Origin of the sequence: Methylobacterium organophilum, assembly GCF_022533465.1 — a bacterium.
Lineage (GTDB): Bacteria > Pseudomonadota > Alphaproteobacteria > Rhizobiales > Beijerinckiaceae > Methylobacterium > Methylobacterium organophilum.
This window is the reverse complement of the sequence record NZ_CP092848.1, coordinates 4,432,877-4,489,837: the sequence shown is the minus strand read 5'-3', so window position 1 is coordinate 4,489,837 and position 56,961 is coordinate 4,432,877. Positions and strand designations below refer to the sequence as shown.

The 56,961-nt window shown below is 67.8% G+C and carries 49 protein-coding genes and 2 pseudogenes (2 of these 51 only partly in view); 19 read left to right on the top strand and 32 right to left on the bottom strand.

The window, feature by feature from the left end:
* Window positions 1–276, top strand: partial view of a malonate transporter subunit MadM gene (gene madM, locus MMB17_RS21225; RefSeq protein WP_238310915.1) — the 3' portion only. It extends 492 nt beyond the left edge of the window; 276 of the gene's 768 nt are visible here — the last part of the coding sequence; the start codon falls outside the window, past its left edge; it ends in the stop codon at window positions 274–276.
* An 83-nt stretch (window positions 277–359) separates the two neighbouring features.
* Here madM and MMB17_RS21220 read toward each other — a convergent pair whose 3' ends face one another.
* From MMB17_RS21220 to dctP, 3 genes are read right to left on the bottom strand one after another with little or no spacing between them, the layout of a single operon-like run.
* Window positions 360–1,712 carry a TRAP transporter large permease gene (locus tag MMB17_RS21220; protein WP_241100187.1) on the bottom strand — a complete coding sequence of 451 codons (1,353 nt, stop codon included), beginning with the start codon at window positions 1,710–1,712 and terminating at the stop codon, window positions 360–362.
* On the bottom strand, window positions 1,709–2,392 hold the full coding sequence (locus MMB17_RS21215; RefSeq protein WP_238310708.1) for a TRAP transporter small permease: 684 nt from the start codon (window positions 2,390–2,392) through the stop codon (window positions 1,709–1,711). The genes MMB17_RS21220 and MMB17_RS21215 overlap by 4 nt, the downstream gene beginning before the upstream one ends.
* Window positions 2,389–3,411, bottom strand: a complete 1,023-nt coding sequence (gene dctP, locus MMB17_RS21210) for a TRAP transporter substrate-binding protein DctP (RefSeq protein WP_238310709.1) — start codon at window positions 3,409–3,411, stop codon at window positions 2,389–2,391. Before dctP ends, MMB17_RS21215 begins: the two co-directional genes overlap by 4 nt.
* 257 nt (window positions 3,412–3,668) lie before the next feature.
* Here dctP and MMB17_RS21205 point away from each other — a divergent pair, with 257 nt between their 5' ends.
* Complete coding sequence (locus MMB17_RS21205; protein ID WP_241100186.1) at window positions 3,669–4,352, top strand: GntR family transcriptional regulator; 684 nt, start codon at window positions 3,669–3,671, stop codon at window positions 4,350–4,352.
* 15 nt (window positions 4,353–4,367) lie between these two features.
* Here MMB17_RS21205 and MMB17_RS21200 read toward each other — a convergent pair whose 3' ends face one another.
* Complete coding sequence (locus MMB17_RS21200; RefSeq protein ID WP_241100185.1) at window positions 4,368–5,762, bottom strand: FAD/NAD(P)-binding protein; 1,395 nt, start codon at window positions 5,760–5,762, stop codon at window positions 4,368–4,370.
* A 302-nt stretch (window positions 5,763–6,064) separates the two neighbouring features.
* On the opposite strand from MMB17_RS21200, the gene MMB17_RS21195 reads away from it, so the two are divergent.
* The 4 genes from MMB17_RS21195 (at window position 6,065) to MMB17_RS21180 (ending at window position 9,928) form a co-directional block, all read left to right on the top strand.
* Complete coding sequence (locus MMB17_RS21195) at window positions 6,065–7,216, top strand: acyl-CoA dehydrogenase family protein (protein ID WP_238310712.1); 1,152 nt, start codon at window positions 6,065–6,067, stop codon at window positions 7,214–7,216.
* 9 nt (window positions 7,217–7,225) lie between these two features.
* A complete protein-coding gene (locus tag MMB17_RS21190) occupies window positions 7,226–8,329 on the top strand; it encodes an LLM class flavin-dependent oxidoreductase (protein ID WP_238310713.1) in 1,104 nt (367 codons plus the stop codon).
* Window positions 8,329–9,285, top strand: coding sequence for an ABC transporter substrate-binding protein (locus tag MMB17_RS21185; RefSeq protein ID WP_238310714.1), 957 nt, complete (start codon window positions 8,329–8,331; stop codon window positions 9,283–9,285). Before MMB17_RS21190 ends, MMB17_RS21185 begins: the two co-directional genes overlap by 1 nt.
* A gap of 88 nt (window positions 9,286–9,373) precedes the next feature.
* Complete coding sequence (locus tag MMB17_RS21180) at window positions 9,374–9,928, top strand: cupin domain-containing protein (protein ID WP_241100184.1); 555 nt, start codon at window positions 9,374–9,376, stop codon at window positions 9,926–9,928.
* Between the two features lie 25 nt (window positions 9,929–9,953).
* On the opposite strand, the gene MMB17_RS21175 is transcribed toward MMB17_RS21180, so the two are convergent.
* Window positions 9,954–10,877 carry a UDP-3-O-acyl-N-acetylglucosamine deacetylase gene (locus MMB17_RS21175; protein ID WP_241100183.1) on the bottom strand — a complete coding sequence of 308 codons (924 nt, stop codon included), beginning with the start codon at window positions 10,875–10,877 and terminating at the stop codon, window positions 9,954–9,956.
* A gap of 296 nt (window positions 10,878–11,173) precedes the next feature.
* On the opposite strand from MMB17_RS21175, the gene rpsA reads away from it, so the two are divergent.
* Window positions 11,174–12,889 carry a 30S ribosomal protein S1 gene (rpsA, locus tag MMB17_RS21170; RefSeq protein ID WP_238310717.1) on the top strand — a complete coding sequence of 572 codons (1,716 nt, stop codon included), beginning with the start codon at window positions 11,174–11,176 and terminating at the stop codon, window positions 12,887–12,889.
* An 890-nt stretch (window positions 12,890–13,779) separates the two neighbouring features.
* Here rpsA and bioB read toward each other — a convergent pair.
* A complete protein-coding gene (gene bioB, locus MMB17_RS21165; protein WP_238310720.1) occupies window positions 13,780–14,781 on the bottom strand; it encodes a biotin synthase BioB in 1,002 nt (333 codons plus the stop codon).
* A gap of 233 nt (window positions 14,782–15,014) precedes the next feature.
* Here bioB and MMB17_RS21160 point away from each other — a divergent pair, with 233 nt between their 5' ends.
* On the top strand, window positions 15,015–16,646 hold the full coding sequence (locus MMB17_RS21160; protein WP_241100182.1) for a GMC family oxidoreductase: 1,632 nt from the start codon (window positions 15,015–15,017) through the stop codon (window positions 16,644–16,646).
* Window positions 16,643–17,587, top strand: a pseudogene (locus MMB17_RS21155) (aldehyde dehydrogenase family protein); the annotation flags it as partial. The gene MMB17_RS21160 and the pseudogene MMB17_RS21155, both read left to right, overlap by 4 nt.
* A gap of 57 nt (window positions 17,588–17,644) precedes the next feature.
* Here the strand turns inward: MMB17_RS21155 and MMB17_RS21150 are convergent.
* The 3 genes and pseudogenes from MMB17_RS21150 to MMB17_RS21140 form a co-directional block, all read right to left on the bottom strand.
* Window positions 17,645–18,427, bottom strand: a pseudogene (locus tag MMB17_RS21150) (ABC transporter substrate-binding protein); the annotation flags it as partial.
* 51 nt (window positions 18,428–18,478) lie between these two features.
* Window positions 18,479–19,345, bottom strand: a complete 867-nt coding sequence (locus MMB17_RS21145; RefSeq protein WP_241100181.1) for an alpha/beta hydrolase — start codon at window positions 19,343–19,345, stop codon at window positions 18,479–18,481.
* Window positions 19,342–20,628 carry an amidohydrolase/deacetylase family metallohydrolase gene (locus tag MMB17_RS21140; RefSeq protein WP_238310729.1) on the bottom strand — a complete coding sequence of 429 codons (1,287 nt, stop codon included), beginning with the start codon at window positions 20,626–20,628 and terminating at the stop codon, window positions 19,342–19,344. The genes MMB17_RS21145 and MMB17_RS21140 overlap by 4 nt, the downstream gene beginning before the upstream one ends.
* A 241-nt stretch (window positions 20,629–20,869) precedes the next feature.
* Here MMB17_RS21140 and MMB17_RS21135 point away from each other — a divergent pair, with 241 nt between their 5' ends.
* A complete protein-coding gene (locus tag MMB17_RS21135; RefSeq protein ID WP_338041750.1) occupies window positions 20,870–21,265 on the top strand; it encodes a MarR family winged helix-turn-helix transcriptional regulator in 396 nt (131 codons plus the stop codon).
* Here the strand turns inward: MMB17_RS21135 and MMB17_RS21130 are convergent.
* From MMB17_RS21130 to MMB17_RS21090, 9 genes are all read right to left on the bottom strand, one after another.
* The gene (locus MMB17_RS21130) at window positions 21,262–21,792 is read right to left on the bottom strand and encodes a flavin reductase family protein (protein ID WP_241100179.1); all 531 of its coding nucleotides are present in this window, start codon (window positions 21,790–21,792) and stop codon (window positions 21,262–21,264) included. The genes MMB17_RS21135 and MMB17_RS21130 overlap by 4 nt on opposite strands.
* A gap of 11 nt (window positions 21,793–21,803) precedes the next feature.
* Window positions 21,804–22,508 carry a GntR family transcriptional regulator gene (locus MMB17_RS21125; RefSeq protein WP_238310732.1) on the bottom strand — a complete coding sequence of 235 codons (705 nt, stop codon included), beginning with the start codon at window positions 22,506–22,508 and terminating at the stop codon, window positions 21,804–21,806.
* A 32-nt stretch (window positions 22,509–22,540) separates the two neighbouring features.
* Window positions 22,541–23,863, bottom strand: a complete 1,323-nt coding sequence (locus tag MMB17_RS21120; RefSeq protein ID WP_241100178.1) for an LLM class flavin-dependent oxidoreductase — start codon at window positions 23,861–23,863, stop codon at window positions 22,541–22,543.
* Between the two features lie 476 nt (window positions 23,864–24,339).
* Window positions 24,340–26,181, bottom strand: a complete 1,842-nt coding sequence (locus MMB17_RS21115) for a TniQ family protein (protein WP_241100177.1) — start codon at window positions 26,179–26,181, stop codon at window positions 24,340–24,342.
* Entirely contained in the window at window positions 26,178–27,269 is a 1,092-nt protein-coding gene (locus MMB17_RS21110) for an ATP-binding protein (protein WP_241100176.1), read from the bottom strand. Before MMB17_RS21110 ends, MMB17_RS21115 begins: the two co-directional genes overlap by 4 nt.
* Before the next feature lie 2 nt (window positions 27,270–27,271).
* The gene (locus MMB17_RS21105) at window positions 27,272–29,404 is read right to left on the bottom strand and encodes a Mu transposase C-terminal domain-containing protein (protein ID WP_241100175.1); all 2,133 of its coding nucleotides are present in this window, start codon (window positions 29,402–29,404) and stop codon (window positions 27,272–27,274) included.
* Window positions 29,401–30,123: a Tn7 transposase TnsA N-terminal domain-containing protein gene (locus tag MMB17_RS21100; RefSeq protein WP_241100174.1), complete on the bottom strand. Its 723-nt coding sequence runs from the start codon at window positions 30,121–30,123 to the stop codon at window positions 29,401–29,403. The genes MMB17_RS21105 and MMB17_RS21100 overlap by 4 nt, the downstream gene beginning before the upstream one ends.
* A 1,105-nt stretch (window positions 30,124–31,228) precedes the next feature.
* On the bottom strand, window positions 31,229–31,471 hold the full coding sequence (locus MMB17_RS21095; protein ID WP_241100173.1) for a hypothetical protein: 243 nt from the start codon (window positions 31,469–31,471) through the stop codon (window positions 31,229–31,231).
* Entirely contained in the window at window positions 31,464–33,410 is a 1,947-nt protein-coding gene (locus tag MMB17_RS21090; protein WP_241100172.1) for an AAA family ATPase, read from the bottom strand. The genes MMB17_RS21095 and MMB17_RS21090 overlap by 8 nt, the downstream gene beginning before the upstream one ends.
* A 184-nt stretch (window positions 33,411–33,594) precedes the next feature.
* Here MMB17_RS21090 and MMB17_RS21085 point away from each other — a divergent pair, with 184 nt between their 5' ends.
* Window positions 33,595–33,840 carry a hypothetical protein gene (locus MMB17_RS21085; RefSeq protein ID WP_241100171.1) on the top strand — a complete coding sequence of 82 codons (246 nt, stop codon included), beginning with the start codon at window positions 33,595–33,597 and terminating at the stop codon, window positions 33,838–33,840.
* 50 nt (window positions 33,841–33,890) lie between these two features.
* On the opposite strand, the gene qatD is transcribed toward MMB17_RS21085, so the two are convergent.
* From qatD to MMB17_RS21055, 6 genes are all read right to left on the bottom strand, one after another.
* Entirely contained in the window at window positions 33,891–34,616 is a 726-nt protein-coding gene (gene qatD / locus MMB17_RS21080) for a Qat anti-phage system TatD family nuclease QatD (RefSeq protein WP_241100170.1), read from the bottom strand.
* Window positions 34,613–35,917, bottom strand: coding sequence for a Qat anti-phage system QueC-like protein QatC (gene qatC / locus MMB17_RS21075; RefSeq protein ID WP_241100169.1), 1,305 nt, complete (start codon window positions 35,915–35,917; stop codon window positions 34,613–34,615). Before qatC ends, qatD begins: the two co-directional genes overlap by 4 nt.
* Complete coding sequence (locus MMB17_RS21070) at window positions 35,914–36,615, bottom strand: hypothetical protein (RefSeq protein WP_241100168.1); 702 nt, start codon at window positions 36,613–36,615, stop codon at window positions 35,914–35,916. The genes qatC and MMB17_RS21070 overlap by 4 nt, the downstream gene beginning before the upstream one ends.
* Window positions 36,616–36,803: 188 nt before the next feature.
* Window positions 36,804–38,759: a KAP family NTPase gene (locus MMB17_RS21065; protein WP_241100167.1), complete on the bottom strand. Its 1,956-nt coding sequence runs from the start codon at window positions 38,757–38,759 to the stop codon at window positions 36,804–36,806.
* A gap of 7 nt (window positions 38,760–38,766) precedes the next feature.
* Entirely contained in the window at window positions 38,767–39,627 is an 861-nt protein-coding gene (locus MMB17_RS21060) for a metallophosphoesterase (RefSeq protein WP_241100166.1), read from the bottom strand.
* A complete protein-coding gene (locus MMB17_RS21055; RefSeq protein ID WP_241100165.1) occupies window positions 39,624–40,175 on the bottom strand; it encodes a metallophosphoesterase family protein in 552 nt (183 codons plus the stop codon). The genes MMB17_RS21060 and MMB17_RS21055 overlap by 4 nt, the downstream gene beginning before the upstream one ends.
* 539 nt (window positions 40,176–40,714) lie before the next feature.
* On the opposite strand from MMB17_RS21055, the gene MMB17_RS21050 reads away from it, so the two are divergent.
* Window positions 40,715–42,424, top strand: coding sequence for an AAA family ATPase (locus MMB17_RS21050; protein WP_241100164.1), 1,710 nt, complete (start codon window positions 40,715–40,717; stop codon window positions 42,422–42,424).
* Window positions 42,424–43,257, top strand: coding sequence for a hypothetical protein (locus MMB17_RS21045; protein WP_241100163.1), 834 nt, complete (start codon window positions 42,424–42,426; stop codon window positions 43,255–43,257). The genes MMB17_RS21050 and MMB17_RS21045 overlap by 1 nt, the downstream gene beginning before the upstream one ends.
* Window positions 43,258–43,370: 113 nt before the next feature.
* On the opposite strand, the gene MMB17_RS21040 is transcribed toward MMB17_RS21045, so the two are convergent.
* From MMB17_RS21040 to MMB17_RS21030, 3 genes are all read right to left on the bottom strand, one after another.
* A complete protein-coding gene (locus MMB17_RS21040; RefSeq protein WP_241100162.1) occupies window positions 43,371–44,429 on the bottom strand; it encodes a serine/threonine-protein kinase in 1,059 nt (352 codons plus the stop codon).
* Between the two features lie 31 nt (window positions 44,430–44,460).
* A complete protein-coding gene (locus MMB17_RS21035) occupies window positions 44,461–44,913 on the bottom strand; it encodes a hypothetical protein (protein WP_241100161.1) in 453 nt (150 codons plus the stop codon).
* Between the two features lie 271 nt (window positions 44,914–45,184).
* Complete coding sequence (locus MMB17_RS21030) at window positions 45,185–48,916, bottom strand: vitamin B12-dependent ribonucleotide reductase (RefSeq protein WP_241100160.1); 3,732 nt, start codon at window positions 48,914–48,916, stop codon at window positions 45,185–45,187.
* A 663-nt stretch (window positions 48,917–49,579) separates the two neighbouring features.
* Here MMB17_RS21030 and MMB17_RS21025 point away from each other — a divergent pair.
* The 3 genes from MMB17_RS21025 to MMB17_RS21015 all read left to right on the top strand — a co-directional run bounded on the left by MMB17_RS21025 (window position 49,580) and on the right by MMB17_RS21015 (window position 51,991).
* On the top strand, window positions 49,580–49,996 hold the full coding sequence (locus MMB17_RS21025) for an NADH:ubiquinone oxidoreductase subunit NDUFA12 (RefSeq protein WP_238310917.1): 417 nt from the start codon (window positions 49,580–49,582) through the stop codon (window positions 49,994–49,996).
* 82 nt (window positions 49,997–50,078) lie between these two features.
* Window positions 50,079–51,188 (top strand): major royal jelly family protein, encoded by a 1,110-nt coding sequence (locus MMB17_RS21020; RefSeq protein ID WP_241100159.1) that lies wholly within the window; start codon window positions 50,079–50,081, stop codon window positions 51,186–51,188.
* A 182-nt stretch (window positions 51,189–51,370) separates the two neighbouring features.
* The gene (locus MMB17_RS21015) at window positions 51,371–51,991 is read left to right on the top strand and encodes a DUF2155 domain-containing protein (RefSeq protein ID WP_241102256.1); all 621 of its coding nucleotides are present in this window, start codon (window positions 51,371–51,373) and stop codon (window positions 51,989–51,991) included.
* Window positions 51,992–52,023: 32 nt separating this feature from the next.
* On the opposite strand, the gene MMB17_RS21010 is transcribed toward MMB17_RS21015, so the two are convergent.
* Window positions 52,024–52,518, bottom strand: a complete 495-nt coding sequence (locus tag MMB17_RS21010) for a monooxygenase family protein (protein ID WP_241100158.1) — start codon at window positions 52,516–52,518, stop codon at window positions 52,024–52,026.
* A gap of 47 nt (window positions 52,519–52,565) precedes the next feature.
* Between MMB17_RS21010 and MMB17_RS21005 the strand changes: the two genes are divergently transcribed.
* Window positions 52,566–53,171, top strand: a complete 606-nt coding sequence (locus MMB17_RS21005) for a TetR/AcrR family transcriptional regulator (RefSeq protein WP_373324968.1) — start codon at window positions 52,566–52,568, stop codon at window positions 53,169–53,171.
* Window positions 53,172–53,179: 8 nt separating this feature from the next.
* On the opposite strand, the gene aat is transcribed toward MMB17_RS21005, so the two are convergent.
* Entirely contained in the window at window positions 53,180–53,791 is a 612-nt protein-coding gene (gene aat / locus MMB17_RS21000; RefSeq protein WP_238310919.1) for a leucyl/phenylalanyl-tRNA--protein transferase, read from the bottom strand.
* A gap of 301 nt (window positions 53,792–54,092) precedes the next feature.
* Window positions 54,093–54,665, bottom strand: a complete 573-nt coding sequence (locus MMB17_RS20995; RefSeq protein WP_238310738.1) for a DUF2147 domain-containing protein — start codon at window positions 54,663–54,665, stop codon at window positions 54,093–54,095.
* Between the two features lie 238 nt (window positions 54,666–54,903).
* Between MMB17_RS20995 and ndk the strand changes: the two genes are divergently transcribed.
* Window positions 54,904–55,326, top strand: coding sequence for a nucleoside-diphosphate kinase (gene ndk, locus MMB17_RS20990; protein WP_238310739.1), 423 nt, complete (start codon window positions 54,904–54,906; stop codon window positions 55,324–55,326).
* 136 nt (window positions 55,327–55,462) lie between these two features.
* Window positions 55,463–55,846 (top strand): hypothetical protein, encoded by a 384-nt coding sequence (locus MMB17_RS20985; RefSeq protein ID WP_238310740.1) that lies wholly within the window; start codon window positions 55,463–55,465, stop codon window positions 55,844–55,846.
* 49 nt (window positions 55,847–55,895) lie between these two features.
* Here MMB17_RS20985 and purN read toward each other — a convergent pair whose 3' ends face one another.
* Both purN and purM read right to left on the bottom strand, forming a co-directional pair.
* Window positions 55,896–56,495 carry a phosphoribosylglycinamide formyltransferase gene (purN, locus tag MMB17_RS20980; RefSeq protein ID WP_238310920.1) on the bottom strand — a complete coding sequence of 200 codons (600 nt, stop codon included), beginning with the start codon at window positions 56,493–56,495 and terminating at the stop codon, window positions 55,896–55,898.
* Between the two features lie 59 nt (window positions 56,496–56,554).
* Window positions 56,555–56,961 carry the 3' portion of a phosphoribosylformylglycinamidine cyclo-ligase gene (gene purM / locus MMB17_RS20975; RefSeq protein ID WP_241100157.1) on the bottom strand. It continues 661 nt past the right edge of the window, so the window shows 407 of its 1,068 coding nt (coding positions 662–1,068); the start codon falls outside the window, past its right edge; the stop codon is at window positions 56,555–56,557.

Genomic DNA, 56,961 nt, shown 5'->3' with positions numbered 1-56,961 from the left:
ATGGCGCTCTCCATCGCCACCGGCGTCACCAAGGCGGTGATGGTGATGGTCGGCACGCCGCTGGTCGCCCGGCTCATCGGCCTCGACAACCCGCGTTCGGCCATGGCCTATGGCGGGCTGATGGGGACGGTGAGCGGGGTGGCCGGCGGGCTCGCGGCCACCGACCCGCGGCTCGTGCCCTACGGGGCGCTCACCGCCACCTTCCACACCGGCATCGGCTGCCTCGTCGGCCCCTCGCTCTTCTTCCTGACGGTGCGCGCCCTGGTCGGGGGCTGAGGGCGCGCCCGGCGGACCCGAAAAAACCCGCCGCGCCTCCGAAGGATTCGGGGCGCGGCGGGGCGTCGTCATCGCGGTCCGGCTCAGCGGGTCGAGGGCAGGAGCTGGTCGGGCAGCCAGAGGGCGATGCCCGGCACCAGGCAGAGCAGCACGATCGCGATCCCCATCAGGATCACGAAGGGCAGGGTGCCCCAGATGATGTCCTTGAGCGGGATGTCCGGGGCGATGTTCTTGATGACGAAGATGTTGAGCCCCACCGGCGGGTGGATCAGGCCCATCTCCATGGTGATCGTCATCACCACGCCGAACCAGACGAGGTCGAACCCGGCGGCCTTGAGCGGCGGCAGGATGATCGGCGCCGTCATCAGGATGATCGAGACCGGCGGCAGGAAGAAGCCCAGGGCGATCACCAGCGCCAGGATGGTGGCGAGGAGCAGCCAGGGCGAGAGCTGCATCGCCACGATGGCCTGGGCCGCCGCCTGGCTGATGTGGAGGTAGCTCATCACGTAGGCGTAGAGGAGCGACATGCCGATGATCAGCATCAGCATGGTCGATTCCCTGAGCGTCGCGGTCAGGATCGGGTCGAGGTCGCGGAAGCGCCAGACGCCGTAGATGACCGCGATGAGCGCCAGGGCGAGGAGGCCGCCGAGGCCCGCCGTCTCGGACGGGGTGGCGTAGCCGCCATAGAGCGCGACCATGACGCCGGTGAGCAGGACCACGAAGGGCAGCACCCGCGGCAGCGTCGAGAAACGCTCCCGCATGCTGTAGGCCTCCTCCTTCAGGATCGGGTGCTGCGTGCCGTCCCGCTCGTAGGCCCGCTTGGCGGCGGCGAATTCCGAGCGGAAGCGGAACACCGACCAGCCGGCGAAGAGCGCCACCAGCAGGAAGCCCGGCCCGATCCCGGCGAGGAACAGGCGCCCCAGCGACTGCTCGGCGGCGACCGCGTAGAGGATCATGGTGATCGAGGGCGGCAGCAGGATGCCCAGCGTCCCGCCCGCCGCGATGATGCCGGCGGCGAAGCCCGGCGAGTAGCCGCGCTTGCGCATCTCCGGGATGCCGGCCGAGCCGATGGCCGAGCAGGTGGCCGGCGAGGAGCCCGCCATGGCCGCGAACAGGGCGCAGGCGAAGACGTTGGCGATGCCGAGGCCCCCCGGGATGCGGTGCATCCAGGCATGCATGGCCGAGTAGAGGTCCTGGCCGGCCCGGCTCCGCCCGATCGCGGCGCCCTTCAGGATGAAGAGCGGGATCGAGAGCAGGGTGATCGAGGCCATTTCCTCGTAGACGTTCTGCGCCACCGTATCGAGGGAGGCGGCGGGCATGAACGCATACATGAAGGCGAGCGCCACGAAGCCGAGCGCAAAGGCGATGGGGATGCCCGACAGCATCGCCGTGAGCGTCGCCCCGGCATAGAGGAAGCCGATCGCGGCGGTGCTCATCGAGGTGCTCCCGGGGTGCGGGCCGAAGGGGGCGCGTGAGGATCGAGGGGGGCGACGTCGTCGCGGTTCGTGTTGAGGTCGGCGCCCATGCCGATCTTCGGCTGCGCCCGGCCGGCGCTGGCCGGCCCGTAGAGCAGGGCCTCGGCGATCTGCAGGACGAATTGCAGGCCGAGCAGGGTCATGCCCGCCGCCATCAGCAGATAGGGAATGAAGAGCGGGGGCCCCCAGGTCGATTGCGAGATCTGGCCGTCGACCCAGGCCTCGTGGAACAGGCTCCAGCTCTTCCAGGCGAAGAAGGCCACGAAGGCGAGGCTGACCAGGTCGACGAGGAGCAGCCGGATCCGGTTGGCGGCGGCCGGCAGCAGCCCGGTCAGCGCCTCGATGGCGACGTGCCCGCGCTTGGCCTGGACGCCGGCCGCCGAGAGGAAGGTCGCGCCCACGATCAGGAACACGGCCGTCTCGTCCTGCCACTCGGTCGGCTCGTGCAGGACGTAGCGGATCAGCACCGAGTAGCTGAGCACGAGGCAGGCCCCGACGAGGGCGAGGCCGCCGCAGACCAGGATGGCGTGGTTGAGCCGGCGGGTGGCCCGGTCGATCACGCCGAGGGGGCCGGGGATCCGCGGCACCTCGGCCGCGGGCCGCTCGGCGGCGGCCGAGGCCGCGTCGAAGGCGTGGCTCACGCGACCTTCTCCGCGAGTTTCAGGAGCTCGGCGCAACTCGCGTTCTTGTTGGCGAAGTCCTTCCAGGCGGTCTCGCGGGCGATGTCGCGCCATTTGCCCAGCGTCGCCTCGTCCATGTGCACGACCTTGGCGCCGGCCTTGGCGAACACCTCCTCGACCTTGCTGTCGTCGGCCTTGGCGCCGTCCTGGCCGAAGGGCTCCAGCTCCGCGCCCACCGCCATGATCAGGTCCTGCTGGTCCTTGGGCAGGCCAGAGAACACGATCTTCGACATCATGATCGGCTCCAGCATGAACCAGTAGGAGCGCTCGCGCCCCGAGGTCAGGGCCTTCGAGATCTCCTCCAGGCGGAACGAGATCAGGCTGGTGGAGGAGGTCAGCACCGCGTCGCAGGCGCCGGTCTGCATGGCGGCGTAGGATTCGTTGGAGGGCAGGGAGAGGGTCGCCGCGCCGGCCTGCTTCATCATCAGGTCCATCTCGCGGGAGCCGCCGCGGACCTTCATGCCCTTGGCGTCGTCGGGGGTGAGCAGCGGGCGCTCGCGGCTCGCCACGCCGCCGGCCTGCCAGACCCAGGAGACCAGGATGACGCCCTTGGCGTCGAGGATCTCGACGAGCTTGCGGCCCACCGGCGCGTTCTTCCAGGCCACCGCCTGGGCGTAGGAGGGGACGAGGGCCGGCATCAGCCCGATATTCATTTCCGGCACCTCGCCGCCGGCATAGGGCGAGGGATAGAGCGTCATGTCGAGGGCGCCCTTGCGGATGGCGCTGAACTGCGCGTTGGTCTTCATCAGCGAGGAGCCGGGATAGACCTGCAGGTCGAGGGCGCCGCCGGAGCGCTCCTTGAGGGCGGCGGCGAATTTCCGGCACATGCGGTCGCGGAAGTCGCCCTCCTCGGCCGAGCCGCCGGGAAACTGGTGCGAAATCTTCAACGTGGTCGCCGCGCGGGCGGAGCCGAGGCCCAGCTTGAGCAGGGCAGGGGCGGCCAGACCGGCCGCGAGAAGGTGGCGGCGGTGGATCAACATAGCGTCTCCTCCCGAATATCAGCGTCTGCGCGCTGAAAATTGATTCGGTTCTCGCATTTTTTCGCAGTTTCGTATTTTTTCAAGCATCATTTTTCATTATCGTATACGCGAAAACCGATCAGGCGCGATTCCGTATCCGGTCCTCGTCCCCGCCCCGCCCTCCCGCGGGCGCGGGCACGACCGGCGGCCCGCAGCAAGCTTGACGTTGGAGGGCGCCGGCCGCTGATTTCGCGGCGGGACGCCGGGGAGGAGACGCGATGGAGGAGCAGGGGGTCGAGGAGCGCGAGCTCCTCTCGGACCGGATCCGCAACGCGCTGACCGACGCCATCGCCTCGGGCAGCCTCGCCGCCGGCACGGCGCTCGACGAGCAGGAGCTCGGCGACCGCTACGGCGCCTCGCGCACGCCCGTGCGGGAGGCGTTGCGCCAGCTCGCCTATAGCGGGCTGGTGGAGCTGCGCCCGCGCAAGGGCGCCGTCGTCACGCGGATGACGCCGGAGCGCATCGCCGAGATGTTCGAGACCACCGCCGAGATCGAGGCGATGTGCACCCGGCTCGCCACCCACCGCATGACGGTGCTGGAGCGCAGCCGCCTGATCGAATTGCACGAATCCTCGGCCGCCCTGGTCGCGGCGGGCGATTACGACGCCTACGACGCCCTCAACCTCACCTTCCACGCGACGCTCTACAAGGCGACGCATAACGGCTTCCTGGCGGAGCAGGCGCTGGGCATCCGCTCCCGGCTCTCGGCCTTCCGGCGGACGCAGCTGCGCCAGGACGGCCGCATCCACATCTCGAGGGCCGAGCACGGCGAGATCCTGGCGGCGATGGCGGAGGGCGACGGCGAGCGGGCGGCGCGGCGCATGCGCGCCCACATGCTCAACGCCGCGAGCGCCCTCGGCCGCTACATCGCCGAGCATACCGGCTCGCTGCCGGAGGTCTGACGGGACGGCGCCGGCTCAGGCCGCCCGCACCGGCCGCAACTCGGCGGCGACCAGCCCGGCGAGGTCGGCCGCCTCGTTGCGGATGTCGGGCACGGCGATGCATTCCCACAGCACGCCGCGCAGGAGCGGCCCCAGCGTCCAGAGCCGCCGGGCCGAGCGGGTCCCGAGGGTGGCGAAATCCGGCGAGGCGTCGAGGCCGAGATCGAACGGGCCGGGCCGCACCAGGCCGCGGGCGATGAGGCGGCGCAGCAGCACGTCCTGCGTCTGCCCGATCCGGCCGAAGCCGGTGGCGTCGAGGATGCTCTGGACCGCGAGCTCCTCCGTGCCGGCCCGGCCCCGCGGCTGCAGGGTCACCACGGCCTCGTCCGCCGCGTCGCGGATCGACAGGATCCGGCCCGCCCGCACGCTGAGGCGCCCGGCCGCGACCTCCCGGGCGATCGCCTCCGCCGCGGGCGGGGCGATGCGGTGGCGGTGCACGTCCCAGAAGGGGCGGAGGTGGCGCAGGAAGCGGGCCCGCTCCACCGGGGGCAGGCTGCGCCAGACGAAGTCGGTCACGGGGCGCAGGGAATCGATCACGCCGCGCCAGTCGAGCCCCGCCGCGCGGGCCTGCGCCACCTCGGCCCGGATCCGCCGGGTCAGGCGGGTGAGGGAGGCGAGGTCGCGCGCCCCGAGATTCGGCACCGGCCAGGGGGCGGCGGGGGCGTGGACGTTCGGCAGCAGCCCCCGGCGGGAGAGGGCCACGACCGGGCCGGGAAAGCCGCGCCCGCGCAAGGTCGCCACCGCGTCGACCATGGTCAGGCTGGTGCCGACGATCAGGACCGGGCGCTCGGGATGCAGGCGGCCGAAGCTCTCCGGATCCCAGGGATCGGCCCGATGCCGGCTCTCCGGGCCGCCGGAGCCGGCGAGATTGCCCATGGCGAGCACGGCCCCAGCGACTTTGTGGACCTGGCCGCCCTCGGTGCGCAGATCGTAGCCGTGGGACGCCGGGGCGAGATCGACCACCGCGTCGTTGACGAGATGGAGCCGGGGCGCCCCGTCCTCCGTCACCGCCCGCCGCAGCAGCTCGGTCAGGTAGCGGCCGTAGAGCCCGCGCGGGGCGAAGGTGCCGGCCGGCGTCGCCTGCACGGTCGCGGCGTCCTCCGCGTCCGGCCCCGCGGCCAGCGCCGCCAGCCATTCCTCGAAATGCCGCGGCCGGTCCGGATAGGCGCTCATATTGGCGGCGCGCAGGTTGAGGAGATGGGCCGGGGCCTGCGTGCCGTAGGCGAGGCCGCGGCCGAAGGTGCCCGCGCGCTCGCAGAGCAGCACCGGGCGGTCCCGGGGCAGGGCCTCGAGCAGGTGGATCGCGGCCATGGTGCCACTGAACCCCGCCCCGATCACGGCGATGGGGAGCGCGCGCTCCTTCGCGGTCATCTCGACAACCATCCTCACGTCAGACGAACGGCCGGCGGCGCGACGGCCCCGACCCATCCCTCAACCGTAACGCCGTTCTATAAATCGAACAAGAACCGTCCCGTCGCTTCCGTGCAAACCCTCCAGAAAGACAACCACATCCTGAATAACGAAGGAATTTCTCTGCAAGCGCGGGAGATCGCGGAAAACCTTCTCGGAAATTCGTCCACTAAAAAGAACACTTCTCTTGACCCTGGCCGCCTCTGGCCGGAGCATCTGCGCCGTCCCCGATCCCCTCGCCAGAGGCCGCCTCGTCGCGCCCGATGAACGCCGTCCCGCCCCTCGCCGACCCCGCCGAGACCCTCGCCCGCGCCTTCGCCGCCCGCGCCGGGGAGGCCGACCGTACGGGCCGCTTCTCCCACGAGAACCTGGCCGCCCTGCGCGCGGCCGGGCTCCCGGGGCTCACCGTGCCGCGCCGCCTCGGCGGGGCGGGGGCGGGCCTCGGCGAGGCGGCGCGGGTGGTCGGCACCATCGCCCGGGGCGATCCCTCGACTGGCCTCGTCCTGGCGATGCAGTTCATCCAGCACGGCCTGATCCACGGGGCGGAATCCTGGCCCCGGCCCCTCGCCGACGCCGTGGGCCGCGCCGCGGTGGAGGAGGGGGCGCTGATCAACGCACTCCGGGTCGAGCCGGAGCTCGGCACGCCGGCCCGGGGCGGCCTGCCGGAGACCGTGGCGCGGCGCGTGCCCGGCGGCTGGTCGCTGTCGGGCCGCAAGATCTACTCCACCGGGAGCCCGGGGCTCGCCTACGGCCTCGTCTTCGCCCGCACCGACGAGGCCGAGCCGCGGCTCGGCAACTTCCTGGTGCCGCTCGCCGCGCCGGGCGTGCGGATCGAGGAGACCTGGGACCATCTCGGCCTGCGGGCGAGCGGCAGCCACGACGTGGTGCTGGAGAACGTCGCGCTGCCCGCCGACCATGCCGTCGACCTGCGCGCGCCGGAGGGCTGGCGGGCGCCGGCCGCCGCGCAGCAGGCCTGGAACGCCGCCCTCCTGGCCGCCGTCTATGACGGGGTCGCCCGCGCCGCCCAGGCCTGGTTCCTCGGCTTCCTGCGCGCGCGCGCCCCGGGCAGCCTCGGCGCGCCGCTGGCGAGCCTGCCGCGCTTCCAGGAGGCCGCCGGGGAGAACGAGCGGCTGCTCTTCGTCAATGCGCGCCTCGTCGCCGGCCTCTCCGCCGCGGTCGATGCCGGCACGCCGCCGACGCCCGAGGAATCCGGCTTCGTGAAGGTCACGGCCAGCGAGAACGCCATCGCCGTGGTGCAGCGGGCGGCGGAGTTCGCCGGCAATCCGGGCCTGTCCCGGAAGAACCCCCTCGAACGCCACCTGCGCGACGTGCTCTGCGCCCGCATCCACTGGCCGCAGGGCGATGCCGTCCGCGTCCAGGCCGGGCGCGCCGCCCTCGCTCCCGCCGCACGATAGGAGGCCGCCATGCCCCTGCTCCCGCCCGACGCCATCGAGTTCATCGGCTTCGCCGCCCCGCGCTACGTCTCGGAGACGCATCCGCCGGACGGGCCGGCGATCGACCGCGACTATCTCAGGCTCCTCGCCCAGGCCCATGAATGGGGCGGCTTCGACCGGATCCTCGTCGCCTTCTACGCCGACGCCCCCGACGCCCTGCTGCTCTCCGCGCAGATCGCCGCGGTGACGGAGCGCATCGGCCTGATGATCGCCCACCGCACCGGCTTCACCGCCCCGACCGTCGCGGCGCGCCAGTTCGCGACCCTGGACCAGCTGACCGGCGGGCGCGTCGCCCTCCACGCGATCAGCGGCGGCGACGACCGCGATCTCGCCCGGGACGGCGACCACCTGACCAAGGACGAACGCTACGCCCGCACGGGCGAGTTCCTCGACATCGCCCGCCGGGTCTGGAGCGCGGCCGAGCCCTTCGACTATGCCGGCCGGCACTACCGGATCGCGGGCGGCTTCTCCGAGGTGAAGCCGGTGCATCCCGACGGCATCCCCGTCTATTTCGGCGGCGCCTCGCCGGCGGCCCTGGAGATCGCCGGGCGGCATGCCGACACCTACGCCCTCTGGGGCGAGACCCTGGCGCAGGTCCGCGAACTGATCGCCCGGGTGCGGGCGGCGGCGGCCCCGCACGGGCGCCGGCCCCGCTTCAGCCTCTCGTTCCGGCCGATCCTGGCGGAGACCGAGGCCGCGGCCTGGGCGCGGGCGGAGGCGATCCTGGCGCGCACCCGTGCCCTGCGGGCGGCGCGGGGGCTCGGCCCGGCGGCCCGGCCGGAGAACGAGGGCTCGCGCCGCCTGCTCGAAGCGGCGGCCCAGGGGTCGCGCCTCGACAAGCGCCTCTACACGGCGATCGCCGCCGAGACCGGCGCCTCGGGCAACTCGACGGCGCTGGTCGGCACGCCGGAACAGGTCGCGGAGGCGCTGCTCGACTATCACGACCTCGGGGTGCGCACCTTCCTGATCCGCGGCTTCGACCCGCTGGAGGACGCGCTGGATTACGGCCGCACCCTGATCCCCGCCTTCAAGGCCCTGCTCGCCCGCCGGGGCGCGACCGCGGACGCCGCCTGATGCGCCTCATGTCCCTCCTCGCCCTGGCGCTGCTGCTGGCGGCCGGGCCCGCCCGCGCCGAGGACGTCCTCCGGGTCGGCGACCAGCGGGGCAATGCCCGCGCCCTGATGGAGGCGGCGGGCGTCCTCGACGGCCTGCCCTACCGGCTCGAATGGAGCGAGTTCCCCGCCGCGGCGCCGCTGCTCGAAGCCCTCAATGCGGGGGCGATCGACGCGGGCGGGGTGGGGGACGCGCCCTTCACCTTCGCCGCCGCCGCGGGCGTGCCGCTCAAGGCCTTCGCCGCCTATCGCAACCGGCAGGACGGCCTCGCCATCCTGGTCCCGCCGGATTCGCCGATCCGCGGCGTCGCCGACCTCAAGGGCAAGCGCATTGCCACCAATCGCGGCTCGATCGGCCACCAGATCGTCCTCGCCGCCCTGGAGGAGGCCGGCCTGCCCGCCGACAGCGTGACCCTCTCCTTCCTGCCGCCGGCGGATGCCAAGATCGCCCTCGCCTCGGGCGGGGTCGATGCCTGGGCGACCTGGGAGCCCTACACCTCGACCGCCGAGCTCGCCGGCCTCGCCCGCGTGGTGCGCGACGGCAACGGCATCACCCCCGGCCTCAGCTTCGCCGTGGCCCATGACGGGGCGCTCAAGGCCAAGCGCGCCCTGCTCGCCGATTTCGGGCGCCGCCTCGCCCGGGCCCGGGACTGGGCGCTCGCCGACCCGAAGCCCTATGCCGCGGTCTGGTCGAGGCTGATCGGCCTGCCCGAGGCGGTGCCCCTGCGCTGGTTCGGCCGGGCGCAGTACCGCGCCGTGCCGATCGACGCCGAGGTGATCGCCGACGAGCAGCGCACCATCGACCTCTATGTCCGCAACGGCCTGATTCCGAAGGCGCGGGCGCCCCAGGCGGCGGCGATCTTCGACGCCGCGCTCCTGAGCGCGCAGGACCTGAAGCCCGAGCCGGCCACGCGCTGAGGGCTTGCCTTCACCCCGCATCGACTTTTGCCCGGCGGCGGTGTCCAGTGCCGCCTCGATCGATGCGCCCGCACGAGGATGTTTCGCGATGCACGACGTCGACGGCGATCACGCCCACCCGCACGACCCGGACCACGGGCATGAGCACGGCCATGCGCATGGGCACCACGACCACGGGGCCGAGGCCGGGCGCTGGAAGCATGACGGCGTGCGCGTGATCCCCGGGGACAAGCTCGACCCCAACACCGCCCAGACCCCGGGCATGTACCGGCAGGCGGCGATCAACGCCGCCCGGGTCGGCGCCCAGAAGATCTGGGCCGGCACGGTGGCGATCGAGCCCGACGCCAAGACCGGCGTGCACCATCACGGCGCCCTGGAGAGCGTGATCTACATCGTGTCGGGCAAGGCCCGGATGCGCTGGGGCGACCGCCTCGAATACGTGGCCGAGGCGGGGCCGGGCGACTTCATCTTCGTGCCGCCCTACGTGCCCCACCAGGAGATCAACGCCTCCACCGACGAGCCCCTGCACTGCGTGCTGGTGCGCTCGGACAACGAGGCGGTGGTGGTGAACCTGCCCGATGTCGATCCGGTGGAGCAGCCGGAATCGGTCTACTGGGTCGACCCGATCCACAGGCACCCCTGAGCCGGCAGGCCGGACGGAGCCGCCCTCAGACCAGCTCCCAGGCGCCCTCGTCGGCCATCAGCTTGGCCAGGAGGGCGTGGTTGAGCTCGTGGCCGGTATGGGCGGCCTCGACCCGGCCCTCGATCGGGTGGCCGGCCAGCGCCAGGTCGCCGACCACGTCGAGGAGGCGGTGGCGCACCGGCTCGGCCGGCAGCCGCATCCCGCCGATGACGCGGCCGCGCAGCAGCAGCGCGGCGGAATGCGGGCCGCAGCCCCGCAGGAAGGGTTTTCGCGTCACCGTGCCGTAGGCGCGCCCGGCCATGGCCCGCAGGTAGCGGCCGAAGCTGCGCGAGGGCGCGAGCTCGGCCACGAAACTCTCCGGCGTGACGGGGCCGGCCCAGTCGAGCGGCCCGAAATGGGCGAGGGCGACGTGGCCGCTCACGAACAGGCCCTCGCCGGGGGCGATGCTCAGGCGCCGCCGCCCGTCCGCGACAGCGACGGGGCGCCGCACGCGGATCCGGCGCCGCGGCGCCTCCTGGGCCACCCGGCCAGCCTCCCGGATCGCCGCGCACCAGGGCACGGCGCTGCCGTCGAAGATCGGCAGTTCCTCCGCGTCGATCTCGACGAGGGCGTTGTCGATCCGGAGCGCGCTGAGCGAGGCCATCAGGTGCTCGATGGTGCGCACGAGGACGCCGTCGCGCTGGATCGCGGTGCAGAGCGGCTGCGACACCCGGAAAGGCCACAGGGCCGGCACCTCGGCGCTGCGCCCGCCCTTCAATTGGCGGCGGAACAGGATGCCGTGGCCCGCCGGCGCCGGGGAGACCCGCACCGTGGCGCGGGCGCCGGTATGCAGGCCCCGGCCCGACAGGGCGAAGGGCCGCGCCAGGGTCGCCTGAGAGGTCGACTGAGAGGTCGCCTGGGCGGTCGTCCGGGACGCCGCCGGGGATTCGGAGCCTGAGTCTGGGGTCATGGGCGGTCGCACCGGACGAGGCGATAGCGGAAGACGCAGGCCGAGGCGAGCGCTGCAGCGCAGCGTTGCTTCAATCGGCACAATCGGTTATGGCACGCCCGCTTGTTGCGTCATCCTGCGGGTCGGGCATCCCGGCTGGCGCGAGAAGAGCCCTCGACCATCGTGTCACATGCGTCGGCCCCCCGGATGCGGGGGTGAGCCTGGATGGAGCAGATCCCCCGGGCGGCGGTGGAGAGGGCGGTCCGCAACGCGAACCGCCGGCGCCGGCCTCGAGGAGAGGCCTTTCAGGAGAGAGAATGTCAGCTGGTCTGAACGTGCGCGACGGCGCGCCGAGCCGCGAGGATTTCGCGGCGCTGCTCGAGGAGTCCTTCCTCCAGCACGAGATCACCGAGGGCTCGGTCGTCAAGGGCACCGTCGTCGGGATCGAGAAGGACGTCGCCGTCATCGATATCGGCGCCAAGACGGAGGGCCGCGTCGCCCTCAAGGAATTCACCGGCCCGGGCCGCGAAGGCGAGCTCAAGGTCGGCGATGAGGTCGAGGTCTATGTCGACCGCATCGAGAACGCGCTCGGCGAAGCCGTCATCTCGCGCGACAAGGCCCGCCGCGAGGAGAGCTGGGTGAAGCTCGAGAAGGCCTTCGAGGCCAACGAGCGCGTCACCGGCACGATCTTCAACCAGGTCAAGGGCGGCTACACCGTCGATCTCGACGGCGCCGTGGCGTTCCTGCCGCGCTCCCAGGTGGACATCCGCCCGGTGCGCGACGTGACCCCGCTGCTCGGCACCCCGCAGCCCTTCCAGATCCTCAAGATGGATCGCCGCCGCGGCAACATCGTCGTGTCGCGCCGGACCGTGCTCGAGGAGAGCCGCGCCGAGCAGCGCTCCGAGCTGGTGGCCAACCTCGAAGAGGGCCAGGTCATCGACGGCGTGGTCAAGAACATCACCGAGTACGGTGCGTTCGTGGACCTCGGCGGCATCGACGGCCTGCTGCACGTCACCGACATGGCGTGGCGCCGCGTGAACCATCCGTCCGAGGTCGTGACCATCGGCCAGACGGTCAAGGTCAAGATCATCAAGATCAACCACGAGACCCACCGCATCTCGCTCGGCATCAAGCAGCTGCTGGCCGATCCGTGGGAGGGCATCGCCCAGCGCTACCCCGAGGGCGCCAAGCTCAAGGGCCGCGTGACCAACATCACCGATTACGGCGCCTTCGTGGAGCTGGAGCCGGGGATCGAGGGCCTGATCCACGTCTCCGAGATGAGCTGGACCAAGAAGAACGTCCATCCGGGCAAGATCGTCTCCACCTCCCAGGAGGTCGAGGTGCAGATCCTGGAAGTCGATCCGGTCAAGCGCCGCATCTCGCTCGGCCTCAAGCAGACCCTGCAGAACCCCTGGGATGCCTTCGCCGAGAAGCACCCGGTCGGCTCCGAGGTCGAGGGCGAGGTCAAGAACAAGACCGAGTTCGGCCTGTTCATCGGCCTCGAGGGCGACGTCGACGGCATGGTCCACCTGTCGGATCTCGACTGGAACCGTCCCGGCGAGCAGGTCATCGAGGAGTTCAAGAAGGGCGACATGGTGCGTGCCCAGGTTCTCGACGTCGACGTCGAGAAGGAGCGCATCTCGCTCGGCATCAAGCAGCTCGGCGGCGACCCCTTCGCGGAAGCCGGCGAGATCAAGAAGGGTCAGGTCGTCACCTGCGAGGTGATCGAGGTGAAGGATTCGGGCGTGGAGGCGAAGATCGTCGACACCGACCTGTCGACCTTCATCCGTCGCGCCGAGCTCGCCCGTGACCGCGGCGACCAGCGTCCCGAGCGTTTCGCCGCCGGCGAGAAGTTCGACGCCCGCGTGACGATGTTCGACCGCAAGGCGCGGCGCGTCCAGCTGTCGATCAAGGCGCTCGAGGTGGCCGAGGAGAAGGAGGCGATGGCCCAGTTCGGCTCCGCCGATTCCGGCGCCTCCCTCGGCGACATCCTCGGCGCGGCCATGAAGAAGGCCCGCTCCGACAACGAGTGATCCGGCAGACCCCGGCCTTCGGGCCGGGGCCCAGCCCCGGACGGAACCTCCCGGACCCCGCGGTCCGGGAGGTTTTTTGTTGCGCCGACGCCCCGCAAGGCCGAACCGATCCGGACCGTTTCCGGACGGCGGAAGCGGTCTCCGCGCCTCTCCTCGCCCCCTGGGCGAGGGGGACCGCGCGCAGCGCGGGGGAGTGGGCTTTTTGCCGGGCGCGAGGCCGGCCCTCACGGCGCCCCCTCCCTCCGCTTCGCGGCCACCGCCTCCAGCGTTGGAGAAAAGGTCGATCACTCCCCCTCCGCGTCATAGCGAGCAGGGCTTCATATCCTATAACTTAAGAATAATATCTTGACATTCTGGGTCTGATATCTTAGAGGTCCTCCCGCTCGCCGCCGCGTCGGGGCCTTTGTCGGGGTCCCGGCGACACGGCACAGGGAAGCCTTCCGGAGGATCGGCCGGGGGTGCTTTCGGGGGCGGCGAGGCGGTTCCCGCGTCGTGGGTGGCGATCGACCCACGCCCCGGGCGTCGTGCGCGCTGGAGGCGGCCGGAGCGGCGGGTTCATCCCGCAAGCCGGCTCGAGCCTCACAAGGGACCTGATCTGCCCGCCCCCACTACGAGGGCCGGGTCGCCGCGGCGGTTCCGCGCGCCGAGCCCGGGAGGGCAGGACACCTCCCGTGCCGAGAGACAGGGGCGTGCCAGGGCGAGCAAAAAACCGCGACGCAAAATCGGTTCGAGGCGGCGTCTGCCCCCCGAGCCGCGGGACGCCGGGGAAACCGGATCCACGCGCATGACAGAGTACAAGGGTTTCCGCGGCGTCCCGCGTCCCCTGTCGTCAAGCATGAGCGCCCCGGCGGATCTCCGCGCGGGGCCGGTGGCGCGTGGGCGGGCGCCCCTCACTCCGCCGCGGCGAGGGTGATCTCCGGCACGCGCACGCCGATGTCGCGGAGCAGGGCGGCGTCCTCGTCGGCCTCGTTGTTGGCCGTGGTGAGCAGGCGCTCGCCGTAGAAGATCGAGTTGGCGCCGGCCAGGAAGCAGAGGATCTGCGCCTCGCGGGTCAGGCTCTTGCGGCCGGCGCTGAGGCGCACCCGGGCCTTGGGCATGACGATGCGGGCGGTGGCGCACATGCGCACGAGGTCGAGGGGATCGACCGGCGGCCGGTCCTGCAGGGGCGTGCCGCCCACGGCGACGAGGGCGTTGATCGGCACGCTCTCGGGATGGGGGGCATGGTTGGCGAGCACCATCAGCATCTCGACCCGGTCGCGCACCCGCTCGCCCATGCCGACGATGCCGCCGCAGCAGACGCCGATGCCCGCCTGGCGCACGTTCTCCAGCGTCTTCAGCCGGTCCTCGTAGGTGCGCGTCGAGATGATGTCGCCGTAGAAGTCCGGGCCGGTATCGAGGTTGTGGTTGTAGGAGGTGAGCCCGGCCTCGGCGAGGCGCTCCGCCTGGGAGGCGGTGAGCATGCCCAGGGTGACGCAGGCCTCCATGCCGAGGCCGCGCACGCCGCGCACCATCTCCAGCACCGCGTCGAAATCCGGCCCGTCCTTGGGCTGGCGCCAGGCCGCGCCCATGCAGAAGCGGTGCGCGCCGTTGGCCTTGGCCGCGGCGGCCTCCTGCAGCACCCGCTCCACCGGCATCAGCCGTTCGCGCGGGAGCCCGGCCTCCTTGTGATGGGCCGATTGCGGGCAATAGGCGCAATCCTCGGGGCAGCCGCCGGTCTTGATCGAGAGCAGGGCCGCCCGCTGGATGTCGGCCGGATCGTTGTGGGCGCGGTGCACGCTGCCCGCGCGATGCACGAGATCGAGCAGCGGCATGTCGTGGATCGCCTGGATCTCGGCGAGCGTCCAGTCATGCCGGAGGGCGGAGGGGGGCAGGGAGACCACGGTGTCGCTCATGCCACCTTTGAGGGCAATCGGGCCGGAAAAATCAAGCCTTACCGCCCCGCGACGCCCGGCCGAAGGCGTCCCAGTGGCCGCGCAGGCGGTCCGCCGGCGACTGCGTTCTTTATTCGGAAGACTCGGGCCGGATCCCGTCGCGGCGGGAAGGGCAACGCCGCCGCCCCGGATCCGGTGGCACGAAACCTGCTTTGAAAAATGCGAATTATGCTTCCTATTTTCTTAGGTCGAGCATGGTCGCTGCCCATCGTCTCTCGAAGGACTACGACGTCATCGTCTGCGGCGGTGGCTCGGCGGGATGCGTGGTGGCGAGCCGCCTCGCCGCGGACCCGAATCTGGACGTGCTGCTGATCGAGGCCGGCGGAGCGGACGAGGCGCGGGAGGTCCGCGACCCGACCCTCTGGATGCGGAACATCGGCTCCGAACGCGACTGGGGCTTCTTCTCGGAGCCGTGCCCGGGGCTGAACGGTCGCCGCGCACCGCTGCCGATGGGTCGGGTCCTCGGCGGCGGCTCGAGCGTGAACGGCCTCGTCTGGGCACGGGGGCACAAAGCGGATTTCGATCTCTGGGAGGCCGAAACGGGGGATCCCGGCTGGGGCTACCGCGCCGCCATCGACCTCTACAAGCGGATCGAGGACTGGGACGGCCCGGCCTCGCCGTTGCGCGGCCTCGGCGGGCCGATGCGGATCACGCTTCCGAAGGACCCGGCCCCCGTCGTCGGCGGCCTGCTCGCGGCCACCTCCGCTTTCGGCATTCCGCCCGTCGCGGACCATAACGCCGAGGCCATGGAAGGCGACGGCTGCTGCGCGGTCGCGAACGTCAACGTCGACCGCGACGGCGTCCGCGTTTCGACGGCGTCGGCCTATCTCGCCCCCAGGATCGGTCAGCCGAATCTCACCGTCTTGACCGGCGCCGTCACCCGGCGCGTCGTGATCGAGGACGGGCGCGCCGTGGCGGTCGAGTTCGAACGCGGCGGCGCCGTCCGTCTCGCCCGCGCGCGCCACGAGATCGTGCTGTCGCTCGGGGCGATCAACACGCCGAAGACGCTGATGCTGTCAGGCGTTGGGGACGCCGCCGCGCTGCGCTCGCTCGGGCTGCCGGTCGTTCGGCACCTGCCGGGCGTCGGCCAGAATTTCCAGGATCACATCCTCGTCGCCGGCTGCGTGTTCGAGTATCGCGAGCCCACCGCGCCGCGCAACAACTCGGCCGAGTTCACCTTCTTCTGCAAGTCCGAGGCCGCGCAACCGTCGCCCGATCTCCAGCCGATGCTCGAGGAATGCGCCTTCGGCTCGGAGGTGACGCGCCCGCGATACGGCCTGCCCGCCGACCCCGCGACCTGCTTCACGCTGGCGCCCGGACTGGTCCGCCCGAAGAGCCGCGGCTCTGTCGCGCTCACCGGGGCGCGGCCGGAAGACCCTGTCCGGATCCAGGCGAACTTCCTGAGCGAGGACGCCGACATCCGCGCGCTGCTGCGCTGCGTCGAGATCTGCCGCGAGATCGGCCATTCCGAGGCGCTGAGGCCGTTCGTGAAGCGCGAACTCATGCCGGGGCCGCTTTCGCAGCCGGACATGCGGGCTTTCCTGCGGGATGCGGCGGGCACCTACTTCCACCAGACCTGCACGGCCAAGATGGGCCGGGACGCCCTGTCGGTCGTCGACGGCTCGCTCCGGGTCTACGGCGTCGCGGGGCTTCGCATCGCCGACGGCTCGATCATGCCGGCGGTCACCGGCGGCAACACCATGGCCCCCTGCATCCTGATCGGCGAGCGCGCCGCCGATCTCATCATGCGCGACCTCGCCTCCGCAGCAGACCTCCGACCGATCGATCGATCGCCGCCCCATCGCTTCCAGGAAACCGCCGCATGAACCCCGCCTCGTACGACGCGTCCGATGGTGTCCGCACCTACAAGCTGTTCATCGGCGGCGAATGGCTGCGCTCCTCGCGCAACCTCGTGGCGGACAGCGTGAACCCGGCCGACGGCACGATCTTCGCGCGCACGCAGCAGGCGGGCCGCGACGAGGTCGCGGCCGCGATCGACGCCGCCCACAAGGCCTTCGGAAGCTGGGGCGCCTCGCTCGCGAGCGAACGTGAGAAGATCTTGCTGAAGACAGCGGAGGTCATCGAGCGCCGCACCGACGAAATCCGCGACATGCTGATCGACGAGTGCGGCTCGGTCTTCAACAAGGCGCTCTGGGAGATCGCCTACGTCACCGATTGTCTGGTGAGCGCGGCCGGCGATGTGCGCCACGTCATGGGCGAAACCATGCCCGTGACCCAGCCGGGGCAGATCTCGATGTCGGTGCGACGGCCGCTGGGCGTCGTGGCGGGCATCGCGCCGTTCAATTCGCCGTTCCTGCTGTCGATGAAGAAGATCGCCTTCGCGCTCGCGGCGGGCAACACCTTCGTGCTGAAGCCGTCGGAGGAGACGCCGATCTCCGGGGCGCTGATCGCCGACCTCTTCCAGGAGGCGGGGTTGCCGGCCGGCGTGCTGAACGTCGTGCCCGGCATGCCGGCCGAAGTCGGCGAATGCCTCATGGCCGATCCCCGCGTGAAGCTCGTGACCTTCACGGGCTCGACCAAGACCGGCCGCCTGCTCGCGGTCGAGGCCGCGAAGCATCTCAAGAAGTTCACGCTCGAGATGGGCGGAAAGAGCCCGCTGATCGTGCTGAAGGATGCCGATATCGACTACGCGGTCGACGCGGCCGCCTTCGGGATCTTCCTGCATCAGGGCCAGGTCTGCATGGCCAATTCGAAGATCATGGTCGAGGCGCCGATCTTCGACAACTTCAAGGAGCGCTTCGTCGCCAAGGCGAAGACCGTGCCGGTCGGCCATCCGCGCGAGACGACCAGCGTGATCGGGCCCCTGGGCGATGATCTGATCGGGATTCTGCGAGCCGCCCGTGGTGATGACGCGCTTCTTCACGCCCATCGCAGCCATCTGCTTGAAGACGAGCGTCAGTTGGTCGACGGCCGCGGTGATCATCAGGGTGTCGGCGTCGGTGCCTTTGATCTTGGCGAGCTGCGCGCTCATGTCCTGGGCGCTGGCATCCATCGTCTCCGTCAGGCCGACCTCGATGCCTTTGCCCTTCAGCATCTTGCCGAAGTCGCCGGCGGCGCCGCGGCCCCAGTCGTTGTTGATGACAAGGAAGTCGACCTTCTTGACGCCGAGCTTCTCGACCATCGGGGCGAACATCTCGGCCTCGAGCGCCGACGGCGGCGAGATGCGGAACACGAAGGGATTCCCCGACGTCGTGATCTTGCCCGACGAGGAGGTCTCGACCAGCATCGGGACCTCGTATTCCTCGAGCTTCGGCATGACCGCGAGCGTCAGGCTCGAGCCCCAGGCGCCCATCATGACCGGCGTCTTGTCCGAGTTGATAAGTTTTTCGGCGACCGCGGCAGCCTCGGTCGGGTTCGACTTATTGTCCTCGATCACGAGCTCGATCTTCTTGCCGAGCACGCCCCCGCGATCGTTGATCTCGTCGGCCGCAATCTTCGCGCCGTTGACCACATAGGCGCCAGAGGCGGCGAACGGGCCGGTGAGGGGCTCGTTGACCCCGATCTTGATCGTGTCGGCCGCAAAGGCAGGCACGGTAGCGAGCGTAAGGGCCAGAACGGCGATCGAAGCGATGCGAGACGTCGGCATGGCCGTTTCCTTCACGGGGAGAACAGGAAGCTCATCGGGACACGGACGGACTCATGCCGCGGCCCCGCGCGTGCAGGCTTCGGCGAGGATCGCGAGCGCCGCCTTGACCAGCAGCCCTCCCGCCGACCGGAAGCCGTCGAGGATGGTGAAGTGGTTTGCACCCTCGATCGGGATCAGGGGGCCTGGGGCGCCCGCATCGGCGCGCTTTGCGTGGAGCGCGAGGCTGTCGCGGATGAGCGCCGGGACCTCCGCAGTTCCATAGGCGATCGCCATCGGCTTGTTCACGACCGGCAGCAGAAGCGGCGAGAGGGTCTCGACCTCGCGGTCGGTCAGCGTCAGCGCGCCATTCAGAAACGTGTCGCGAATCGGCGCGAGCGCGTAGACGCCCGACACGGCGAGCCCGGCTCTCACCGAAGAATGGCCGAGCAACATGGCGGTCAGATGCCCGCCGGCCGACCAGCCCGCGAGCACGATCGGGCCGTTCACTCCGTGCTGCCGCCCTTCTCGGGCGAGCCAGTCGAGCGCCTCCCCGAGCTCCGCGACGATCTCCGTGAGGCTCGCCTCGGGCGCGAGCGTGTGGCTCGGCATCGCGACCGACCAGCCGGCAGCGTTCGCGCCTTCGGCGTAATGCGCGAACATCTCGCGCGAGTTCCTCTGCCAGTAGCCGCCATGGACGAACACGAGGCAGGGCGCGTCGCGGTCCCTGGCCGGATAGATGTCGATCCGGTTGCGGGGCTTTCTTCCATAGGCGAGGTCGAGCTTCGCGCCGGGCCGTGCGCGCCATTCGGCTGCGAGCCGGTCGCGCTCGACGATCAGCGCGGCGCTGTTCGCGACTGCCGCGTTGTTGTTGTACGCGGCGTCGCGCTGCTCTTGAGAGAGCGTCTCCCAGATCTCCTGAGGCGCCGGCATCGCGCTCATGCGGCGACCGCCTGCGGCAGAATCGGGCTGTCGGCATCGATGCGCTTGCCGGCGCGCAGGCAGAAGGCCGGCTGCAGCAAGCGCTCGGCGATGACGCGGTAATCCTCGTTGTCGCGCAGGACGAAGCGGCCGCGCAGGTCGTCGAGCACCGAGACATCCGCCGTGCGGCCGACGGCAAGCGAACCCAGCGTGTCCTCCATCTGCAGCATCCGAGCCGGATGGATGGTCACCATCTTGACCACGTATTCGAGGTCGAGCCCGAGCGTCATCATCGAGCTCATGGCCTGGGTCAGGCTGAAGCGGGCCTGGCCCTTGAAGGGGTGGTTCTCGTCGTCCTCGTGCTCTTCCGGGGTACCGGCCGGGATCGGTATCTCGGGCACCTGCGTGTTGTAGCCGTGCATGTCGGCGCCGAGCGTATGGGGGACGACGCCGGCCGCGAGCGCCTGCTTGGCGAGGCGGTAGGAGAAGTGGGACCCATGGCCGACATCGACCTTCAGGCCGCGGTCGATCGCCGCCTGGATGACGTGATGCACTGCGCCCTCGCGGTTCACGAAGCCGCCCGGATGGCGGGTGAACGGATGGGCCAGCACATCGCCTTCCTTCAGCAGCGGGATCACGCGCTCAAGGATGGTGTCGGCGTCCTCGCCGTTGGCGCCGCTCTCCGGCAAGCCCCAGAGCTGGCCGAAATGGACGTAGAGCGGCACTTCCGAGCGCCGCGCGATCTCGGCCGCCATCTCCATGACCTTGATGCCCCAGCGGGCGAAGCCGCCGATCTCGGCGTGCCCCTTGATTCCGCGGACGATGTCGCGGTTGGCCGTCGCCGAACGCACCGTCGCTTCGATGTCGACGCAGTCGGGCTGATAGAGGTTCGGGTAGAAGTGGCCCTCGAGACCACCGACCAGATAGGCCGACAGAAACGCCAGCACGTTGGTCTCGGCCGGCTCGGCGATGAACTTGCGGAAGCCCGGCAGCGTCATGCAGGACGGACCGCCCTGATCGACCACCGTCGTCACCCCGGAGCGCACCCCGACCATGTCGGCCTCGAGGCCGAAGCGGCCGGTGACGTACTGGTAGACGTGGCCGTGAGTGTCGATCAGGCCGGGCAGCACCAGCTTGCCGGCGACGTTGACGACCTCGCGTGCGGTGCTCGGCAGGATCTGCTCCTCCACGGCCGCAATCTTGCCGCCCTTCACCGCGACGTCGCGCACGCCGTCGACGCCCGAAGCCGGACAGATCACCCTGCCGCCCTTGAGCACCAGATCGTAGCCAGTCGCGTCGGCCATGCGGCCCTCCGTATGCAACCCGGCGGGCCTGCGGCACGCCGAAAAGCGAAGTACACTTCGCTTTTCCCAATGCACGCGGCGTGCCAGGAAGCTGGAGCGGTGCAGGCGGCGAAACGAGAAACGGACGAGGAGAGGGAATGGGACAGCGATGAAAGAGCGCGCGCGTTCAAGGTCTTCCAGTGAGAGTTGGCCGCTCTCCCAGCGTCCGGGATTTCTCGTCCGGCGGCTTCATCAGATCCACGTGAGCCTGTTCATGGAGCTCTGCGCCGAGTTTCGCATCACGCCGCTGCAGTACAGCCTTCTTTCGACGCTTTCGGAGCACGGCGCGGCCGACCAGTCGACGCTCGCGCGCGCCGTCGCGCTCGACCGCACCACCACCACCGGTGCCCTGAAACGCTTGGAGAGCCGGGGCCTCATCCAGCGCATTCCGTCGGAGCAGGATCGCCGCGCGCAGGACTGCCGGATGACCCCCGAAGGAACCGCGCTGTTGGCCGCCATGCAGGCCCCCGCGCGCGAGGCCCACGAGGCCACGATCGCCAATCTCGGCGTCGACGACCGCAAAACGCTGATGAAGCTGCTCCAGCGCGTTGTCGCGGCGCATGACGACCGCCGCGCGACCGGCATGCCGCAGGATTAGGTGACCGCCGCGTCTTTGCTCACGGCGGCAGGCGTGAGCGGGGCCATGGCCACGAAACCTCCCTCCATCCAGCCGAGCGGAGCAGCGCCGCCGTCGCGGCCGACCACATCGGTGACCTCGCCGATGAAAAGGCTGTGGGTGCCGAACGGGATCTCCTGACGAACCTCGCAGAAGATCGCCGCGCAAGCGTCGGGCAGGTAGGGCACGCCCTCATACGCCGACCAGTCGCCTTCGGAGAACCGCTCATCACGCCGCGCGCTGTCGGCGAAGGGTCCGACCAGCCTCGCCTGATCGGCTGCCAGCAGGTTGATGCAGAACCGGCCCGCGCGGGAGATCGGCCCATGGGCGCTGGCGTTGCGGTTGATCGAGACCAGCATCGAGGGCGGGTCCATCGAGATCGGGATGACGGCCGAGGCGGCGAGCCCCGCGGGCGCACCGTTGGGGTCGACCGTGGTCACCAGCGAGACCGCCCCCGGCATCCGCCGCATCGCCGCCTTGAGAGACGCCTTATGCTCGCCGTTCCGCATCGCGCCGTTGCCTACCTCTTCATGCTCATATTGTAGACGGTGATCTTTCGGATCTCTTCTCGCGACTTGTCGATGTGCCTCCGAACGAGATCTTCCGCGGCCTCGAAACGCCCCGCGAGGAGCGCACGGATGATCTCGCCGTGTTCGTCGTAAGTCTCTTCGATCCGCCGCTCCGAGACGAAGTCGACGCGCCTGATGATCCGGATCCTGTCGGTGATCTCGGCGAACGTGCGCGCCATCGAGGTGTTGTTCGCGAGACCCACGATCGCGAGGTGGAACGCCTCGTCGCTATCGGCCACGAAATCCGAGTCGAGCCGGCGCTCGGCCTTGTCGGCGCACCATAGCGCCGCGAGAGCATCGAGCCGCGGCGGCGAGCCGGCCTTCGAGGCGAGGCGGATCGCCAGCGCCTCGAGCTCGGACCGGAAGTCGTAGAGATCTTCGTAATAGGACAGGTCGAGGGCGCGCACCTGCCAGCAATTGTGCCCGCCGACGTTCTGCAGGTAGCCTTCATGCTCGAGGATGTGCAGGGCGAGGCGCAACGGCGTCCGCGAGATCGCGAGCATCTCGGCAAGCGCGGCCTCCGAATAGCGTTGCCCGGGCGGCAAGCGGAAGTCGAAGATGCGCTGCTTCAGCTGGGCATAGGCCTCCTCGGAGAGCTTGCCGCGCTTGCCTTCTCCGAGGACATGGATCTCCGCCGTCGGCGTCGCTTTATTCATATCCGGTCTTTCGCACGGGTCTCGCCCCCCGCTCAGGCGTATCGGGTGACGCCGAGATGGTCGCGCAGATGTGGGCCGGAATACTCCTTCCGGAAGATGCCGCGGCGCTGCAGCTCGGGCACCACGAGGCCGGTGAAGTCCTCCACGCCGGTCGGGAAATGGGTCGGTACCGCGAGGAAACCGTCGCAGGCGCCGGCCTCGAGCCATTCCTGCATGATGTCGGCAATGGTGCTCGGCGCGCCGACGAGCTTCATATAGCTGCCCTCGGCGAAGAAGCGCGCGGTCTGGAGGATCGAGAGGTTGCCATTGCGCGCGAGGGCCATGATCGCCTCTCGATGCGACTTGCCCGCGTTGGTCGGCGGTAGCTCGGGCATCGGCCCGTCGAGATCGTAATCGAGGAAGTTCAGGCCGCCTGAATGCGGCGTCAGGTGGCTGATGGCGAGTTCGACGGGGATGAGGTCACGCATCTTCGTGCGGAAGGCATCCGCATCCGCATCGGTGCGGCCGACGATCGGCGTGATGCCGGGGAGCACCTTGATCATGTCGGGATCGCGGCCGAAGCGCTCGGCGCGCTTGCGGATGTCCTCGCGGAAGGCGCGGGCTGCCGTGATGTCGGTCTGCAGCGTGAACACCACGTCGGCGGTGCGCGCCGCAAGCTCGCGACCCGGCTCCGACGAGCCCGCCTGGAAGATGACGGGGCGCACCTGCGGGCTGCGGCCCATCGGCAGGGGACCCCGGACCTTGAAGAAGCGCCCCTCATGCTGGAGGAAATGCATCTTCTCGACATCGAAATAGCGGCCACTGTCTTTATCGCGCGTGACGGCGCCGGGCTCCCAGCAATCCCAGAGTCCCGTCACGACATCGATGAATTCGCTCGCGCGCTCGTAACGAAGGCCGTGCTCGACATGGGCGTCGAGCCCGAAATTCTGCGCCTCGTTCTCGTTGAACGAGGTGACGAGATTCCAGCCGGCCCGCCCGTTGCTGATGAAGTCGATCGAGGAGAAGCGACGGGCGGTGTTGTAAGGCTCATTGTAGGTCGCCGTCGACGTCGCCGCGAGCCCGAGATGCCTCGTCTTCATGGCGAGCGCGGGAAGCAGCATGGTGGGGTCGAAGTGGATCGCGCGAGGATGCGCCGCCCCGTAGGTATCGCCCTTCACAATGTGGTTGCTGCGCGGGACGGCGGCCTGGTCCTCGAAGAAGATTGCGTCGAGCTTTGCCGCCTCGGCGAGCTGGGCCGCCCGCACATAGTGCTCGATGCCCACATCGAGCTCCGGGATCGCCTCGGGCAGGCGCCAAGCGCCCAGATGCTGTCCCGGAAACAGGAACAGGGCCAAGCGCATCATCGTGTCGGTCATGGTCGGCTCTCAGGATCAGGCGAATGCACCCGCGGGCGATCGATACAGGTAAATTCTGTTTGGGATCCCAATTAGGACCGAGATTGCTTATGAGCGGTCCGGCCGCTCGTCAAGCTTGGTTCTGGTGCGGTCCGCGCCGGCCATTGCAGGGCGGCGCTGTCTCGCCTCAAGCCGGGATGTGCTTGATTTGTTCTCGAATGCACGAGGAGGGCGCCGGATCGGCGCCCTCCTCGTCAGTCCCTGGCCCCACGCTCGTCGAAGAGCTGGCCTCCGCTCCGAACGATGCTTGAGGTATGTCCCCTGTGAGGAGCAGCATTGTTGGACCGCATCGTCCCTGGGCGCTTGCGTCCAGGCTTTGCTCGGTAGGCCCGCGAACATCCCCACAGTCGGCCCGCAACTCGCCGCCGGCGAAAGCAGACTGGGCCGGCCGGGCACAAAAAAAGCCCCGCCGAAGCGGGGCTTGAAGAGCGACAGCTTTACCGCGGCAAGGCCGACTTTCGATAGAAGGCGGCACCAAAATCCTCTCGCCTCAACGTCGGTCGGATACCGGCTGCGTCGAGCTCGGCCTTGATCTTCAGGTGATGATCCCCGCGGTCCCGAGCGAGGTCGAAGAGGCTGACGTACTCTGCCTTGAACGCCTCGATGTCACCTCGGTCGATCACGCGGATCGGGGCGCGGGTCTCGGGATGAATCGACATGTGCGTCCTGAGCATGCCGCGCTCGACGAGTGCCTTCACGACCGGGTAGGTCCGGCGCAGCACAAACTGGGCGTCGAGGAACGTGAGACCGGTGAGTTCGCGACCCCGGACATGCTTGCGCACCTCTGTCACGTCGACGAACAGGGCCGAAAGGTCGGTGCCGCCCGCGCGCGTACCTACCCACCCCAGCTTCCTTTCAAGAATCAACGCGACGACCTCGACGAGGGAGCACTGAGCCCGCTTAAAGGCTCGCACGACCGGCTCGATGATGCGTTCCACATTCTCCGCTCCATCCAGTGGGACCGCGTCGGCGAACAGACGCGCCATCAATCTGTCCACGGCCACCATGGAGAACGCCGGCGTCCCTATGCCATCCCCGCTCGGCGTGAACGGGACGATGACGCCGGCGGAAACGAGCGACCTCGCCTGGATGACGGACAAACCGAGCCGTGTGGCCAAGCCGGGCAGCGATAGATGATTGGCTGCCATCTCCATCACTTCACGGGCGGCTTCCGCGTCGAAGAGGACATGGTTGTCGCTCAGGCCTGCATGCGACGGCTGCAACAGCCTTGCCCTGTCGAGCAGCTTCCTCAGGCGCTTCGGATGCGCTCCCGTCTCCTTCGCTGCGGTGTAGATCGAATGCAGGCGCCGCCGCTCGACCGGCACCGACAGGACCTCGTCGCCGGGGCCGACCGGGCATGTCCGAATGACATAGTCGCGTACGAAGTCCGTGACCTGCGTGAAGTCCTCGTTCTTCCCGACAGCGCTCAGCCATGCGCCGATCTTTCCGAAATTGGGCACCCTCGGCGCGCGCCTGCCCTTTGCGTAGCTTTCTTCCCTCGCCGCCGAGAGGTAATCTGCGAAGGCTTCCTCGCCTCCTGAGAGGATGTCGAAGCCGGTGCCCCCGGCGTGGTGCAAGTCCTCGTCACCTACGACCGCGCTACTCCGCTCGATGCCGAAAGCCGCCGCACTGCCCACCACCTCACAAGTCCGTGCCGCGACGTAGAATGGCAGGCCATCGAGCCAGGGAGCATCGCCGGTAACGCCCTCAAGACGGCGAAGTAGGTAAGCCTCCAGGGTAGACGGCTCCCGGCGCGAGAGATCCGCGAAGCACGTCCGAAGGGAACCGAGGGCCGGACCGACGATGGTCGCGAAATCGTACATCCTGGACGGCATGCTCTCACGGGCGACCTCTACGATGGGCGCACAGTGGATCGGGCAAGTGCGGACCGAGTCGATCCGCCATGTGGCACGTCCGTAGGCCGTGAGGTCTCCCTCGGGGCGACCTTCCGCCAGATCGGCCAGGAGACATTCCGGGCAGGCGCGGATGGCGGCCAGGCTCACGGAAGCCGACGCGAGGCGCTGCCCCCTGAGCAGGTAGCCGCCCGCGATCCTACGGAAGGCACCGGCGGATATGTCCGCCAAGGACGCGCCAGTGATGTAGGCGAGACGTTCGAGGGCATGCTCTTCGCCCTCGACAAGCGCCCGATAGGGGATGCCCAGCTCAACGCAAAGCTGCCGCCCCGAGGGGACGCGGTGAAGCGGCGCCAGGCGCGAGACATAGCTTGGAGGCGTTTCTCCACGCCCCAGCGGCAGGCAAGGCCGGAGGAGACCGCTCATCTCCGCCCCCGTGACATCGCCCGCCTGGCCGTCTTGGCCGAGGTGAGCACCTCATCCTCCGGGTCGGGAGGCAACGGCTTCTTCTGCATGACGAGCGAGCAGTCGAGGGTCGCCCAATCCGATGCGAGGAACGGGTTCGCGAGCGGACCGCAAGCCGTCCTCGCCGCATAGGCGTTGGCGAAGTTCGCGAGTTGAACCACGGACGCCGGCCTATCGTCCGTCAGGGCATTCAGGATCGCCTCGTGGATGAGTTCGATTGCGGTGCCGACTTGGTAGAGCGCGGCATGGATCAGACGCGGGACGATGCGCTCGGTGAGGTCGGCTGAGACCCTGAGCTCGGCGATACCTGCGAGCTTGGTCGCCATGGCAGCCATCATCTCGACGTCGGCGGGCAGGCTCATCGAGTCGAATTCGATGATCCTCAACCGGCGCCGGTCCTCGTCGGATTGATGAAGGAACGCTTGCAGGCAGGGAAGGCCGGAGATGATGACGATCACGGGCCACGTGGGCAGCGTCATCAGCGTCTTGAGGGTGTTGAGGATGTCCTTGAGGTCGTCGGAATGGGCGGTCAGGAAGACATTGTGCATCTCCTCGAAATGCACGACGAAGATCTTGCGCATCTCCAGCCGCTCGTAGACGCGCGACCAGATTTCGTGGTTCTCAAGCTTGCCTATAGCCGGATAGCCGGTGGCCCGCAGCGTCCTGCGCCCCAGGCCGATGAAGGTGCTCGGCGAAGTCACGTGCACGGTGATCGCTTGGCAGTCCGAGGTCGGGTCGCCGTATCCCGGGAAGGCCGGGTGGCGCGAGAGGATGCGCTTGAGGGCGTGGCTCTTTCCCGCGCCGCTCTCGCCGACGACGAGGATACCGCGCGCCTCGATGGTGTTGGCCGGCCCGTGGGGCAGGGCGGGATCACGTCGGATCAGCGTCCGGAGCAGCAGTTCCTTGAAGTTCCGGGCCAGCCGCGTGTCACGGTCCAGGCCAAGGTACGTGGCCTGGACCAGCTCCATGAGCGCGGCGAGGCCGACAGACTCGTCGCCCAGCGCCGCGCGGACGCGCGCGAACGGGTCGTTCGGGTCGAGTGCCGGCATGGCTAGTCCTCGAACCTGAAGGAGGTCTTCGGAAGGGGCGGGACGACCTCGGGGGCATCGGGCGCGGGGATGTCGCCGGTGGGGATGCCGCCTTCCAGCAGGTCGCCCGAACCCTCCTGACCGCCGGCCGTCTCGGCCTCCGGCAGTTCGAACCCGATGCCGAACTTCGCCTCGGCGCTCGCGAGTTGCTCCGGAGTGACCATCCCCGATCCGATACCGGCCCGACGTGCGGCGTTCTCGGAGATCTTCCTGATGTCATGCAGCGCCGCCATGACGATAGGCATGGTCAGCTTGGCTTGGTCGGCGTAACGCCTCCGCAGGTCCGCGAGCGTGTCGATCCAGGCCTGCACGCCGACGCCGTCGAAGCCGTCGCGCACGCACGGCACCGCCATCCATTCCTCATCGACCCACACCGACACATAGCCCACGTCATAGGGATCGAGACGAACGTCGGCAGGCACGAACCCGACCTTGCGCACGTGGGCATGCAGGGCCTCGCTGTTGAAGCGCAGGCCGAGCACGCGCACGCCGTGCGGCCCGAGCGTCCGCGTCAGCCGCATGCCGAAGGCCGCCCTTCGAACATGGGAGTCGGGCGGCGCCCACGGCCGATACATAGCCGTCACCCGCCTCCACGCGTTCGCCGGCGTCTCCCCGCCCAGGCCCGCGTGCGGCGTGTTGTGGTAGATGTCGACCACGTAGCGGACTAGGACTTGGCAGAACTCGTCGGCCGTGATGGTCGCGCCGGACGTGGGATCGTAGTCCCCGAGCGCGACGACGTTTTCGAACGTATGGCCGTCGAAGCGCGCGCACAGTTGGGTCCTGATGGTGCGGAAGGCCCGCTCCACCCGGCCACGCATGCCTGGGAGGTCGCCGAGGGCGACGGTCGGGGTCGAGCCCGTCGTGATGACGGCTGACCGGAATGCCGTGCTGATGAAGGATGGGCCTCCATCCGTGACGACCTGCACCGGCGTGCCGACCATGTCCCAGGATGAGAGGGTGCCGACCTGATCGGCGTAGGCACCCTTGTCCGAGACCACCATGCGATATGTCGCGATGGCGTTTTCCGAGCTGGCTGTGGGCGCGATCCGGAGGCCCACGAAGCATCGAGTGGTCTCGCAGAGCGCTGCACACAGATGGCGGCGCTCCCGCCCGACCTGCGCTCGCAGCTTCGGCGACATGGCCTCCCACAGACCGGCCTCGATGGCGAGCGTCATCAGGGACACCTGCCATTCGTCCATCGTGACGCGCTGGAGGGGGCGGACGACATCGGGGCCGTCGGCCACCACCGCCCATCTCTTCTGGGCCGCCGACAGGCCGTGGCGTCCGGCATAGACCTCGAACCTGTCGCAGGCGTTGATCTCGTTCCGGAAGGCGGTGAAGCCGGGCTCGTCGAGGGGCGGCAGCCCCTTCTCGTAGCGAGCGTTGTCCAAGTCGATCAGGTCGTCGATCAGGTTCGCGAAGTGGATCGCCATGCTCTTGCGGGGCTTGCTCGCGTACCTGCCCACGTGGACCAGCATCAGGTGATGCACCTCGGGCGCGAACCTGGGCGTCCGGTTGCCGCATCGCCGGTATCCGTCCCTGAGCGACAATGGGTCCATCGCGGTCTCTTCCAGCGCCTTCAGGAGCTCGCGAAACCGCTTGGGTCCGGGAAGCGCCAGGCTCCGCGGCCGCGCCGTGCCCGCCCGGTCCTTGCGCTCGCCCTCCCTCCTCCGCTTGAGCCGCGCCTCCTCGTCCGCCTCGATGCGCTCGGCCGCCTCCCTCATCGAGGCATCGGAGCGGGTGTAGAGACCCGCCTCCTCCAGCCTCAGGAACGTGCAGCAGAAATCGTAGCGCCACAGGACGGTGGCCTGCTCCTCATCGGGGAGGTGGAGGATCCCGGCGACCCCGGCATGGAGCCTGGCCTTGGCCTTCCCGGGCGAGAAGTAGCCCCGTTCGAGACGGTAGTCGGGCCGCTTCCGCTCGCGCTCGAAATCCTCGTGGGAGAGCTCCTCGGCGAATTCGGGATCATCGACGCGGACCAGCACGTGGCCGTCGTCGGTGGTCTCGCGGCAGCGATAGGCGACGTGGCGGATGACGACCCGGTCGAAGGGATCCAGGCTGAAGCCGCTTCCGCGCGGCGGGGTAGCGGCGCTCATGCCGCCCTCCCTCTCAGGGCCTCGGCAGGGCCGACGAGCGTGTCGTAGCCGATCCGCGGCCTTCCCATCACGCGAAGCCGGCCGGAGGCGATGAGCCGGACGACGGCAGCGAAGGCCGAGGCGCCCAAGCCGCTGGCCTTGACCAGCGTCTCGACCGTGACGCTTCCGTTCAGGCCGTCGACGATGCCGGCGACGGCCGCGTCGGCCTCGGGATCGACGCAGCCCCTCGCATAGTGGACGAGTTCCGCGTCGTGCGTCACCGCTCGACCCAGCTTCCGGTCGGTGACGATGTTCACCTCGTCGGCGACGTGGCGGGGCACCTGCCCGGCGATGAGCTCCATCTTGGCGCGCAGGTTCTTCCGTTCTGCGATCTTGGCTGGCTTCACCTCGAACAGGATCCTGCGCCCCGTTGTGAGGGTGACGAGCAGGTCGAAGGTATGCTCCCGCCTCACGCCCGCTTCGTCACGGTAGGGGACCGCAGGCGGCTGCTCCCGGACGTCGACGACGTCGGGCCGGGCCATGAACGCCAGGGCTGCCTTCCTCTCCAGATCGCTCTCGCAGGGCATCTCGCGCGGCGTATCGCCGACTACGAGCGTGGAGCATGACGTCGACCGCGAGCGGACGCGAACGTTCCGGCTGGCCCGGTTGGGGCCAGGCGGACGGAAGAGGTGTGGCGGAGCCGTTCCGGCCGCCGTAGTCGTCTTGAACTGGGTGGACATGACCTTCGTCCCTGAAGGGGCGAGTTCAGGCCAAGCGACGTCCTTCCGGGAGGGATTGCCTCCGGTCGCGATCCGTGCACGATCGTCGCGTGGCCCACCTCGCGGTGGGGTGCGCTGTCCGCCGTCAGGCGGGTGGCAACGACGGTCCGGTTGCTTTTCCGGGCTTGGCGGACCGTCGGGTATTCGCGGGCGTTCCAGGGCGACCTGGGGCGCCCGCATCTCTTAGGGCGACGTTTTCGTCATCTCAGTCCTCCGCTCGTAGAGCTGCCCGCGGGTCGTCCGCCGGCCCTTTCCCGGCCTCACGCATACGAGCGTAGGCCCCGATGATCGCCGCACTCAACAGTTTGTCCGAGGCCGAGCCCGCCGGCATGGCTACGGCGGACCGGCCGTCATGGCCGGGACGGCACCGGCACGCGGCGCCGGCCACGCCACCTTGGCCCCGCGTGCCAGCCCGGGCCCCGGGGAGCACCGGCGGACCGCCCGCCGGCCGCCGGGAATGGGCCATGCCGGAAGGATCGCGTCGGCGATCCAGGAGCCTTAGGACCCGGATTTCCCGGACGCCCGGACCTGACGACTTCCAAGGATCGCTGACGCAATCCAAACCCGGCCCACAACGTCAGGATCGCGTGGTTCGATCATGAGGGACGGTGCGCCTGGACCGCCTGAGAAACCTTGATCGAGTGCGCCGTCCTGTCTGGGTCGCAAGGATCGGCCATCGCCTTTAGAAGTGCCCTGGGCGGAAGGACCGCCAAGGATCGGTCCGACCGGCGCAGGCGGGCAGGCGTCGCCCGGTCGGGGCTCACGGCAAAGGATAGAGGCCGCGTTCCAGGTCGCCCGGCCACCAACCGTCCAGTGGTGGCCCAGGGCACGCGGCCCAGGGATCTGCAGGGGCCTCGGGGAAGGGGCGGCGGCGTGCGCGGCGGCTCGGCGGGCGGCCCTGGGGGACACGCCGCACGGCCACGGCCGGGGCGCGCACCTGCGCGCAGCGGTCGCAGGCAGGTTCCGGCTCTCCGGACCGAGTCCCTGCCTCCGCCAAGCTCCGGGCAGCCGGTCCGGCCGCGAATCAAGGGTCGGCGAGGCCGATCCTTGCCACCCGGATCGAGGGTCAGACGTCGCCATCGGACGTACCCCCGGGATCGACGGCCGGCCTGCCGCGACGCGGCAGGCGCACGACATTCCCTTCTCGGTTGCGCCGGGCATGCCGAAGGGCGACGCGCTCAGCCTCGACGTGGGCGGCAGCGCCGACCCCGACGACCGCCCGCTCGACGGCGTCGGCATAAACGCGTTCGCCCAACTCGCGTCGAACGGATAGGAGGCGCTCCAAGAGGTCGAGGACGGCCTCATCCATGGGACGCTCCCGCGCGGTGCCCGGCGACGATGGCCTGGATCGCCTGCTCCCCGAGGACGCGCTCGCGAACGAGTGCGCCCGCCAAGGCCTCCACGAGCGAGCGCTCACGGCGCATGATCTTCAGAGCTTGGTCGTGAAGGGTCCTGAGATCCTCATCCACGCGGGTGCGCAAAGCCGGGTCATAGGCAAGCAGCTGCGCCGTCTCGCCGGGCTGGGCGCGATGAACCAGGCTCTCGCCCAAGCCATAAGAGGCATGCAGGGCGACAACGAGCCGGGTCGCCATTCTGAGGTCGTCCAAGGCTCCGGAGGTGGCGCCGAGGCCAAGTGCTGCCTCAGCCGCCCGGCCTGCCAGTGCAGTGATGGCCAATGCCTCGATCTGGCCGCGCGAGCAGGTCTCCGGACGGTCAGCGTTCGTCAGTGTCTTGCCGCCCCGGGTCCCGGAGATGACGACGTCGACGTGGGTGACTCGACTGCAGTCGGTGATTACCGCCGCAGTGACGTGCCCCGCTTCGTGTACGGCCGCCCGCCAAAGGTCCGCCTCGGAGCGTGTCTCCGGCGGCGCGACCGCATCCCGGAGGTCCTGCAATGCCATCGGCCGGCCGGCGTCCCGTGCCGCGCGCCGCGCGTCCCGAACCCATGCCACGACATCGGCACCGGACGCACCCGAGCCGAGGCGAGCGACACCCGTCAGTTCGAGACCTGAGAGGTCGTCACCGAGATGTTGCCTCAGAATGGCTGCCAGCGCGGCGGTGTCGGGCCTGGAGAGCCTGATGGTGGGATGCAGCCGTCCAGGCCGACGGAGCGCCTGGTCGACGCGCGCTTCATGGTTCGTCGCGGCCACTATGATGAGCCGTGACGCAAGGGATGAAGTTGCAGTGTCGAGCAGCAAAAGAAACTGTGAAATTAGGACGAGCCAATAATCCCTGTTCCTGGGATCAAGGTCATCTCTGTTGGGCAAGGCATCGATTTCATCTATGAACAAGAGGGCAGGCGAGATCTGGGATGCTCGCTGGAATGCCTGCTCTACACGCGAACTGATGTCTGACAGGAAGCCTGTTCCCGACGAGAAAAGCGAGGCGATGGACAGCTCCACCAAAGGCAGTTCGGCAGAGCGGGCCAGCGCCCGGCACCAAGAACTCTTGCCGAGGCCTGGCTCCGAGACCAGCAACAGCGTGCGCGAGATCTGCTCGAAGGGGATGTGCCCCGCTCTCCAAGCCTTGAGGTCGGTCAGCAGGTTGCGAGCGAAGTCCGTGGCCTCGCCATAGCCGTGAAGGTCAAGCACGTGCGGCAGGTTTTCTCCGGCGCTCCCCACTCGCGCCCGCGCAAGCGCAGCCTTACGTAAACGGGAGACACAGGATGCGGCGGTGGACCCGACGCGTATGCAACTGAGCAGGTCAGCCAGATCGAGGCCCAGCCGGGCAGGCACCCTTCGTGGCATGGATCCTGTCGCGGCCTTGATCGCCGCCCGGATCACGCGGTCGGAGGGATGGCCAAGCGTGACCCGGATGTCGGCGCAGTCGATGAGGCAGGCTGGAAGCAGAGCAGACGGAGCATGACTGATCGCGGCGACGCGCTGCCCCGCGGCGATGCGCTCGGCAAGTTCGGCGGCACCATCCTCAGGCTTCCTCCTGAAGCGCGTCGTTCCATCTCGGACTTCGATTGCGGTCCAAGAACCCAAGCTCCTCAGAGCCTTCTCCAGCGGGACCACCCATGCGGGTGACGGGGCCTCGACCACCAGGCAGAAGGCCCTGGCATCGCGAATGCGTCGGAGCTCCGACCGGGTTAGCGCCTCCTGCAGAAGAAGGAGCGGCAGTGACCTGAGCGGCGTGGTTTGTCCGGTCCGAGCAGCCCTCGGCAGAGGCGAGTTGGGTGCCTCATCCTCCGGAATTTCCAGGAAGGCACTGGCCTCGGCAGTCTCAATGATGTCGTCGTGCGTCATGGCTGGCCCCAAGCGGGGCCACCCGGCGCTGCATGCGCCCGGGATCAGACCCTGCGGATGGTGGTCTTGGGATGGCGCTGGACGCGCCGCGGCTGCCGCCCTGCCGAATGGTGGCGTGGCGAAAGGTCAGGCCGGACGCAGGCTTTATTGATGAGGTAGCGGTTCACGTTCATCGGGAGCGCTCATGGGGCTGCATCCCGGCATGCGCCATCAGGCGCGCTCGATCTCGGGAGCGGTTAACGCGATGCGAGGCGGTTGCACCGCCGATGTTTACACATTGCAGTCATGGAGAAGCCGTCCCGATCCAGAATCCGTATATTCGGTATTCGACCCGACGATGTCGAGGCCGATCCTCACGGCATGGTTAACTTGCCCGGCCTGCTTCCTCATTGCCGCTGCCGTCGAGGTCATGCGATTCCAGCGGCTGTGACAAGAACCGCTTGCCCTGAGAGGCCGCTCAGACTGTGAAAGGACGTGCGGTCAAGAAACCAGCCGCCGTAGGTTAGAACGCAGGGTTCGTGCGACCGATTGCTCGGGCTCATCCCAGAGCTCCGCGAGGACCGGAACGACGCGCTCGCTATCCCAAGGGTTCAGCGGCTTACCATCCGCTTGGCCGAAGGGGCCATCGGTCTCGGGAAGCACTCGATCCCTTGGCATCAGGCTCGCCAGCCGACGCCCGTTTCGTGAGGCAAGCATGGCGGGCCCGACGCTGAACCAGCATCCCAGACCAACGGCCCGCGCGAGCTCGTCGGGTGCCCCCGAATACCAATGCAGGACCGGCGTGCCCACCGCGCCCACCATCTCAATCTCATCGAGAACCTGGCGCGCAGCCATTCGCGAATGAAGGCTGATGATCCTGCCGCCTTGGCTGGCACAGGCCACCAGAATTTTCCGGAGCACTTCGCGTTGCAGGTCAAGCGACGGCCGGTGCTCCGGCGAGCCGTCGAGGCCCACCTCACCGACATAACGGGTCTCGCGGAGGGTGGTGCATACGAGGTCGACCTCGTGATGCCGGTCCTTCACGAGCTCGGGATGGAGACCGACCGCGACGCGAATGCGGGGGTTGTTCCCGACAAAGCGAAGATTCCCTTGGAACGCCTGCGGGGTAGTGGTGACCGCAAGCACGTAGATCCCGCGCTTGGCCGCCTCGGCGATGACACCCGCGGGCTTCGCGTACAGATCGAGGTGGCAATGGAAGTCGATCACACCAGTCCGACCGCTCGCATGAAGTCCCTAATTTCCATTAGCCCGCGTTCGGCGACCGCCCGATGGGGCTCGGGATCCGGCACCTTGGAGGCGGAGATCGCGGGACCGATCCAGCGGCGCGCGCCCCGACGTTCAACCATATCGATGGCCGCCAGACATTGCATCACGTCGTCGTACCGACTGAAGGCCGGCTGCCTGAAGGCACCCGCCGGATCAGGCTTTTTGTAGGCGGGCGTCGTTCTGTCGCCTCCCACGCTCCCGGTATGCTTAAGGAACGCCGCCCGGCGCACTAGGCATGGCAGGCATTGGCCGCAATGCCGGTTGATCCGGCCACCCCTGCCGCAACTCATCGACAACGGTGCGAGCCGGGACAAAAGCGCCTGGTCCGCACACTCGACCATCATCTCGCCCTTGGTCTTATGCCGGTAGTGGTTCACCAGCCGAACGTTGAGGTCCAAGGCGTCGAGCAACTCCTGCATCGCCTGCATGAAGCGCGGGTGGGTGGTCCGCGTGCTCAGGCTGCCCGTTCGGAGCGGCGTCAGTGGCACGTTCAGGCTGATGAAGCCGTTCTCGGGCACGTGGAGGTCGACCGTCGCGCCGTCCCGGTACCGGTCAAGGGTCGTGGCAGCCAGAACCCCGAAGGCCAGGAACGCCAGCGACCGTGGTCTCTGGGATATCTCCGGGTTGGGACCCTTGGTGCGGGCATTGTGGTTGAGGGACAGGATCCGTTCGGTAGCCCCCACAGCTGCGGCGAACGCCTCCTGCTTGCTGCAGTCGCCCTTCACGCGATTGCTGACGAAGATGGGCACCTCTCCACGCGCGTGCAGGTCAATGGCGCCAATCAGGCTATCCAGGCCACCCGACAGCAGCGACACGCAGGTCTCCGGGCGCCTACCCACCACATGCCCAGGAGGCCGCGGCTGGATGCCGTCGGCCACGAAGACCAGCGTCCAGACGTCGCCAGTGAGGAAGCGCAAGATCGCCTCGACCTGTCGGCGCAATTCATTCCAGCGTCGAGGGTCCGTCACCGCGACCGTGAGGTGGATGGCGCGCGTCCAACCGTCCTCGCTGACCGCCCCCCGGTTCACGTGGCGGTCAGCGGCGATGACCGCCATCGCGACCGCCGTGAAATCCCACGCCTGCGGCGGTGGCGTTCTACCGAGCACACGATGCGCTTCCCGAATGACCTGGCTGCCGACGCTGCCGGCCATTCCGTCGCCCTGGCCTCCGAAGAGCGCGATCCTGGCGTCGAAGCGGAGACTCGCGGGCGGCACGTGATTGGGAAGGACACCGATCCTCATTCCGCCCATCCCCCATACACGTCGCAGACCATGCCGGTCACCTCACGCGCGATGCCGTCGCACGTCGTGCGATCCAGGGATCGACCCTGCGATATGACCGCCTCGAACTGTTCCCGGTAACACTCCAAGACGAAGCTCCGGATCTCGAACCGGCGGTCGTTCAGGAGTTTGGCATTCCCGTCGGCACCGCTCTGCAGGCCTGGACCGAGATCGAGCATGATGTCGTCGAACACGTGGTAGGCCAACGTGCGAAGCCAGACCTCGCGCGTGTGCTCGATGGGCATGGCGAGCGGGTCGAGATCCGGATCGTCGCCGAGCACCTCACTGAGGGCTTCGTTGACAGCCTCCCGCCCGGCACCGTCGTCGAGAGTGGTGTCGTTCGAGCAAATCGCGTCGACGAGCGCGTCGATCACGTCCTCCATGGGCGCACCAGCGAGAGACGCCGGATCGAAGCCGAGGTCCCGGGGCGTGATCGACCCGTCGGCAAGCCCACTCAGGACGCTGTATGCGCGGCTGGCCGAGGTCGCCGCTTGGCCCATCCGCGCGGACGCTGTGCGGGACCCGCGGTAACCCTTGCCGACGTAGCTGCCGAGGCCGGCGCGCAGGCGCTCCCTGTCGCCCGAGCGTACGTAGTCCCTTATCGCACGGCGCGCCTCGGTGAAGCGGCGTGGCAATGCCTGCCCTACCTGCGGCGGCACCTGCGGGGGCGCGGGTTGTAGGCCCGGGTGCGGCTGCGGGTTGGGCGATGGTCCGGGATTGGCGCCGCCTCCGGGTGCCGGTGCCGGCATCGGCGCGGGTTGCGGGCCCGGGCCTCCCGGAACGTCGAGCCATGGCGGCACGAGGCCGACGTTCTTGCTCGGGCCCGGACTCGATCTTGAGGTGCCCATCAGCGCCCGGCCTTCGCCTTCCGAGTCATCACCTTCGCCATGGGCTCCGCAAGATCATCGCGAGTTCGCCACTCGGCGAGGACTTCCTCGCCCCATGCCGTATCCCGGATGCGGATGACGACTGGCGGCCGGAGCGCCGTGCTCGCGATGTTCGACAGGAATACGACGAGGCGCTTCGCTTGGTCGGGGTCGACGTCCGCCGCGAGGGCCAGCCCCCAGAGGATGTCGGGGGCGCCCCACTCGTTCTCGGACGCGGCCCGCTCAAGCAGCTTGTCCATGACGAACGTGCGCTCATCCGGGACGAGGCGCCCATAGCGTTCCTTGAGGTCGGCGGACGGCTTGAGCCTGAGCGAGATCATCTCGTCGAGCGCGGCTTGCGCCTCCTTCGAGACGCGGTCGTCGGCCGACACCAGGGGCAGGCTCTCCCGACCGACATGGAGCGCGCCGCGGAGGTCGACGTCGGCAAGGGGCGGTTCGAGCTTGAGCCACTCCGCCACAAACGCCTTGTCCGCGGCCCAGGCGTCCATGCCTTCGCCCGGGAGCTCCGCCCCATCCCGTACGTTCCGCTCCGCGAGCCGAAGGTTCTCGGGTTTGCCGTTGACCGTGTGGTTGACCGACTGGACCAGGAGATCGAAGGAGGCCGGCGCCGCGCACCGCTCGAACAAGAGGACCTTGGCCAGGACGGCGTCGTCGACAGGGATCTTCTGGATGGCGGCGAGCTTGCGCCTGATTGAGAGGGTGTTCAGGAAGCGCTTGATCAAGCGCGGGTTGCCGGCAATCCGGCGCGACGTGGCCATCTGCTTGGCGAGGCGGTCGGCGAGGGCGAACTCCGCCTTGAGTGCGACCGGGCAGTCCTTGATCAGTGGGGTCACGAACTCCGCGTTGACCGACTCTCCCTTCCAGCTCTCGGCGAGCCGTGCGTTGACGGCGCTACGGACCGAAGCCTTGACCTCGGCGTCAAGGTCCGAGTTCTCGACGAATAGCAATATGAGGTAGCCGCGGACCTCGTTCACTCCCAGCGGCGGCACGCGCAGCGGGACCTGAATCAGCTTGTCGAAATAGCTGACGACCAGATCGTCATCGAGCCGCGCCTCCTTGAAGTGGATGCGGACCGCTTCCTTGATCATCTTGTCGTCCGCGGCGATGACGAAGGCGGTGCGCTCCATGAACAGGAACAAGCGCATCGCCTCCAGCGTGCCGATCACGGTCGGGGGCAGGCACCGGTCGAGGTCATCAACGAACACGACCAGCGTAACGTCGAGGTCGCAAAGAAGCTTCTGGAAGTGCTGCCGCAGGCCGTGGATCATCTCCGGCGGTGTCTCGGGCTTCTTCTTGGGCTTGATCAGGCCGGCGGCTTCGTCCTTGTGCTCCTTGGCGAAGTCCTTCACCTCCTTGATGTCATCCGACGAGATGTCGCCATCGGTCATGTGACGGTAGATGGCCTCAGCCCCCTTAATGAGCGGGGTGACAGGAACACCGGTGAAAAAGCTCGCGGCTGCCTCCGCGCCATACCTCGCGAGGCGAAAACCGTTGACGCGGGAGACCAGCTCCTTGCCTTGCGCCCAGAGGCCGGCATCATCCTTCGCACGCTCCATAAGCGCCCGACCGATCTCCTCCATCAACGCTGCCTTGGCATCGTCATGGCCCTGATAGAGCCAGGCGTTGAATGTCAGGAAGACTAGCTTGTCGGGATTGTTCTCCTGCAGATCAGTCCCGATGAGTTTGACCATCGATGATTTGCCGACGCCCCACCCGCCGGACACGCCGATGCTGAGAGGCTTACCGTTGGCATCGCGGATCATCTGACCTGCCAAGCCAGCCATGATCCGGAAATTCAGGAAATCCTGGTCGGTCTCGACGTCAGCCCACATTTCCCCGCTGCCAAGCTTATTGTTTGGTGCCCAGATGGGATTCCTGTCCCCCTTCGGCAAGTCGCGGCAGGGCTTGCCCGCCAACAAAGTCTCAGTTCGTGCCTGCGGCGTTTCGCAAAGGCCGGGCAACCTCAGGCCATTGCACCTCTAGGACACAGTTGGGGTCGAACCCCGACCGCTCGTCCATGTGTCCTCTGGCATTGCAGAACACACGCGTACGCCCGACCCGATAGTCGGCGGCTCGGTGCACGTGCCCGTGGACCCATAAGTCAGGACCTTGGGCCAGGATCAGGTCCGAGAGGTCAGAGGCGTAGCACCACGCGAGGTCAGCATGCGGGTTCGGTAGGCTGTCCGGGTGTGGGGCGTGATGCGTGACGACCACCGTCGGGCCATCATAGTGCAGGGCGAGCCCCATCTCGATGAAGGCGCGCGTCGCCCGGTGCGCCTGGAGCACCTCGCCCGGCTCAATCCGATCCCGGGACCTGGGGCCGGTTCTGATACGGCGGTAGTCCACCATGCCAAAGCGCCCCTGGGCGGACCGGAAGGCGTGCGTGAGGCCGAGGCTCCCGAGGCGGAAGTCCGTCCAGAGCGTCCCGCCGAGGAACCGCGTGCCGCCGATCACTACGGCGTCGTCGAGCAGCAGGTGGATGCCGAGCGCGGCGGCACGCTCCCTCCCTCGTTCGAGCTGGTCGTGGATCGTGTAGCGCTCCTCGCCGCGGTCCCACCAGAGGTCATGGTTGCCCGGGACGTAGACGACCGGCACACCCGGCAGGCGCTCGGCCAGCCAGTCCAGTGATCGCGTCAGGGGCATGTGGACGTCGCCAGCGACCACGGCCACGTCGAACCCGCTCGTCGGAGCGTGCGCGGCAGGGTCCCAGACGTTCTCGGACCATTCCTGGTGTAGGTCGCTGAACAACCACAGCCGCCGGCCGCCAGAAGTGAGCGCGGTCATGGCTCGCCACCCGCCGCGACGACTTCGAGCCGGGCCAGGATCTCCTCCAGGGTCACCGGGCGCCAGTTCCAGCGGTCCACGCCGACGTCGGTGCTCGTGCCCTCGGGGGCGTCCGGCAGGGTCCCGTGGGAATGGCCGTAGAGATGCAGGTCACCCCGGTGCATCCGCGGCCATACACGGTGGGCAAAATGACTCAGCCATATGCCCCTGGAGGGGCCATGGGGCACGCGACCGTGGACATGCGCAACGTCGAGGATCGGGCCGCACCATGGCAGCCGCTCGGCCAGGAGGTCGTGATTGCCCCGGATCAGCCGCTTGCGGCCGTTTAGGCGGTCGAAGCATTGGTGGGCATGGTCCTGGGTGCACCGGAAGGCGAAATCGCCCAGGTGCCAGACCTCGTCGACGGGACGAACGACGGCGTTCCAGGCGGCAATCAGGGTCTCGTCGTGCTCTTCGATGGACGAGAACGGTCGGCGAGTCCGTATCCTTGATGAGAGGATCTGAGCATGGCCGAAATGATGGTCGGAGGAGAAGAAGACTTGGGGCACGAAAGCCTCACGCAGGAGCGGAGGCTCGGCCCGCGGCGCGGCACTCCGGGGTCAATCGGACTGGTGAAGGGCCACGCGTTTCATAGTGAAATAGCCTCCGAGCTAAGCGAAATGATCGCCCAAACGGATCATTAGGGCAAGAAGCGTGGCACTCTCATCCACCGCGCTCGACGAATCCCGATCCCTACCGCACATTGGCAGCCGAGTTTAGAAAAGCGATTTGCGATGTTTGGTGGACACCCTGGATGCAGACCCCGGACGTTTCCTTTAAGCCGCCGGAGTAGATGAGATGCCCGGATAATTCCTACACTCTCAACGCGGTGCATCAAGACATCGGCAGGCGGCCAAGAACAGTTCATGACATGTCAATGAGTTACAGCTATAGCGGCCCTTTCCTCCCGTAGCTGCGCCTGAAAGGCAAGGTCAATAGCTGAAAGTAGGGCAGGCTAGATATCACGCCAGCGCGATTGATTATGATATTTACGTGCTATGACCTGTCGTATCCCAATTATGCTCGTTCTAATGCGGGGAAATGAACTGTGAAAGTCATATACGCCGGCAGAGCAAGCCGCAGACGAATTCCGCCACCGGACGTCGAGGGTGATGTTATTGAGCTTTTATCGGATAATTGGGATGATTATGGTCACAAGACAACATTTTATACGACATCCCGGGCGGGTGGAGATCTTCTAAGCCTGGGTTCCATAAAAATTTTAATCGACGAAAAAACTAATACTGCATCAACTCTCGACAAATTGCTGTCCGCTGGGTGGGATGGAATTTTCCCGATCCCCAACACCAACTACATTTCAACGCCATCAGAAATTTCATTCTATGAGCAACTCGAAGGCGCACTCGGCTCGCAAGAAGCTATAAATGTAGCCATATCTTTAAAAGATGCTAGCTACTTAGTTAGGGTCAATGAAGACCAGCAAGCTTTGTTGCTAACGAACTCCCCGGGCTTCCAGAATTCTCTGCAGCGCGAGCGAGGTAGTCAGAAGGCATACCTTGATGGATGGCGAATTCTAACAAGCCAGGGAACATCGATTGCTAATTTCGAATTCAGCTTTACTGATGCCTTGAACGAAATTTCGAAAATTGAATTCAAATTCAGTCCGAGAGGGCTGCTTCCGCATGACATCAACGTACTGATTGGGCCAAATGGCTCTGGTAAGTCTCGACTGCTCCACCAAATGGTTGATGAATGGATATCTCCTTCAAAAGATAAGGATTACGGCTTCTCAAGGACGCTCAACCTAAGCCAGCTTGTAGTAATATCATATAGCCCTTTTGAAATATTTCCTGTAGACATCCAGCAAAAGGATCTTCAAGATAAAGATGCATATAAATATTTCGGTCTGCGCGGCAGGGGGTCAAAACCATCCGAGGGCAAGCCCGGTTCGATTAGACTCTCAAGAACTATACCAAAAATCAATGCGGCAAAATCCCTTGTATCATGCTTGAGTGATGATAGGCGCTACAAGTCTATTAGAGACTGGGCACAGAAAACTGCTACCATGGAGTCGGTTTTGCGTTCAGCAATCGACTTTGATTTTGCTGCAGTAGAGATCCCCGCTAATAAGAGGGCCAGCAGTTTCTACGTTGAAGGTGCCACCGTCGAACCCACGCATTTCGATATTAAAGTAGAAGACGAAAAGAGACGATTTATTCCCATATCTCCAAGTCACATTTCTGAGCTTGACGACTCGAAACTAGCAGAACATTTGATTGGCCATAGCGGCGTCACATTTTTTAATGAGGGAAGTCCCATCGAGCTCAGCTCTGGGCAAAGACTGTTTGCGTATATAGTAATCAATATCCTGGGAGCCATACGAAGAAATAGTCTAATACTTGTTGACGAGCCCGAGCTATTTCTTCACCCTACGCTGGAGATTCAGTTCGTCGACATGCTAAAGAAAATTCTCTACGCATATGATACCAAAGCTATTCTGGCTACGCACTCGGTGGTCACGGTAAGAGAGGTGCCCGCCGATTGTGTACATGTTTTTGAAAAGACTAAAGACGGTCTTGTGCTGAAAAACCCGCCATTCCAAACCTTTGGTGGGGATTTCCAGAGAATATCTTCGTATGTATTCGGAGACAAATCTGTTTCTAAGCCCTTCGAGGCGTGGCTGAAAACCAAGTTAAAGGAATATGCATCCGCAGACGAACTAATAAAGGCGTTGTCTGGAGACCTAAATGAAGAGTTGATCATGCAGATCAGGGCAATGGAGAGCGGCCAGTGGTAATGAGATTGCCCCTGCCTTCGTTTTCCAGCGCAAAGATGGTGGATGATGTAGTTGCTGAACGTCAAGGGGGCAGGAATGCCAAGTCATTCAATGCAATTGCAGTCCAATGGAAAGGCAAAGTTCAAGAATATATAAATCACGGCGGATCTCCAGAGTTCATTAAGCCATGGGACATCGCAAGCCCTGCAAAGAAAAGCTTCTTGAACCTATACAACTCTCCAGCGCAGGGCTCCGCGCAAGGGGTCATGCTTCAGGCGCTACGCAAACATAACTTGGTGCTCTGCCCCGCATGCGGCGAGGCTGGTAAGCCCAACACCTTGGACCACTATCTACCAAAAGGGACTTATCCCCATTTCTCAGTAACACCTGCCAACCTATTTCCCATGTGTGATGCATGCCAGGGAGAAAAATTGGAGAAGATTGGAGACGCCGTCAATCCGCGCTTCTTCTTGCATCCATATTTTGATGCATTCTTGGACCAGACGCTGTTTGTCCTACGGATCATTCAACCCTTCAACGCGCCAAGTTTTTCCTTTTCCGCGAATGCATCTTTAGAAGCCGCGCAACAAAATATTGTCACAGCCCATATGAGAGAGCTTGATATGGAGCGCAGATTTACTCATTTCGCCCTTACTCAACACATCAGGATGCTCCGGCTGGCATCCGGGATGAGAAAGTCAGGGCAAGACATTGCATCTCAAGTCGAGGCATTTCGTGATCTTTACGCCCATCCCACGAAAAACTCTTGGGAATACATATATTTTGACGCTGTTATTAAAGATGCAGATCTCATCGACCACCTTAGAACAGGCGTTCTTCCAAACAATATATGATGCATTTGCGCGCTTAAGCTAACTTCCGGCGCGCTTGGCCTCCTCTCGCGTAACGTGTTTGTGTCAATACCAAAAAACTTGCCCACCTAAACCAAGTGGGCAAGTTTTAGGGCTCAGCCACAGGCTGGAAGTGCATCTGAGATCTTAGCTCTGGAAGATCTCCGGGCTGCCATCCTTGTTGTCGACACTAATGTCGTGCTAGCCACCGCACGTTCTAAGGCCCGACGTGCCTCCCGCTCAGTTGGAAACGTCCTACAGAACTCGGTTCTTCGCCGACCGTTCACGACATACTCGGTGCGTGGTTGCCCACCGTCAAGATAGCGCAAGATCTCCGGTTTACCCGCATGTTCGCAGGACCACTCGTCGGGCCCTAACCGAACCCATCGCCGGGCGAAGCGAAGCCGCTCCAATGCCTGACGGAAGGCCGCCGCACGTGGGTAGCGATCTTCGTAACCGGGAGCGCAGGCGGTGTTGAGGATCTTCTTGAGGGGGGTAGGCACGTAGTCGGGAAATCCCACCAAGGCCGGAATGCTGCCGTTCGCGACCGCGTTTCGCCAGGAGCCATCATCAGTGATGATATGCCCCCAAGCGGCCATGTTGTTGATGGCTCGCATCAACGTCAGGCCGGTGGCGAAGACGTCGCTCGCGGGCGAAAAGGAGCCTCCGTTAGCTGCCTCCGGCGACGCGTGCGGCATATAAAATTCGTCGATGACGCTGATCCCGGTCGATGGGTGGGTTGCCGTCCCAAAATCGGAAAGTTTTGCGCCATTGGGTGCCAGCATGATGTTCCCGGGCTTCACGTCGCGATGGACGATGCCGCGGGCATGCGCGTGCTCCAGGGCGTAGAGGATGTGCTTTACGTAGGACACACTGTCCGCGACCGGCACGAACTCGCGCAGGAGCCTGTCCCCGAGCGAGCCGCCCTCAATGAACTCCATCTCGATGAGGACCGAGCGGTCGAAGACATCCGCCGTGCGGACCTCGACGACATGGTCGTGCCCGCAAAGGCTCTGGGCCTGCGCCTCGACCACCGCCTTGTGTCGGTCCGGCTCGGATACCAGCACGATCTTGAGGGCCGAGATGAGTCCCAAGTTCAGGTTGCGCACCTGGAACACCTGCCCATAGCGGCCAGCCCCTAGGGGCTTGAGCACCTGGTACTTGTTCAGGATCACCTGTCCGGGTTGGACCAGGAGAGGCAGGGGGCTATTCATCGAGCGACACCCATGCGCTCAGGGCGGCCAGCTTGGCGTCCTTGTCCCACTTGCCTGGGCGGCCGGAGATCAACGCGTCGCAAGCGGCGAACTTGTCGTCCTTCACGCCGAGCGCCTTGGCTGTGAAGGATTGCGTCACGTATTCGCGGATGTGCAGGCCACGCTCGTGCGCGACCAGATTGAGGATCCCGAACGGGAAGGTGAGATAGGCGACTTGGTCCGCCTTCTTCGCCTCAAGCGATAGGCGGTACGCCAACCGGCTTCCCGGCGCGCGATCGATCACCTCGGCGAAGGTCTGCTTGAAGTAATTGGCGAGCTCGGTCCGGGGCTGGGCCGCATCGAAGCGGTGTCGGTCGTGGCCGACGTACACAGGCGCACCACGTGTCCCTGCGAGGATGCAATACCAGAGCTCGCCCTTCTTAATGTTGAAACCTATGACCGACATCACCCCCTCGAACCGCGACCAGAACGAACACGGGTGAAGGCTAACCCGATTCGCTGCACTGGAGCGTCAACCATGCCGCCGATAGGCGGGCCGCCGTTAACTGGCGGCCCGACGCTTCTATGGCTTCAGGTCAGGATTGGGCGCTGAGCGACGGGACGGGACTTACCCTTGTCCAATTCGCTTGGCGGGCCGACTATGGCTCACTCTGCGGGCGAGCACTCTTTGAAAGCGGACCAACAAAGGTGCTCCCCACACACACTCAAGGGTCCCGTCACGAGCAGCCGGTGGTCGAACCGCAGGTGTCGCATTTCAGGCAGGTGCCGTTGCGGACCAGCGTGAAGTTCGCGCATTCGGGGCAGGCCTCGCCGACATAGCCCTTCATCTTCGCCTCGGCCCGGCGGTCGGCGACGCTGCGCTCCGCCTTGGCTTCCGGGGCGGCGAAGGGCAGGGCCTCGACGCTGCCGAGGCTCTGCGGCTCCGCCTTCAGGGCGGTGGCGCCGCGCAGGGCGTGCACCATGCCGCCCGCCGGGGCGCTCTGGCCGGTGGAGGCCGCGCCGATGCCGACCGTGCCGCCGGCCGGACCGCCCTGGATCAGGGTGAGCCGGTCGGCCGAGCCGCGCAGCAGGCCGCGGGAGACGATGGTCGAGGCGGCCGGAGTCGCCTTGCCGGCCTCGCGGGTGGTGTCGCCCTCGCCGCCGCCGAGCACCGTGCCGCCGATCTCGGACGGGTTGACGTGGGCGAGATCCGTGCGGCCGAGATAGGATACGGCGAGCTCGCGGAACACGTAGTCGAGCAGCGAGGTCGCGTTCTTGATCGCGTCGTTGCCCTGCACGAAGCCCGCCGGCTCGAAGCGGGTGAAGGTGAAGGCCTCGACGTATTCCTCCAGCGGCACGCCGTATTGGAGGCCGAGCGAGATCGCGATGGCGAAGTTGTTCATCAGGCTGCGGAAGGTCGCGCCTTCCTTGTGCATGTCGATGAAGATCTCGCCGAGGCGGCCGTCCTCGTACTCGCCGGTGCGCAGGTAGACCTTGTGGCCGCCCACCACCGCCTTCTGGGTGTAACCCTTGCGACGGTCGGGCATCTTCTCCCGCGAGCGGATGCGCTCGACGCGCTCGATCACCCGCTCGACGATCTTCTCCGCGGCGGCCGCCGCCTTGGCCGCGGCCGGGGCCTGGATCAGCGCCTCGACCACGTCGTCGGCCTCCTCCTCGTCATCCGCGATCAGGGCGGCGTTGAGGGGCTGCGAGAGCTTGGAGCCGTCGCGGTAGAGGGCGTTGGCCTTGAGGGCGAGGCGCCAGGACAGCAGATAGGCCGCCTTGCAATCCTCCACCGTGGCGTCGTTGGGCATGTTGATGGTCTTGGAGATCGCCCCCGAGATGAAGGGCTGCGCCGCCGCCATCATGCGGATGTGGCTCTCGACCGAGAGGTAGCGCTTGCCGAGCCGGCCGCAGGGATTGGCGCAGTCGAAGACCGGGTAATGCTCGGTCTTCAGGTGCGGCGCGCCCTCGAGCGTCATCGCCCCGCAGACATGGGTGTTGGCGGCCTCGATCTCCTTCTTCGAGAAGCCGAGGAACGGCAGCAGCTCGAAGGTCGGGTCGGCGAGTTTTTCCGCCGGGACCTTGAGGGTGTCCTTCAGGAAGTCGTCGCCGAGCGTCCAGCGGTTGAACACGAACTTGATGTCGAAGGCCGATTTCAGGCCCGCCTCCACCGCGGCGATCTTGTCGTCGGTGAAGCCCTTGGCCCGGAGCGAGCCCGGATTGACCGCCGGGGCCTGGCCCATGGAGCCGTGGCCGACCGCGTAGGCCTCGATCTCGGCGATCTCGGCCTCCCGGTAGCCGAGCGCCCGCAGGGCGTCCGGCACGGCGCGGTTGATGATCTTGAAGTAGCCGCCGCCGGCGAGCTTCTTGAACTTCACCAGGGCGAAGTCGGGCTCGATGCCGGTGGTGTCGCAATCCATCACCAGGCCGATCGTGCCGGTGGGCGCGATCACCGTGGCCTGGGCGTTGCGGTAGCCGTGCTCCTCACCGAGCGCCAGGGCCCGGTCCCAGGCCGCCTTGGCATGGGCGCCGAGATCGGCCTGCGGGATGTTGGCGTGGTCGAGGGGGACGGGGGTGACGTTGAGGAACTCGTAGCCCGCGGCCTCGCCATGGGCCGCCCGGCGATGGTTGCGGATCACCCGCAGCATCGCGTCGGCATTGTCCTCATAGGCCGCGAAGGTGCCGAGCTCGGCCGCCATCTCGGCGGAGGTGGCGTAGGCCACGCCCGTCATGATCGCGGTCAGCGCGCCGGCCAGCGCCCGGCCCTCGGCGGAGTCGTAGGGCAGGCCCATGGTCATCAGCAGGCCGCCGATATTGGCGTAGCCGAGGCCGAGGGTGCGGTACTTGTAGGACAGCTCCGCGATCTCCTTGGACGGGAACTGCGCCATCATCACCGAGATCTCGAGCACCACCGTCCATAGCCGGTTCAGGTGCTCGAAGGCCTCCACGTCGAAGCGCTTCGTCTCCCGGTCGTACATCGTCAGGAGGTTGGCCGAGGCGAGATTGCAGGCCGTGTCGTCGAGGAACATGTACTCGGAGCACGGGTTCGAGGCCCGGATCCGCCCGCCCGTCGGGCAGGTGTGCCAGTCGTTCATCGTCGTGTTGAAGTGCAGGCCCGGATCCGCCGAGGCCCAGGCCGCCTCGCCGATCTTCTCCCAGAGCTCGCGGGCCTTCACCGTCTTGGCGACCTTGCCCGAGGTGCGGGCGGTCAGGTTCCAGTCGCGGTCGGCCTCGACCGCCCGCAGGAAGTCGTCGGTGAGCGAGACGGAGTTGTTGGAGTTCTGGCCGGCGACGGTGAGATAGGCCTCCGAATCCCAGTCGGTGTCGAAGACCGGGAACTCGATCTTGGTGAAGCCCTGGCGCGCGAACTGCACGACGCGCTTGATATAGGCGTCGGGCACCATCGCCTTGCGGGCGGCCTTGATCTCGCGCTTGAGCGCCGGGTTGCGCTCCGCGTCGAAGCAGGCGTCACCCTCGGCCTCGCACTGGATGCAGGCCTTCATCACCGCGGTGAGGTGCTTCGAGACGACCTTGGAGCCGGTCACCAGGGCGGCGACCTTCTGCTCCTCCTTCACCTTCCAGTCGATGAAGGCCTCGATATCGGGGTGGTCGATGTCGACGATCACCATCTTGGCGGCGCGCCGGGTGGTGCCGCCCGACTTGATCGCGCCCGCCGCCCGGTCGCCGATCTTGAGGAAGGACATCAGGCCCGACGACTTGCCGCCGCCGCCGAGCTTCTCGTTCTCGGCCCGCAGCATCGAGAAGTTGGAGCCGGTACCGGAGCCGTACTTGAACAGGCGCGCCTCGCGCACCCAGAGGTCCATGATGCCGCCCTCGTTGACGAGGTCGTCGGCGACCGACTGGATGAAGCAGGCATGGGGCTGCGGATGCTCGTAGGCCGAGGCCGACTTGGTCAGCGCACCGGTCTTCCAGTCGCAGTAGAAATGGCCCTGGCCGGGGCCGTCGATGCCATAGGCCCAGTGCAGGCCGGTGTTGAACCATTGCGGCGAGTTCGGCGCCACCATCTGCCGGGCGAGCATGAAGCGCAGCTCGTCGAGGAAGGCGGAGGCATCCTCCTCCGAGGAGAAATAGCCACCCTTCCAGCCCCAGTAGGTCCAGCAGCCAGCGAGCCGGTCGAAGACCTGGGTGGAGGAGCTCTCCGAGACGTAGCGCTCGTCCTCGGGCAGCGCGGCCAGTGCCGTCTCGTCGGCGACGGAGCGCCACAGAAAGCTCGGAACGTCGTTCTCCTCGACCTTCCGGAGGCGCGCGGGCACGCCGGCCTTACGGAAATACTTCTGCGCCAGCACGTCGGCGGCGACCTGGCTCCAGCTCTCCGGCACGGAGATGCCGTCGAGCCGGAAGACGATCGAACCGTCCGGGTTGCGGATCTCGCTCACCGCCTCGCGGAAGGCGATCGTCGCGTAGGGCGACTGTCCAGCCGTGGTGTAGCGCCGCTCGAACCGCATGAATCCCTCTCCGTACGGGGCGGACGCCCCGGCCGCCGGCGTCCTGCGCCGGGCCTCGTGACACGTTTCGGAACTCTGCCCCGACCGACCGGCGGTCCGTACCGGACCTTCCGCGACCTTACGATTCCGCGCCAGCGGGCGGAGCCGAGGCCCCGCTTGCGGCCGTCCGAAGCAGTGAGGGAAGACTACTGCCCACCCCGTTCATGCGTCAATAACTAGTGCCGAGGGGGCGTGTTCCCGACTAGATGTGGTAGGAGTGGCGCGTTTCCTGTGGATATCCTCAACGATCCGCTAACCCCTCTTCCGCCCTCGGCGATTTCCGCCGGGAAAATTTTTCGCACACAGCCTGACGGGCCCCGGAGCGGGGGCAGGCGGCCGAAGCGGCCCCCGGGGCGCCGCGCGTGGCGCCGCCCCGTGACTCCCGCGCAACAGGCGGCGGGGGAGGGCGGCCCTCCGGGCCGGCGCCCGTGCGGCGGCGGTGCGGCGCAACGCGGCGCTGGACTTGACCGCCGCCTCTCTCCATAAACCGGGCGGCATCCGACGCCGCCTGATCCGGCCTTCCCCGCGCTCGACGTGGGATCCGGGCCAGCCAAGTCCGCGCGGCGCTTGAGCGAGACCCGGACCCGCCCCCCTCGGGGACGCGGATCGGGCATGAGAGGAACCATGGCCCTCAAGGACACGCTGCTGCGGATCTTCACCTGGTGGAACGGGCAGACGACCTCGCTCGCGCTCTACACGGCGCGCAGCGGCCAGTTCGTCGGGTCGGACGAGCTCGGCAACAAGTACTACAAGGCGCTCGGGCCGCTGATCGATCGCTCGGTCGGGCCGGAGCGGCGCTGGGTGGTCTATAACGGCTATGCCGATGCCTCCCGCGTGCCCCCGGGCTGGCGCGCCTGGCTCTGCCACAACGGCGACGTGCCCCCGAGCGAGGAGGATTACGTCCCGCGCGAGTGGCAGAAGCCGCACGAGGAGAACCTCACCGGCACGGCCCAGGCCTACCGGCCGAAGGGCTCTCAGCTCTCCTGGGGCGCCCGCCCTGCCGCGACCGGCGATTACGTGCCGTGGTCACCGGGGCAGTGAGCGCGGCCAACCGCCACCGACCCTGAACCTCCCGGCCTAGAAAGGCATTTCCCACCGTCAGCCTGTGATGACGGGGAATGCGATGCGAACGATCCTGCCGGCGCTGGGCGCCGCGCTTCTGGCTGCCCTTCTCGGCACGGCCGCGCAGGCCCAGGAGGACGTCGCCACCGCCCCGGCGCAGCTCACCCCGGCGCTGCGCTCCGACAGCCTCGTCTTCAACGGCATCACCCGCTCCCGGGACGGGCGGCTGTTCTCCCCGTTTCAGCGCCAGCAGAAGGACCGGGGGATCGAGCTCGGCGAATGGGTCGACGGCAAGCCGGTCGCCTATCCCGACGCCGCCTGGAATTCCTGGAAGCCGGGAGAGGACCCGGCAAGCGGCTTCGTCGGCGTCAATGCGATCCGGATCGGGCCGGACGGGGCGCTCTGGGTGGTCGACAAGGGCGCGGCCGGCATGGGCGAGGCGCCGCTGCCCGGCGGGCAGAAGCTCGTGCGCATCGACCTCTCCATGAACAGGATCGCCAAGACCTATCCCCTCGAGGCGGCCACCACCGCCAAGAGCTTCATCGACGATTTCCGCTTCAACGGCCGCAAGGTCTACCTGACCGATGCCGGCCAGCCGGGGCTGATCGTGCTCGACCTTGACGACGGTTCGCTCCGGCGGGTCCTCGACGGGCATCCCTCCACGGTGGCGCAGCGCCCGCTCACCGGCGAGAACAAGGTGATCCTCGGCGAGGACGGCAAGCCGATCGCGATCCATGCCGACCAGCTCGAAGTCTCCCCGGACGGAAGATGGTTCTACTACCAGGCCTGTACCGGCCCGCTCTACCGGATCGAGACCAAGTGGCTCGACGACGCGGCGGCGAGCGACGAGGAACGGGGCCGCCATGTCGAACTCTTCGCCGCCACCGTCTCCACCGGCGGCACCGCCATCGACGCGGACGGGACGATCTACGCCTCCGACACCGACAACCTGCGCATCCTGACGATCGCGCCGGACGGGCGCATCGGCACCCTGGTGCAGGATCCGGCCCTGGTCTGGGGCGACGCGATGTGGATCGACGAGGAGGGCGGCCTCTGGATCCCGGCGGCGCAGATGAACCGCTCCAGCGCCATGAACGGCGGCAAGGCCGCGATCCGCTTCCCGACCACGATCTACCGGCTGGAGATCGGGGCCAAACCGTTCAGGAACTGAGGGGAGGGCCCTCGGGACGCGCATCGCCCTTTTTCGACCACCCTTCCGGTGTTAACCGCAGGGCGCGCGCTTCGGCCGTTCGGCCGGGGCTTGGAGCCCCGGGGCTCGGCCGGCGCGCCACGGGTTTCGAACAGGGGCGCGCCTTGAGCCGCAGGACAGCCGCTTTCCTCAGCCGGGCGCTTCTGGCCGCCGCCGTGATCGGCGCCGCCGGCGTCCCCGCGCAGGCCGACAAGATCAAGAACCCGACCGCCGTGTTCTCCGGGCTCGACAAGATCACCGGCCGGATCGTGTCCTTCGAGGTCGCCATCGACGAGACCGTGCAGTTCGGCGCCCTGCAACTGACGCCGCGGGTCTGCTACTCGCGCCCGCCGACCGAGACGCCCAAGACCACGACCTTCCTCGAGGTCGACGAGGTGACCCTCGACAACAAGTACCGGCGCATCTTCACGGGCTGGATGTTCGCCTCGAGCCCGGGCCTGCACGCCATCGAGCACCCGATCTACGACGTGTGGCTGACCGAGTGCAAAGGCGGCTCCGACGTGATCGCGGAGGCCCGCGAGCAGGAGGACATGCCCGCGCTCGCCGCCAAGCCTGAGAAGAAGAAGCGCGGCGGCGACCCGACCAAGACCGCCCAGCAGATCAACCCGGAGGGCCAGGTGGACGTGGAAGCGCCCCGAGGCGTCCCGGTGCAGCCCAAGCAGAAGCCCTCGCGTAAGTTCTTCCCGAACAACGCCGGCCCCGCAGCCGCTCCGCCGCCCCAGCCCCGCGAACCCCAAAACCTCTTTGACGCCCTCTTCCGGTAATCGGACGATCGTCGACCGAGTGAGGACCCGTCCTAGGCAGCGAGGCGCTGGCGCGAGCTCATGAAGGGGCCGATTGGTGCCCGTGCGGGGGCGAAGGACCCGAGCCCGATGGGCCTCGGCATGCCGAGATAGATCGCCTCCATCCCGCCCTGCAGCCGGTAGGCCTCGTGCCAGAATCCGGAACCGGCGGGATCCGTTGCGAAGTCGCGCCACCAGGTCTTGTGCGGCTCGGAGCGGGTGAAGGCCTCCAGGCTCTCCAGGTCCCGCCAGTACTGGCGCATCCCGATATGGTTGAGGCCGTAGAGCAGGTTCTCGTGGGCGAGCAGCCCCTCGGGCTTGTGGCGCTGGATCTCGCCCAAGCCCCGTCCGATGCCGAGGAGGGCCTTGAGGCCCCGCCAGGTGCCGACCCGGAAGCCGAGATAGACCACCACGAGCCCGGGATAATCCGACAGGTCGATCGAGTGCCGCGGAGTTCCGTCTTCCGCTCGGGGGGCGGGGTCCGGGGTGGCGTGCGCGTCGGCTTGCATGAGGGCACCCTCCGATTTACACCGTAAACATACGCGGGATGATTACAGTGTCAACATCTGATCGCGCCGAAGCGCCCGCGAAGCCGGGCTATCACCATGGCGGCCTGCGCGAGGCGCTGGTCGCGGCGGGTCTCGCCATCCTAGAGGAGGGGGGCAGCCCCGCCAGCCTCGGCCTGCGCGAGGCGGCCCGGCGGGCGGGGGTCTCGGCCATGGCACCCTACCGGCATTTCCCCGACAAGGACGCCCTGCTCGCCGCCGTGGCCGTGGTGGGGTTCGAGCGGCTGCGGGCGGCGCTCGCGGCGGCGGACGGGGCGGGACGGGGAAGCGAGGCCCTGATCGGGCAGGGGGTGGCCTATGTCGGCTTCGCCTGTGCGAACCCGGCCCTGTTCCGGCTGATGTTCGGCCCCTGGCCCGGCGGCAAGCCGCCGGCCTTGGTCGCGGCGGCGCAGGCGAGCCACGCGGTGCTGGCCGAACGGGTCGCGGCCCTGGTCCCGGCGAAGAGCGCGGCGGACTGGACCCTGCGCTGCTGGGCCCTGGTGCACGGCTTGGCCGACCTCGCCCTCGATGGCCAGATCGGCGGGGAGGACGCGGGAACGGCGGCGGCGCTGGCCGAGCGCCTCCTGCATCTCGATCCGATCCTGAAGCCCTGCTGAGGGCGGCCTCACGCCTGCGTGGCCGTCTCCGGCCCCAGGGCGGCGAGGATCGCCGCGCCGGCCACGGGCGTGGCGGGCGGCCAGACCGTCCAGCGCGCCGGCCGGGCGATCGCCTCGGCGAGGCGGCGCTTGTAGACGTGGCGCGGCACCTCCTCGACGCCGAACTGGCTGAGATGGTCGGTGAGGAACTGGGTGTCGGCGAGGCGGTAGCCGCCGGCGCGCAGCCGGGCGACGAGATGCACGAGGGCGACCTTCGAGGCGTCCCGCGCCTCGTGGAACATGCTCTCGCCGAAGAAGGCGGCGCCCAGCGAGACGCCGTAGAGCCCCCCCACCAGCCGGCCGCCGGCATAGACCTCCACGGTGTGGCAATGGCCGAGATCGAACAGGGCCCCGTAGAGCGCCCGGATGCGGCCGTTGATCCAGGTCCGGGCGGTGTCGCGGCGCGGGGCGGCGCAGCCGTCGATGACCGCCTCGAAGTCGCGATCGGAGACCACCTCGAACACGTCGGAGCGCACGGTGCGGGCGAGGCGGCGCGGCACGTGGAAACGGTCGAGGGGCAGCACGCCCCGGGCCCGCGGCTCGACCCAGTAGATGGTCGGGTCGTCCGCATCCTCCGCCATCGGGAAGATGCCCGCGGCATAGGCCTTCAGCAGGATCTCGGGCGTGATGTCCAACGGGGTGTCCAAGCGGGACCGACAGGGCGTCCCGTTGTGGCGCTTGCGCGATCCCGACGCCAGAGGGCAGGGGCCATCCACAGGCGCCGGAGGCCGTCGGGGCCGGGCGGGGGAGAACCCGACGCCAGCCCCTTGCCGCCTCCGACGGTTAAGCTATCTCCCTCGGGCCTGAACCCCCATCAAGGTGAGGCAGCGACTTGGGGCGCACCGGAAACGGCGCGCCTCCCTTCGTTTCAGGCCCCTTTTCTCACGGCTCCGGGACGGCGGAGGCCGCCTTGGGCGCCGAAGCCGGCTTCGGGGCGGCCTTGGCCGGCTTCGGAGCGGCGGAAGCGGGGGCTTCGGAGGCCGGCACCATCGCCGCCTGCTGGTTCACGTCCGGCACCCGGGTCCAGGTCTGCGAGCCGCACAGGACCTTGAGCAGGCAGCCCTGGACGCTGAGCTCGGCCTCGCTCTCGCGCTCCAGGCTGACCTGGTACATCTTGCCTTCCTCGGCGTTGTAGATCTCGCCGGAGAACTTCTCGTCCTCGGGGGCGAGCTTGTCGAGGAGCGTGAGCCCGATCACCGGGCGGCCGCGCTTCGTCGGGTCGGGATTCTTGATGTCGGTGCGCGGCGTGCCGGCGGGGGAATTCGGCGACTTCAGCCACACCACCTTGCCGCAGGCATGGGCCGCGTTCGGGCCGCAGCGGTCGATGCGGATCTTCGCGCGACCGTCCTCGGTGAGCCAGGTGCCGCTCGGATCCTTCGGCGCCGCGACGGCGGCGGTGGTGCCGAGCGAGGCGGCCAGCACGGAGAACAGCACGGGGAGGCGGGCGAAACGCATAACGGAGTCTCCTTGGCTCGGCCTGGGGGCAGGCGGTGCGGGAAGGGGGGCAGGCGCGTCGTCGTGTCGTCGCGCACAGGACATCGCCGCAATCGGGCGAATTTTCGGCAGTGTGGCGCAGAAGCCATGGCGCCGCTTCCGCCCGGCCGGTTGAGGCGGCGGGATCGCGCCGCTATAAGCCCGCCGCGACAGCCGTTTTCGGCTCTCTCCATCTCTTCAGAAAAAAGTCGGGACGATCATGGCGACCGAGCGCACCTTCTCCATCCTCAAGCCCGACGCCACCCGGCGGAACCTGACGGGCGCGGTCAACGCGGTCATCGAGAAGGCGGGCCTGCGCATCGTCGGCCAGCGCCGCATCCGCATGAGCCGCGCGCAGGCGGAGAAGTTCTACGAGGTCCACAAGGAGCGCCCGTTCTTCGGCGAGCTCGTGGAGTTCATGACCTCCGGCCCGGTCGTGGTGCAGGTGCTCGAGGGCGAGAACGCCGTGGCCAAGTACCGCGAGGTGATGGGCGCGACGAACCCGGCCCAGGCCGCCGAGGGCACCATCCGCAAGCTCTTCGCGGAATCCGTCGGCGAGAACACCGTGCACGGCTCGGACAGCGCCGAGAACGCGCAGATCGAGATCGCCCAGTTCTTCACGGATGCCGACATCGCCGGCTGATCCGGCCCGCGCGGCGGTCCGGCGACGGGCCGCCCGCATTCGCTGAATCGGTGTGTCTCCGGCGCCATTGCGCCGGACTCACCGCGGCCCGAAGGAAGGTTCGTTTCCGAATCTCCTTTGCGGACAAATCACCCCCATGCGCTCCAGCCTTCCGCGCACAGCCCGGCTCCTCCTCGGCGCCGGCCTCCTCTCCCTGCTCGCCGCCTGCAATGCCGGCAAGTCGGTCCCGACCGCGAACGCCTCCCTCGAAGGCTACACGCCGGATCCGGCGCTGAAGACCGCGCCGAAGAGCAACCTGGTCGCCCGCGTGCAGAACGCCTGCACCATCGTCCAGGGCCGCCAGCAGAAGGTCGAGCCGGCCGCCCTCGCCGCCCCCTGCGGCTGCTACGCCAAGCAGACCGTGCGCGCGATGACCCCGGCGGAGATCGCCGCCTACCGCAGCACCGGCTACTTCAACGACACCGCCACCGCGAAGGCCTACGAGGCGCTCGACGCCTGCAAGCTGCCGCGTCCGGTCTGATCACGGGAACAGGGCCGCGCCGGCGCCCGAGGCGCCCGGCGCGGCCGGATCAGAGCGAGAGGAGGGCGCCCTCGGCGCCCTTCGTGCCGTCCGAGAACACCACACGCCCCCCGTCGAGGCGCACCTTGCCCTCGGCGATGAGACGCAGGGCGGCGGGATAGAGCCGGTGCTCCTGCACCAGGATCCGGCCGGCCAGGGCGTCGGCATCGTCCCCCGGCAGCACCGGCACCGCGGCCTGCGCGATGATCGGCCCCGCATCGAGCTCCGGCACCACGTAATGCACCGTACAGCCGTGCAGCCGCACCCCGGCGGCGAGCGCCTGCTCGTGGGTGTGGGTGCCGCGGAACAGCGGCAGCAGGGAGGGGTGGATGTTGATCATCCGGCCCGCCCAGGCCTCGACGAAGCCGTCGGTCAGGATGCGCATGAAGCCGGCGAGGCAGACCAGATCGACCTGCGCCGCCCGCAATGCCGCATCCAGCGCCGCGTCGAAGGCGGCGCGGCTGCCATAGGCCCGGTGGTCGAGGGCGCGGGCCGGCAGGCCGGCCTGCCGCGCCCGGTCGAGCCCCCCGGCCTCGGGCCGGTTCGACAGCACCAGCACGATCTCGACGGGAAAATCCGGCGCCGCCGCGGCCTCGATCAGCGAGACCATGTTGGAGCCGCGCCCCGAGATCAGGATCGCGACGCGCAGGGGCCGGCCCGGGGCGGCGCTCACAGGGCGAGGGACCCGGTGAAGGTGACGGGCTGGGCCCCGCGGGGGGTGATCCGGCCGAGCCGCACCGGCGCCTCGCCGGCGGCGGCGAGGGCGTCGCAGACCGCCTCCGCCGCGTCGGCATCGGCCACCACGACCATGCCGATGCCGCAGTTGAAGGTGCGCAGCATCTCGGCCTCCGCCACGCCGCCCTCGCGGGCGAGCCAGCCGAAGACCGGCGGCACGGCGACCGCGTCGAGGTCGACCTCGATGCCGACGCCCTCGGGCAGGACCCGGGGCAGGTTGTCGGGGAAGCCGCCGCCGGTGATGTGGGCCAGCGCCTTGATGCCGCCCGCCTGCTTCAGGGCGGCGAGCAGCGGCTTCACGTAGATCCGGGTCGGGGCGAGCAGGGCCTCGCCGAGGCTCT

Bases quoted from the DNA above. Each gene is read 5' to 3' on its own strand.
- MMB17_RS21105 (WP_241100175.1), bottom strand. From the start codon at position 29,404: ATGAGCGCCGCTACCCCGCCGCGCGGAAGCGGCTTCAGCCTGGATCCC.
- MMB17_RS21140 (WP_238310729.1), bottom strand. From the start codon at position 20,628: ATGGCCGACGCGACTGGCTACGATCTGGTGCTCAAGGGCGGCAGGGTG.
- MMB17_RS21030 (WP_241100160.1), bottom strand. From the start codon at position 48,916: ATGCGGTTCGAGCGGCGCTACACCACGGCTGGACAGTCGCCCTACGCG.
- MMB17_RS21160 (WP_241100182.1), top strand. From the start codon at position 15,015: ATGGTCGCTGCCCATCGTCTCTCGAAGGACTACGACGTCATCGTCTGC.
- MMB17_RS21025 (WP_238310917.1), top strand. From the start codon at position 49,580: ATGGCCCTCAAGGACACGCTGCTGCGGATCTTCACCTGGTGGAACGGG.
- MMB17_RS21175 (WP_241100183.1), bottom strand. From the start codon at position 10,877: ATGACCCCAGACTCAGGCTCCGAATCCCCGGCGGCGTCCCGGACGACC.
- MMB17_RS21045 (WP_241100163.1), top strand. From the start codon at position 42,424: ATGAGATTGCCCCTGCCTTCGTTTTCCAGCGCAAAGATGGTGGATGAT.
- MMB17_RS21180 (WP_241100184.1), top strand. From the start codon at position 9,374: ATGCACGACGTCGACGGCGATCACGCCCACCCGCACGACCCGGACCAC.
- MMB17_RS21115 (WP_241100177.1), bottom strand. From the start codon at position 26,181: ATGAGCGGTCTCCTCCGGCCTTGCCTGCCGCTGGGGCGTGGAGAAACG.
- MMB17_RS21190 (WP_238310713.1), top strand. From the start codon at position 7,226: ATGCCCCTGCTCCCGCCCGACGCCATCGAGTTCATCGGCTTCGCCGCC.
- MMB17_RS21010 (WP_241100158.1), bottom strand. From the start codon at position 52,518: ATGCAAGCCGACGCGCACGCCACCCCGGACCCCGCCCCCCGAGCGGAA.
- MMB17_RS21085 (WP_241100171.1), top strand. From the start codon at position 33,595: ATGGGGCTGCATCCCGGCATGCGCCATCAGGCGCGCTCGATCTCGGGA.
- purN (WP_238310920.1), bottom strand. From the start codon at position 56,495: ATGGTCTCGCTGATCGAGGCCGCGGCGGCGCCGGATTTTCCCGTCGAG.
- MMB17_RS21205 (WP_241100186.1), top strand. From the start codon at position 3,669: ATGGAGGAGCAGGGGGTCGAGGAGCGCGAGCTCCTCTCGGACCGGATC.
- MMB17_RS21090 (WP_241100172.1), bottom strand. From the start codon at position 33,410: ATGACGCACGACGACATCATTGAGACTGCCGAGGCCAGTGCCTTCCTG.
- MMB17_RS21220 (WP_241100187.1), bottom strand. From the start codon at position 1,712: ATGAGCACCGCCGCGATCGGCTTCCTCTATGCCGGGGCGACGCTCACG.
- dctP (WP_238310709.1), bottom strand. From the start codon at position 3,411: ATGTTGATCCACCGCCGCCACCTTCTCGCGGCCGGTCTGGCCGCCCCT.
- MMB17_RS21195 (WP_238310712.1), top strand. From the start codon at position 6,065: ATGAACGCCGTCCCGCCCCTCGCCGACCCCGCCGAGACCCTCGCCCGC.
- MMB17_RS21200 (WP_241100185.1), bottom strand. From the start codon at position 5,762: ATGACCGCGAAGGAGCGCGCGCTCCCCATCGCCGTGATCGGGGCGGGG.
- aat (WP_238310919.1), bottom strand. From the start codon at position 53,791: ATGGCGGAGGATGCGGACGACCCGACCATCTACTGGGTCGAGCCGCGG.
- rpsA (WP_238310717.1), top strand. From the start codon at position 11,174: ATGTCAGCTGGTCTGAACGTGCGCGACGGCGCGCCGAGCCGCGAGGAT.
- MMB17_RS20995 (WP_238310738.1), bottom strand. From the start codon at position 54,665: ATGCGTTTCGCCCGCCTCCCCGTGCTGTTCTCCGTGCTGGCCGCCTCG.
- MMB17_RS21125 (WP_238310732.1), bottom strand. From the start codon at position 22,508: ATGAATAAAGCGACGCCGACGGCGGAGATCCATGTCCTCGGAGAAGGC.
- MMB17_RS20985 (WP_238310740.1), top strand. From the start codon at position 55,463: ATGCGCTCCAGCCTTCCGCGCACAGCCCGGCTCCTCCTCGGCGCCGGC.
- ndk (WP_238310739.1), top strand. From the start codon at position 54,904: ATGGCGACCGAGCGCACCTTCTCCATCCTCAAGCCCGACGCCACCCGG.
- MMB17_RS21145 (WP_241100181.1), bottom strand. From the start codon at position 19,345: ATGAGCGCGATGCCGGCGCCTCAGGAGATCTGGGAGACGCTCTCTCAA.
- MMB17_RS21060 (WP_241100166.1), bottom strand. From the start codon at position 39,627: ATGACCGCGCTCACTTCTGGCGGCCGGCGGCTGTGGTTGTTCAGCGAC.
- MMB17_RS21035 (WP_241100161.1), bottom strand. From the start codon at position 44,913: ATGTCGGTCATAGGTTTCAACATTAAGAAGGGCGAGCTCTGGTATTGC.
- MMB17_RS21130 (WP_241100179.1), bottom strand. From the start codon at position 21,792: ATGCGGAACGGCGAGCATAAGGCGTCTCTCAAGGCGGCGATGCGGCGG.
- MMB17_RS21185 (WP_238310714.1), top strand. From the start codon at position 8,329: ATGCGCCTCATGTCCCTCCTCGCCCTGGCGCTGCTGCTGGCGGCCGGG.
- MMB17_RS21120 (WP_241100178.1), bottom strand. From the start codon at position 23,863: ATGACCGACACGATGATGCGCTTGGCCCTGTTCCTGTTTCCGGGACAG.
- bioB (WP_238310720.1), bottom strand. From the start codon at position 14,781: ATGAGCGACACCGTGGTCTCCCTGCCCCCCTCCGCCCTCCGGCATGAC.
- qatC (WP_241100169.1), bottom strand. From the start codon at position 35,917: ATGAGGATCGGTGTCCTTCCCAATCACGTGCCGCCCGCGAGTCTCCGC.
- MMB17_RS21095 (WP_241100173.1), bottom strand. From the start codon at position 31,471: ATGGATGAGGCCGTCCTCGACCTCTTGGAGCGCCTCCTATCCGTTCGA.
- MMB17_RS21020 (WP_241100159.1), top strand. From the start codon at position 50,079: ATGCGAACGATCCTGCCGGCGCTGGGCGCCGCGCTTCTGGCTGCCCTT.
- MMB17_RS21100 (WP_241100174.1), bottom strand. From the start codon at position 30,123: ATGTCCACCCAGTTCAAGACGACTACGGCGGCCGGAACGGCTCCGCCA.
- MMB17_RS21110 (WP_241100176.1), bottom strand. From the start codon at position 27,269: ATGCCGGCACTCGACCCGAACGACCCGTTCGCGCGCGTCCGCGCGGCG.